The sequence below is a fragment of the Brevibacillus sp. AF8 genome (assembly GCF_021270385.1).
Taxonomy (GTDB): domain Bacteria; phylum Bacillota; class Bacilli; order Brevibacillales; family Brevibacillaceae; genus Brevibacillus.
On sequence record NZ_JAGQDN010000002.1, the window covers coordinates 57,672 to 115,342 of the forward strand.

Consider the following 57,671-nt stretch of genomic DNA (forward strand, 5'->3'; position numbering starts at 1 on the left):
CAGGGGACGTGTGTTTTGGTTATGTGCTGGAGCCGTATCCATGGGGCTTGGTATTTGGGCTATGCATTTTGTTGCCATGCTTGCCTTGCATCTGCCGATTGCTGTCCAGTATGATAACTTGATTGTATTTTTCTCGATTGTTTTGGCTGTGTTATCATCGGCGCTTACATTATGGATCGTGAGCGAGCAGTCCATGTCCAAAACGAGGGTAGCAATAGGATCAGTTGCCATTGGAGCTGGTATCGCAGGAATGCATTATACAGGGATGGCAGCGATGATGATGAACGCCATTATTCGATACGATTGGCTATGGTTTATCGTATCCATTTTCGTGGCTATCCTGGTTTCGATGGTTGCATTGATTCTTACGTTTCAATTGCGCTCGGTGGACCCAGTAAAAGGTCTCCGGCGTAAAATTTTTGCAGGGCTGTTGATGGGGGCAGCCATTACGGGTATGCATTACACTGGTATGTACGCCACCACATTCATCGCGCATGAGTACATGACAATCGCAGCGATATCGTATGATGATTCTGGGCTGATCGCTACGATGATTGGCATAGTCATCGTGTTGATCCTGATCGTGACCTTGGCTTCTGTATACGTGGACAAGCAATTCGCAGGGAAGACCTTGCGCGTGCTAGAAAGTGATCAACGCTATAAATCGCTATTTGAGCACAATTACGACGGGGTGATTTTTTACTCGATCGATGGTAGCCAAAGCGTTATGAATCCTGCGGCAATGCGATTGACAAAGGAGCAGAGCCTGCCTCTTAAAAAACTAATGACGATGTGTGCTTCTGCGGATGCAGAGCTCATATCGACACATTTTTCAAATGCAGTACATGGTGAGGCGCGCAGCTACGAGATTACCTTGACCACGAGAGAGGGGCTTCAGCTTCATCTGAACATGACCCATACCCCCGTATTTGTCGATCAGCAGATTACGGGTGTCTTTATGATTATGAGAGACATTACCAATAAGAAGGAATACGAGGCAAAAATCAATTATCTCGCTTTTCATGATTCGTTGACTGGTTTGCCGAATCGCCGTTTTGTCGAGCAGAAACTGGATCAGGTGATCATGGAGGCACAAAAAACGCACCAGCAAGTATATGTGTTGTTTTTGGATCTCGACCATTTCAAGCTGGTAAACGATTCCTTGGGGCATGATTTTGGTGACCTGTTACTACAGGAAGCTTCCTTGCGTTTGCAGGAATGTGTGGGTAAAAAAGGAACGGTGAGCAGGCTTGGCGGAGACGAATTCATGGTGATTCTTACAGATGTTACGGAAAGAGAAGTATCTTCCGTGGCGAATGAAATCAACCAGAGGATTGAACAGGCATTTTTTATCCATGGGCACGAGATGTACATAACAACGAGTATCGGGATTTCTCGCTATCCAGAGGATGGGCAAGACAGAAGTGTCTTGATGCGTAACGCAGATGCGGCGATGTATGCAGCCAAAGAAAAAGGGAAGAACAGCTTCCACCTGTACGTACAGAATCTGGAGCAAGCAGTGAATGACAAAATGAATATTCAAAATGAATTGAATCGCGCTTTGGCCAGACAAGAATTTTTATTGCATTACCAGCCACAGGTATGTGCGAAATCAGGCGCAATCGTTGGCGTAGAAGCGTTAATTCGTTGGGATCATCCTGAACGAGGCTTACTTTTGCCAGACCAGTTCATCTCGGTAGCAGAAGAAACAGGGTTAATCGTACCTATTGGAGAATGGGTGCTGCGGACGGCATGCAAGCAGAACAAGCAATGGCAAGAACAGGGACTCATACCACTTCGGGTAGCCGTCAATCTATCTGCGCGTCAATTTCTCAAACAAGACTTTACCCAGATGGTCACTGAGATTCTGGACCAGACAGGACTGGCACCGGATTACTTGGAGCTGGAAATCACAGAAAGCAGCATGATCGACGTCCAGCGGGCCACACAAGTACTTAAGGAACTAAAGCAATTAGGGGTGTGCGTTGCGATTGACGATTTTGGAACGGGCTACAGCTCTCTCTACTATCTAAAAGAATTTCCGTTGAATCGTTTGAAAATAGATCGCTCATTTGTGCGTGACATGATCGAACAGCCTTCGAATCAGGCCATCGTGTCCACGATTATTTCCATGGCGCATCATTTACAACTGCGTGTGATTGCAGAAGGGGTCGAGACAAAAGAGGAGCTTGCGTTTTTGCAGGACCATCTGTGTGAGGAAGTGCAAGGCTATTTATTCAGCAGGCCGCTACCAAGCGAAGACGTAGCATTTTATTTGCAAGCACAAAAAGGCGCTAGTTAAACAAGAGGAGTAGCTCTCATGAGTTGCTCTTTTGTTTTGCATCTGCTAGCCAAATGAGATGGTATAGCTGTCAAAATGGCACGTAAAATGTACTATTCCTGCTAACTTGTCAAGGAATTGCATGAGGGACGAAAGGAGGGAGAGAATGCTGGCTCTAGGTGTCATCTTATTGCTGTTTACCATTGGAGTTGCGATTGCCATTGGGTATCGGGCAAACGAAAGCGTCCGGCAATTTGATGAAAGCGCGCATGAGAGCTTTATCGGTTCCCAAGCAGAGAGGGAGGGATAACGAAATGCAGCAGGAAAAAGAACAGCAATTGCTCGAGGACAAGAGAGACCTGAACAAGTTTGGTTATGCGCAGGAATTACTGAGGGATATGGGTGGCTTTTCGAACTTTGCGATCTCATTTTCGATTATCTCTATTTTGACTGGTGCAGTATCCTTGTACGGGCATGGTTTACTGTATGGCGGTTCTGGCATGATGGGCTTCGGATGGACCTTGGTTGCGTTATTCGTCATCTTGATTGCAGCATCGATGTCTGAACTCGCATCTGCGATCCCTACAGCCGGAGCGTTGTATCACTGGGCAGCTATTTTAGGTAGCAAACGGTGGGGCTGGTACACAGCGTGGATCAATCTCATCGGCCAAATCGGGATTGTCGCGGGCATTGACTATTCGTTCTCTTTGTTCGCGGACCCGCTGCTCGCGAGTGCATTTGGTTATACCTCAACAGAAACGACCACATTAATTCTATTCGGGATTACACTCCTTTTACACGGTACGTTTAACCACATTGGAATTCGACTCGTTGCCCGGTTAAATGACTTCTCCGCTTGGTACCATATTGGCGTCGTCGTCATACTCGTCGGAAGCCTCGTCTTTTTCTCCCGTCATGATTTGCAACCGCTTGATTACCTCTTTCAAGTCGGTCAAACCTTTTCAGAAAAACCGTACGTGATTGCTTTTTTAATTGGGTTGTTACAGGCGCAGTGGACGTTTACTGGCTATGATGCATCGGCGCATACGATTGAAGAAACAATTAACCCCCGCGTTCGTGCTGCTTGGGGGATTTATACGTCTGTGGCCTTTTCCTTTATTTTTGGATTTATCATGCTTGCTTTTGTCACCTTATCTATCAAAAACGCAGCGGCTGCGAGTGAAGCGGAAAATGCATTTATTTATGTGATTAGCGAGGCATTAGGCGGCGCATTTGGTTCGGTGGTGCTGTGGCTGGTTACCTTTGCGATGTGGTTTTGTGGCTTGGCGTCGATTACTTCCTTTTCGCGAATGTTGTATGCGTTTTCACGTGACAAAGGAATGCCGTGGAGCCATCAGTGGGCAGAAATTTCGACCAAATACAGAACGCCGGCAAAAGCAATTTGGCTGGTTATCATTCTTTCCTTTGCGCTTGCCTTGTTCGATTACATCGTGAAAAGCATCAATCCGAACACGTCGTATACCACCTTGGCATTTCTTACAGCGGTAAGTGTCGTTGGGTTATATGTCGCTTACGGGATTCCGTTGTACCTCAAGCTCCGGGCGGAATCAAGAGGACTTTTTCAGCGGAAGCATTACGGTCCCTGGCATCTGGGGAACTGGAGTAAACCCATTAATGTGTTGAGCTTGATTTGGATCGTCTTCATCTCGATTATGATGGTGATTCCACCCAATCAGACAGCGGGGTATGCCTTGATAGTTATGTTTTTAGTGCTTCTCATCATGGATTTGGCTTATTACCGGAAGCATTTCAGGGGCCCGCAAGCTGCGCTGGGCAATTCGGAGGAAGACATTAAACGTCAGGAAGCAAAATTTCGGGACTCCTAATAGAAAAGAATTTCCGGTGCACGGAATGCGAAGAGCCTCCCTTATGTCAGTAATGGCATAGGGGCTTTTTTTCGCGAAGAACGGTTTTGCATAACGAATAAGGGCAATTTTCGAATTGCTTTCAAAAAAGCTCCCAATTTAGCAGTATAAATGTTTTTATTGTTCCAAATAGTATATTTTACATGGACATTGTCGATGGAAAATTCTAAAATAACAAATAAATAGACAGCAACAGATGTAGATTCGACAACTTTGTCCTTGTGGAATGGACATTTGTTATTTTCATCGTTCCGTGATAGAATTCACAAAACGATATTTTTTTTAGTTAAACTTAACTGACTCGGAAAATGTTGAGGAAGAAAGCAAAAAAAGGAGTGATTGTGTGAGTTTGGAAACGAAGAAATGGGCGGATGAGGTAGCTGAGCAGGTAATTTCATGGCGACGATATCTCCATCAGCATCCAGAATTGTCGTTTGAAGAGGAGAAGACGTCCCAATTTATTTACGAAACGTTGCAATCTTTCGGGAATTTAGAGCTTTCGCGGCCAACCAAAACGAGTGTGGTCGCTCGACTGATCGGATCACAGCCAGGAAAAGTTCTTGGCATTCGCGCTGACATTGATGCTCTCCCTATCCATGAAGAAAATGATGTGCCATATGCATCAGGCAAAGCTGGTGTGATGCACGCGTGCGGACATGACGGCCATACAGCAATGCTGTTGGGAGCCGCAAAAATTTTGTCCCAGTACAAGGATCAAATAAAAGGTGAGGTTCGTTTCTTCTTCCAGCATGCCGAGGAGTTGCCGCCGGGTGGGGCTGCTGAAATCGTAAGAGCTGGTGCAGCGGACGGTCTGGATTCGATTATCGGCATTCATTTGGCATCATACATGCCTGTCGGGAAATTTGGTGTTCTTTACGGGGCACTTACTTCATCGACAGATCGCTTTGATATCAAGATTCAAGGAAAAGGCGGGCACTCCTCGCAACCGGAAGCATCTGTTGACCCGATCGTCATTGGGGCACAGGTTATTACTGGCCTACAACAAATTGTATCCCGCAATGTGAGTGCGTTGGACAAGGTCGTTATTTCGGTGACGATGCTGAATGCTGGGACTGCTTATAACATCATTCCAGATTCGATGACACTGACGGGCTCCACACGCTGCTTCGATGCGGAGATTCGCAAAAATATACCGATGTGGATTGAACGAATTGTCAAAGGAATTACGGAAGCGCATGGCGCAAGTTATGAATTCACGTTCTCACATGGCTACACGTCCGTTGTCAACGACAAGCAGGTGACGAAGCTGATGGAGGATACCATCCGCGAGCGTTGGGGAGAAGAAGAGATTATTTACATTGATCCTTTGATGCCGGGTGAAGATTTCTCTGAGTATTTGAAAAAAGCTCCGGGCTGTTTTATTCAATTGGGTGCTGGCAATCCGGACAAGGGCTTTACGTATCCGCATCACCATCCACGCTTTGATTTTGATGAGGATGCAATGGTACGCGGTGTGGAGTTGTTTGTTCGGGCAGCTCAAAAAGTCGTCATGGAGTAGAGCGAGATAGAATGAGGGGGATGTCGTATGGCAGAGGCACGCGTCAATGAGTACAAGCTGCATTTTCTCGTACTGATTCTCGTCGCATTGACAGAATTTATCGGGACAAAAAAAATCAGTATTGGCATCGGGGTTATCGCTCTGTTTCCGATGCTTTACGCGCTCGTTTTAGGCGGGGCAATTAGTTGGCCCAAGTTCAAATTTTTGAGTGAAAAAGAAATGAACGTCGCAGCCAATATTTTGGGCGTTTCGTTTTTAATCTTTATTGCGAAGCTGGGAGCCAATATCGGTCCTGAGCTGCCTAAGCTACTCGGCTCTGGTGTATCCTTGATTGTTCAAGAAATGGGACACATTGTAGGGACAATCGCGCTTGGCCTGCCAATCGCATTGTGGCTGGGTCTGAAGCGCGAAGCAATTGGGGCGACTTATTCTCTCGACCGCGAACCAAACTTGGCGATTATTGTAGATAAGTTTGGAGCAAACTCTGCCGAAGCTCGCGGCGCGCTGGGCGTATATATTTGCGGAACTTTGTTTGGTGCCATTTATATGTCGATTCTTGCAAGTATTTTAGGAAGCAGCGGGTTGTTTCACCCGATTTCTCTGGCGATGGGAGCAGCAGTTGGTTCCGGTAGTATGATGGCTGCAGCAACAGGTTCATTGGCTGTTATTTTCCCGGAAGCGCAAAAAGACATTGCCTTTTATTCCGGAGCGGCAAACTTGATGATGAGTATCGTCGGAACGTACGTATGTATCTTCTTCTCCTTGCCGGTTACACAAAAGCTGTACGCATGGCTTGAGCCAATCATTGGACGCAAAGGCGCTTCTTCTGAAGCAGAAGGGGGGAGAAAAAGCGCATGAATCAAATCTTGACGATTTTTATCATTGGCTTCATTGCTCTTATCGGTAACTGGATCGGTTATAAAGTACCATTCATGGAATCTTTGCCAGGTATTTTGCTCTTGGCGGTCATTACGTTGATCGGAATGGGCTTTACTCGCATTCTGCCGTTCAAATCCCCCGTCATTGTTTGGATTTCTTTGTTTGCGATGCTTGCGACATCCCCGTTTTTTCCAGGGAATGAATATACGGCTGCTGCGATTGCCAAGATCAATCTGCTCGCACTGGCCACTCCGATTCTCGCCTATGCGGGTCTGTCTCTTGGAAAAGACGTTCATCTATTCAAACAGCTTAGCTGGCGTATCGTAGTGGTGTCTCTCGTCGTCTTTACCGGCACGTTCCTATTCGCTACGTTGTTTGCGGAGATTGTATTCAAGATTCAAGGCAAATTTTAACGAAACTGTTTTTGTGTTAGGGCCTCCGTGTGCTTCCATATGCCATGGAGGTTCTTTGCACATACAACTGTTAAATTTAGGAGTGGAGAGAGTATGATCATTGATGTAAGAAAGGTTACCTGGCAAAGAGATGAAACAACCATTTTGCGAGACATTGTCTGGCAAGTGCAAGACAAGGAGCATTGGTGTTTAGTCGGTTTAAACGGCTCTGGTAAAACCAGTCTGCTGAATATCATTTGTGGCTATGTATGGCCGACAAAGGGGGAGGTCAGTGTATTAGGCAATCTTTACGGAACAGTCGATTTGCGCGAGGTACGTAAATCAATCGGCTGGGTAAGCACGGCGCTGATGGCACAGCTTCACGAGCATGAAACCGCACTCCGTGTCGTCTTGAGTGGTCGAGAGGCAACCATCGGCTTGTATTCCGTTCCAGAGGAGGCAGACGTAGAGAAAGCGTCGGATTTACTTGATACATTTGGATGCCGTGCATTGAAAAACAGACGTTTTGCCGCTTTATCGCAAGGGGAGAGACAAAAAGTACTGATTGCGCGTGCGTTGATGGCTTCCCCTCAATTACTCATTCTGGACGAGCCTTGCACTGGACTGGACTTGCTTTCAAGAGAGCAGCTGTTGGCCATGATTGAACAAATCGCCAAACAGCCAAATGGGCCCACGCTCATTTATGTCACCCATCACATCGAAGAGATTTTGCCTTGCTTCACGCATACCTTACTGTTAAAAGCGGGAGAAGTAGACCAAGCTGGAAAAACAGATGAGGTCCTGACGGCTGAACGTCTGACAAGCTTTTTCGGCGTACCGGTTCACATTCAACGCTCGCAAGGAAGATCTTGGGTCAGCTTAGGGGAAGAGGCGAAAGTTTGATCGTGTAGGATAAGTTTGGGCACGAGTCAGCACGGTTGTGCATGATTGTGTATAATAGCAATAAGAAATTGTATCTGGGAGGAGAGGAGAGATGGAGGCATGAACAATGTGATTGCACCAATCACAGACTCCACCTGGGCGATCATCACCTATGAGGAAGCGTGGAATAGCTACGTGAACAGCTATGTGATCAAACAAGGGAATGCCTTTGTATTGATTGATTCTCACCAGCGCAAGCAACGCTCATTTTTTCAACAGGCGTTGGAAGAGATCGGGGTCAAGCCAGATCGAACGGAATATGTCTACTTCACTCATCGACATGCTGATCATATTGGAAATGCCGATATGTTCCCTTCTCGAAACAATTGGATTCACCTCGACGATTATTACGAACTGGACGATTTTTCACAGACGCTATTCGGCCATACGTTTACAGGTAGTGGGGGAGATCTGCCTTCTCTGCGTTTCCGACAGCTTTCCTTTCATACAGAAGGCTCCGTTGCCTTCTTTGATCCCCAGTCGAAAATATGCTTTGTTGGCGATCATTTATGTTTTGAAAACACAGAACTCGGCCAAATCGTTGGAGGAGAAGTGGACTGTCGGACAGCTTATCAAGAACACTTGAAGCAATGGGTAGCACGTGAACCAGAGCGAGCAGCGGAGTTTACGGAGGGCTTGGAGATTTTGCAGGATTGGCCCATTGAGTATTTAGCCACTGGTCATGGCCCTATTCTTCAAGGCGAAATCAAGGAGTTTTTGCAAGAGTTGATTGCGATTGCTCGTCCGTAACGAAAAAAGACTTGTGTGCCGCTCATTGCCGGCTTGCACAAGTCTTTTTGCATTACTTGCTGGAAGTTGTTGTTTCTTCTTCTTCCACTGATTTTTCTTTTTCTAAATCTTTATCCATGATTTGGACGTTATGCTTTTTATACAATTCATCGATCCATTTATCCATATTATTTCGTTTGTTTCTGGATTTTACTTTTTCGATCACTTTCGGGCGAGCTTGTTCAAATGTTCCCTCGAACTTATCTTTGTTTTTCTCATAGTATTCCTTGATTTGTTCTTCGGTGATCGGGTTATCCTTCTCGAACAGCTTGTCCCGTAGCATAACAGCGCGCACGCCTTCACGGAGCTCTTGCTCAGTCATTTGCTTTTCCTTCAAATACTCTTGGAATCTTTCTGGTGATCCCATTTTTTCTTTGACTGGGTTCACACGCGCATCGAGTTCTTGATCGGTTACAGTAACTCCTCGTGCAGCGCCTTCCTGTTTGTACAGCTCCAAGGTGATGATATCAGCCATGATACGCTTGCCAGCATCTTTTTTCATTTTGTCGTACAGTTGCTCTTGCGTGATCGTCACATTACCAATTTTGGCAACAGGGTTATCCGCAGAGAATGCAGAATCTTTTCCAGGTGTACAGCCCGCTACAGCGAGACCGAGTACAAGTGCTGAGGCAGCAAGTATAGATACATTGAATTTTTTCATGAAAAATACCTCGCTTTCTTGATAGTAATACGACTGTGCATAGAGCAGCGTTACGGGAAGCGGAAAATAAAAACCGCACACATAAAGCAATGTGCGGTCGTCAATCGATTAGCTGGCTTGTGTAGAGGCTTTTTTCCACTCTTCCAAGCGTTTTTCCAGTACGGTTTGATTCAGATCCAAAAGACTGGCTGATTTGTCCATCAATTGCTTCAGATGGGAAAGGGCTCGCTCATAATTTCCTTTGGCAGCTTCAATCTCTGCCAAGCAGAAGAGCTTCCAGTCTTTTGCCGATCGTTTGCTTGCGATCAGCTGGTAAGCTTCTATCGCACTCTCTACTTCACCCAGGCGGGCGTGCGAGCAGGCAATAAGAGCTAAGGAATCAATCATTCCCTGATCACGCTGGTAAATACGAAACGCCACTTCCAATGATTCGTTGTATCGTTCGGAGGAATAGTAGACGATCGCCAAGTTGTAAAACAAGTAGTGAATCATCGCTTGATTGAATAACGTTGGTCGTTCTTTGCAGACGTTGATTCCTTGAACGATATATTTTTCGGCCATTTCATAGTTGCCAAGCATGATTTCATGGGTTGATTTATCCAGCATAGCGACAGCACGGGAACGGTTCTTCCGATAGGAAGCCTCCAGCCAGCGCAATCGAATATTCAAACGACGTTTGAAAAGATTGGCCATGTACTGAAAGCGGAAGGGCCAGTGCAGGCGAATAAACATAACCAACAGCACAGCCGCAATCCCTGCCAGCGTCGATGTCAAATTAAAACTCAAATACTCCACGTAGTGACACCCTCTCTATTTACGCTGCATCTATTACCCCATCTTAGCACAGAACCTGTCCGCATGACAGAGCATTACCGCTATTTCGCCAATGGCAAGATATTCTCTTTTTTGGGGGTAGAGAGCTGCAGCGTTTTGACGTAATCGTCAGAAACGGTATAGAGCGTGTCGCCAATCGTAAGTATCCGTTTAATGTTACTGGAGCTGTCGTACCAGCCTTCGCCTGCTTTCGCAACATCTTCCTTCGACAGATGGGTGATCTGATCTTTCAGTTGAAATCCTTTTTGCAGATCAAGCCGATATACGTAGGCACCTTGGAAAGTAAAGTGGCCGTACTCGCGCATATCGTTTTTGGCTTTTTGTTCAGCTGTACGTTCGTGGACGGATACAGGGAAGGCTAGCAGATTTTTTTCTTTGGAGAACAGCAGAGCCTTGTGATTGTGCAATAGCTCGGAGTCCGTCCCCCTGTCCCCGATAACCGTCTTGAACTTTTCCTTCGGTTTGGTTACATCACTGACGTCAAAGAGGGCAATTTTCATCCCTTGGTAGTACGCCCAGTCTTTATCAGATTCTGCCTCTTTGCCAAAACCGATGATATGGTTTTCATCATACGGGTGTAAATAGTCGCTGTAACCTGGAATTTTCAGAGCACCCAGTACGCTTGGCGCAGAAGGCTTCTTCAGATCGAGAACGAACAGCGGATCGACTTTTTTGAAGGTGACCATGTAGACGCGATCTCCCATGAAACGGACAGAGTAAATGCGTTCTCCAGGAGCGATGCCTTCCAGCTTGCCGAATATCTCGAGTTTGTTGTTCAGTACATACAAATTGTTTTTGGACGTAAGCTCATCGTCTCGCCACATGTTCCCGCTCGTGGTGGCGATTCGGAAATAACCGTCGTTTTCATCCATAGAAAACTGATTCAGAATGCGTCCAGGCACCGACCCTTTTCCCGTATACTGAATGTCTCCCTTGTTCATGGCAAAACGATAAATGGTTGTATCAGACTCAATGGGAGGTGCAACGAAAGGAGTTGGTACTCCTTTTTGCTTAACGGCTACTGGCTGGGCGGCATTGTTCTGAGTGACGGCTACATACAGATTTTTGGTGGATGCATAGATGTTCTCGCCAGCGCCGAGATACGTATGCAGTGACATCTTTTCTTTCGAATCATCCAGATTCACGCCAGTGACGATCAAATACTCGGGACGAAAATGATCCGGGAAGTAACGAATCTCGCTGTAGGGAATGGTTTGGTATTGATTATCATGGGCGCTGTCTTTATACGTTGGGCCTGGCACTTCCGCTTTCTCTTGCAGAATACGATACGTATCCATGTAATGATTGGCTGTCACGTACAGGCTCGCGCCGATTTTGCGGGACGACATGTACTGGCCTTCCAGCTCCAGTTGACGAATGAGCCGAGGTTGTTTTTTGTCCGAAATATCGTAGATCATGGTTTTCACGGACTGCATGCTTTGGAAACGGGGGATGCCTCTTTTGGAAGCAGAACCAGGAGGATAAGAGATGTTCTCATCCGCTTGCCCGATGACGATGAGTCTCCGATCGTCTACGTACATTTCTTGCGGTACGAATTTTCCATTGTCATAGCTGATACGGCTTGCGACCTTCATCTCGGTGGCTGGATATGCTTTGATGATGCGTACCTCATCCTGCGTGGATTGATAAAGATAAGTTCCGTCTGATTTGACGATATCTGCTTCATCTACGCCCTGCACTTGTGTATTCGTTGTGGAAAAATCACCGCGAGCAGCGCCGCCGGAAGTGTCCGCTACTTTGTTGGCTGTGTTAGGTGCGGCTGCTGGCATAGCGGCAGTCGTTTCCAAGGTGCCGTAATGATAGCTGTCCAAGTCTGATGATTGGATGAGCTTTTTTAGCTCCGCATAGGAACCGACTACTGGCAACTCTTCTGTAGTTGCTGCGGCTTGAACGGCAGGCTCCGCAATTGTACCTGTTGTGAACAGGAAGGGTATAGCGGTCACCACCATCACGGAGGCGAGAAGCCCGGCAAATGTTCTTTTCATTTTAATCCCCCTCGTATCTGCTTCTTGCCAAAATTTGCTGTCGGTAATAAGACGACGCACGTTTACGGAATGTTTCACACACTCTTTGGGCAGCAATCTACGGACAGGTGGGGGAGCGTGTGCTATAATAATAGGCGGTTTATGCTACCATTTACACCACTACGTCAAAAGGGGCGTCATAGATGGAAAACTTGAAGCAAAGCATTCTGGAACTCATCACGGATACTTCTACGAATCTACCACCAGACGTGCGTCGTGCCGTCAATGCAGCTAAAGTGAAAGAGGATCTTGGCACTCGTGCAGCGCTGTCTTTGTCTACGATTGCGCAAAACGTCGTCATGGCAGAAGAAAATGTTTCTCCGATCTGTCAAGATACGGGGATGCCTACATTCGAAGTGAAAACTCCGGTTGGAGTCAACCAACTGATCATTAAACAAGCGATCAAAGAAATGATTGCAGAAGCAACCAAAACAGGTAAGCTGCGTTCCAACTCCGTAGATTCCTTGACGGGTGCAAACACAGGGGACAACCTCGGACCAGGTACGCCTGTCATTCACTTCGAGCAATGGGAAGAGAATGAAATCGAGATCAAGCTGATTCTCAAAGGCGGCGGCTGTGAGAACAAGAACATCCAGTACTCCCTGCCCTGTGAGCTCGAAGGCCTGGGCAAAGTGGGCCGCAACCTGGATGGTATCCGCAAGTGCATTTTGCATGCCGTCTACCAAGCGCAAGGACAAGGCTGTAGTGCCGGCTTCATCGGCGTAGGAATCGGTGGGGATCGCACCTCCGGTTATGCACTGGCGAAGCATCAATTGTTCCGCAAAGTGGACGATGTGAATCCAATTGCTGAACTTGCTGCTTTGGAAGACTACATCATGGAAACAGCGAACCAACTCGGAATCGGAACCATGGGCTTTGGTGGTAACTCGACTTTGCTCGGCTGCAAAATCGGCGTGGAAAACCGCCTGCCAGCAAGCTTTTTCGTATCCGTTGCGTACAACTGCTGGGCATTCCGCCGTCAAGGTGTTCGCCTGAATCCGGAGACTGGCGAAATTCTCCGTTATCTGTATAAAGATGAAGAAGTGGCGATGGACTTGTCCCCGGTAGCAGCTACGGACGATGCGGGCGAAAAACGCCGCGAGGTTGTTCTGGAAGCGCCAATCTCTGAAGAACAAATCCGCAGCCTGCGAGTGGGCGATGTGGTCATTATCAATGGTGAAATGCACACAGGACGCGACGCCCTGCATAGCTACCTGATGGATCATGACTGCCCAGTGGACCTGAACGGTGGCATCATCTACCATTGCGGTCCGGTCATGCTGAAGGACGAAGCAGGCGAGTGGCATGTAAAAGCGGCTGGCCCGACTACCTCCATTCGCGAGGAGCCTTACCAAGGCGAAATCATCAAGAAATTCGGAATCCGTGCCGTTATCGGAAAAGGCGGAATGGGTGCGAAAACCCTGAAAGCATTGAACGAGCATGGCGCTGTGTACTTAAATGCGATTGGTGGAGCGGCCCAGTATTACGCAGAATGCTTGGAAAAAGTAGAAGGTGTCGACTTCATGGAATTCGGTATTCCAGAAGCGATGTGGCACCTGCGCGTAAAAGGCTTCGCAGCAATCGTCACCATGGATGCTCATGGCAACAGCTTGCACGCGGATGTGGAAAAGTCTTCTGCAGAGAAATTGGCTCAGTTTGCAGCACCTGTATTTAAATAAGAAATGTAAAACACGAAAGCCTCTGGCGCACTTCACGTGCTCCCAGAGGCTTTTTTTTCAAACTAGGCGGAAGAGGAGAAGGAAATAGTCGGATAAATGATGAACTTTCGAGGAACTAACCACGATTGCGGACAGATGAATTTTCATTTTTGACAGGGGGGACAGGAATGAAATGGTTGATTGCTGATCGCGTCATTATCGGAGATGGAGAGCATGTAATCGAACAAGGCGCTGTCGGGATTGATGGGCGAGGAAAGATTGTAGCAGTAGGGACAGAAGCGGAGCTTACAGATTCCATTTCGGGAGGAGAAGTAAAGCGGTACAGCGGATGTTCCATTTTACCGGGTTTGATCGATTTACATGTTCACATCGGGTATTGGTGGAGCAAACCAGATTCCGCTGAGTATCGCAACAACGATGGACTCGTGGCGTTACTTGCGACAGCGAACTTGAAAGAAGCACTTTCTTTGGGGGTCACGACGATCCGCGATGTAGCAGCACCGGATGGATTGTGCAGTACACTGAAACTGGCAGCCAAGAACAAGTTCATTGTGTCCCCTCGTCTTTTTCAGGTTAACCAAGGGATTATTATGACCGGGGGGCACGGCTGGCAATTAGAGGGTGCCCTCAGAGAAGCAAACGGTCCGTGGGAAGTGCGCACAGCCGTTCGTGAACAAGTGAGAGCAGGTGCAGACTGGATCAAGCTCATGACGAGTCATCGTACACCAACGCCGGAGTTCACACAAGAGGAGTTGGATGCGGCGGTTGATGAATCTCATCGCTTGGGACGAAAATGCTGTGTGCATGCCTCGCTCCAACCGGCGATCCAGATGGCGATTGATGCGGGATTTGATACGATCGAGCATGCAACGTTTATGACCGTCGAACAGGCAGAACAGATGAAAGAAAAAGGACTCGTATGGGTACCGACCATGGTCACCTTCTTCCAGATTGCTGATTATTACAAGCATATTTGGAATGAGCAGCAACAGGCAAATCAAGGCATATTGAGCGAAGGGCTTATTGAGCAGGGAGCTTTTTTCATCGAATCGGAAAAGGCGTACCGGGAGAACTTCGCACGATTGATAAATACAGGTGTAAAGATCGCTACGGGTACGGATATTGTATTGGAAGGCTATCCGATTACACCTGTGGCAGAAGAGATTAAACTGATGGTGGAGCTGGGGATGGAGCCAATTCGGGCGATCCAGGCTGCTACTCAAAACGCTGCCGAGGTGCTGGATCAAGGAAGTAAGATTGGTACGTTAGCGCCAGGTTATTTTGCAGATTTGCTTGTGGTAAAAGGTGATCCATTACAAGAGATAGAGGTATTGAAGCAAGTAGAAGAAGTGTTACTTGAGGGTGCGACAGTCTATTCAAAGTGTTAATGGGGCTAAGCCTTGCACTTCCAGGTTTGTAACGGCGTTTGTACTGGGTGTTTGACTATTTTAAGCCAAAATGGGTATTGGTTTATTGCGCGTGTACCAGGGCGGGCATAGGTTAATAACGAATGATCACAGAAAAAAGGAGTGAGATTCGTGAACTATGTAGTCCGTTCGGGAGATACGCTGAACAGCATTGCGGCTCGTTTTGGTGTATCCGTTCAGGAATTGATCCGCGTGAATAATATCGCCTATCCTTACTACATTTACGTGGGGCAAAATTTGTACATCCCAATTACTCCGACACCAACTCCTGGTGGGGATGTCGAGCGTCGTTTGAATCGACTGGAGAACCGAGTAGATGCGCTGCGCGAAGACTATCGTAGGCTGGATAATCGAGTAGATCGATTGGAGAACCGTGTCACTCGTCTGGAGCGGGCCATTACGCCAACACAACCTCCGCGCCCACGTCCGACCGGCACGCCTCGTCCACGCTAAGCAGCTGGATAGAGGGACGAATAATTTTCCGCATTTCGCAATTTCCCCTTCGCCTGATCCTGCATAAAGTAATACGAGAGGATTAAGAGGAGGTGCGGCCATGCTAGGGTTAAATGGAAAAAACGTCCGACACCATTTCATGGGCGTCTATGGAAAAGTAGTGCAGATTCGAGAGCTGGTGGATGTGATCGACCAAGTTTTTGACTCTGTAAACAAAGTGGGCAATATAGGTAAGGCGATGCTTGGACCTCGTAAGGCAAGTGCCAAAAAGCTCGACAAGCTGAGATGAATGGCAAAACAAAAAAACCGCGTCCATCATGGAGGCGGTTTTTATTTTTAATTTCATCCGTTGTTCCTAGGGGCAGACTCTATCATCAGAATAACTCAACTGAAAGAAAAAGTCTACTCTTTTTTTGGGAAATCCCTTATATTTTTGGAGCTGTTATCAACTGACTTCAAAAAGGGGAGTGCGATGGAGATGGAAAAGGAAAAGCGTCGCGTAGACTTAGTCACGGGTGGAGTGCTGATGGGGTTAGTCTTGTCATCGTTGGATCAGACGATTGTCTCAACAGCCATGCCGACAATTACGAAAGAGCTGGGAGGTCTGTCTCTTTATAGCTGGGTGTTCGCCATTTATATGCTCACATCGACCACGAGCATGCCCATCTATGGGAAAATGGCAGACTTGTTTGGGCCGAGAAAAATGTATTTGATCGGGTTGTTTCTGTTTCTCTCAGGATCTCTTCTGTGCGGCATGGCGAATTCCATGACGGGTCTTATTGCAGCGAGAGGAATCCAAGGCTTGGGCGCCGGGGCATTAATGCCGGTTGCGTTCATTATTGTGGGTGAGCTGTATCCACCCGAAAAGAGGGGCAAATTTCAAGGGCTTTTCGGAGCTGTCTTTGCCATAACGAGTATACTCGGTCCCACCATTGGAGGAATTATCGTGGAGCATCTGTCATGGGGATGGATCTTCTTTATCAACCTTCCCATCGGTATCGCTTCCATTTTGATCATTGCCCTAGCCTTTCGAGATCAGCGGCAATATGATAAGAAGCCTGTCATCGACTGGTATGGGGCGACTAGCTTAAGTACAGCCATCATTCTCATCTTGTTGTCCCTTGTCATGGAGAGCAGGGAATACAAGATCGGGTTAGGGGGTGCGGGCATCTTATTTCTCGGTCTGTTCATCTGGATTGAAACCAAAGCAAAGGAGCCCCTGCTTCCGTTGTCCCTATTCCGCATTCCGGCCATTGGATATGGCAACCTCGCAGGATTCTTTGTGAGTGCCGCTTTGTTTGGGGCAATCGCATACATCCCTTTGTTCGTCCAAGAGGTACGCGGTGCGAGTCCGTCAGAGGCTGGTTTCCTTTTAGTGCCACTCATGCTGTCCGCAGCGATTTCTTCGACGCTTGGGGGAAGATGGATGGCAAAAGCTTCATTTCGGGCGATTCTGATTCCCAGCTTGCTCATCATGGCGACAGGCTTTTTCCTTCTGAGCACGATGGATGTAGGGACAACCAACACACAGCTCGTCAGCTACCTGATTGTCACAGGTCTAGGCATGGGGACGATCTATCCGGCACTCGGTACAGCAGCACATAGCGCTGTAAAACCGCAAGATCGAGGTGTTGCCATGTCGACATCGCAATTATTTCGTTCCATCGGGGGGACGATTGGAGTTAGCGTGTTGGGGAGCATCGTAGAATGGCGGATGCGGGAAGGTCTGGTGTTTAGCGAAGCTTTGCACGACGTCTTTATCACTGGCTTGTTTCTGATTGGAATCAGTTTGATAGCCAGTATCCGACTTGGTAATACTCGCTTGCTCGACAAAGAACCCCGCCATTCGCATTCATCAAATAGCGGGGTTCCCAAACAATAGGATTACGGTTTTTTATTCATACCTTCCATTGCCATCCGAACCATCTCTCTGACCATACTGCCGCCCAAGCGTCCTCCGATTCGACCAGCATCGTGAGAGGTTAACTGTCCATTGTAGCCGGGATGCAATGGAACATGAATTTCTTCTGCGACCTCGAATTTGGCCTGCGCGGGATCAGCAACATCTGCAACCTGCGCTTTTAGGGCGTCCAGCCCTTTTCTCGCCTCGGGTACGAGAGGGCGTTTGCGTCTGCTCATGATAGATCACCTCACGCCCTAGTGTGCCCCATTAAACGAGTGCTTTGCGCAGAGTAAAATCAGTCTCCTGATAGTAAGTATTAGCAACGAGCAGGTTCGGTCCTGCACATCCAGCAGCAGGGCAGAAGCAATTGATCTTCTGATTCAGCGTGTGTTCTTGCCATTTTTCAAACATCGACTGGAGCTGATGGGTTTGAATATTGCCCAATGGCTCTACATCCCCGAAATCGGTCACGATGACATCGCCGGTGAAAATGTTGATGTTTAGACGATTGCGACCATCTGGATCATTGCGAGTCGTCACATTTTTCGCAGAGCGCAGTCTGCTGATCAATTCTCTGTCTGCTGCTTCAGGACTACAAGCGAAAAACGGAAGTGTCCCGAAAAGCATCCACAAATCTTCATTGCGCACATCGAGCATCCGGTGAATGGCTTGACGGAGCTCATCGAGTGAAAGGACATCCAGATCACGGGCAAAATCACTCGCGTACATCGGGTGTACCTCATGTCGTTTGCTGCCCATCTCCTGAATTTGACGATGGAGGGTATCGAGCTTTGTCCATGTGCGATGATTCAGCATCGTTTCAGCTGAGACAAAAACACCTGCTTCCGAGAGTTTGCGGGCATTTTCCATCATCTCATGAAATTGTGCTTCCGCTCTTTTGATTGAAACCGGCTGCCGTGCTTTTGCGTAAACAATATCATGGAATTCTTCGGGAGTAGACCAATTCCACGAAATATGCATGACATCGATGTAAGGCAGGATCAATTCATAGCGAGAATAAGGCATAGACATGTTGGAGTTGATTTGCGTCCGCAGCCCGCGATCTGCTGCATATTGTAGAATAGGCGCGATCACAGTTTTCACGGTGCGCTCGCTGTACATCGGTTCTCCGCCTGTTATACTGATAGTAAGCAGATCTTTTGCTTCATCGAGACGACGGAGTATGAGATCAACTGGGAGAGCGGGATCGTCTTTGTATCGCAATGTATCACCAACCGCGCAATGCTCACAGCGGAGATTGCACAGATTCGTTACAGTAAACTCGACGCTGGTAAGTTTATAGGCGGGGGGTGTCGCATTGAACAACGGCTCCCATGGATCGTGTAAAGGTGTTAATGGTGTATTTGGAACCATGCGGATCAATTGTGAAACCTCCTTCATTCTGCGTACAACTCAACCTATTATAACGACATTAGGGCGGAAGGAGAATAGCTAACGACATGATTATGGGGATGTCTTTTGGACGCGGTGTGCTTTTTCATGATCGAAATGTGCTGGCTTGCGCGGAAGTAAAAGACGGCGTGATTCACATGTGGGCGGAAAAAATCACATTGAAAACGATAGGGAAGCTCTGGTATCGAATCTTCTTCTCCTTTCCTTGGTACTATCAATTGTTTCACTTCCTTCTTGCTGGTTATGTACTGGCGGCGATCATAAAGCCTGACTGGGCCATCATCGATCCAATGTGGGTAGCTGTATACATCGCAGGCTTTCACTTCGTTTTTCCGAAAATGATGAAAAAATTTCACGGTGCAGAACATAAAGTGTTTAGCTATGGAGGGAAGAAATCGTTAGCAGCACTGAAAGAGATTCAACGGGCAAATATCGTGAATGACGGTTGCTCGACGAATCTGGTCGTGTGGTTTTTTACGGGGTTCATTTTGTCTGTATTCTTCTTACCCTTGGAATGGAGCGTCGCATGCGGGGGAGCAGGACTGCTTGTTGGTATGCTCGGGGATCGCTACGTGCGTAAATATTTCGGTTTTCTTTACAAGCTGTCGGCTTTCTTTCAAAAATACAGCACGACCAAAGAACCGGATCGGATTCATTTAGAGACAGCGATTCGCTCGTATATGCTATTTGAGCACATTCGCGAGGTGGATCGATTGCAGAATGCTTCGTAAGGAAAAAGCGGTGTTTCCACTATGGATACGCCGCTTTTTTTGTTCCATCACAGGGTCCTAATTCTTCCTTTTTTTCTATTCCCGTTCGAGCGGGCTTTCTTCCAGTTGGCGATACGTCTTTCCTTTATCCACATACGATTGGCGAATGCGTACGAATTCTTTCAGGTCTGCCTCGTTGAGTTCACGTTTTACTTTTGCTGGGTTGCCAACAACAAGCGAGCGAGGTGGCACCTTCATGCCTGGAGGAACGAGTGCACCCGCAGCAACCATCGCTTCTTCTCCGATTTCCGCACCATCCAGCACAATCGCGCCCATTCCAATCAATGCGCCCCGACGTACCACGCAGCTATGTAAAACAGCGTTATGTCCTACAGTCACCTCGTCTTCAAGGATCAACGGGTTGTTCGGGCTTTGATGCAGGGTGCTGTTGTCTTGGACACTGACGCGTTTTCCAATGACGGTCGGAGCGATGTCCCCGCGGATGACGGTGTTGTACCAAATAGAAGAATCCTCGCCAATTTCGACATCGCCAGAAACGACGGAGCCTTTTGCAAGAAAAACCGTAGGGTGAATCTTCGGTTGGATGTTTTCAAATGATAAGAGCAGCATAGTTACCTCCTAATCAATGAGTAAGCGAGCAATCTGTTTGCATTGGGCGCGGATGGAAAATGGAGAAGCGGCCAGTTGCAGGATCGCAGTCGATGACCGTCCCGGAGAGCTTGTCAATCTCATGTGTTTGATAAAAGAAACGAATCCCACTTATTTCTTGGTCGAGATCATGTTTGTCCGCTTCCGTAATGGCGATGCTATATGTATAGCTGCCACAACCCGTCGTAGTCGGGACGAGTCTGATTCCGAGCTGTTCAGCATCCGATTCCTCCGCGATCATTTGTGCAAGACGTACTGCCGCAGTTGGAGTAATGGTTATCATCGTCCTACCTCCTTGTACCATTTCTATTGTACTACAAATGACCCTTCCAAATCCTGCTTGTTGACCATGTAGGAGGCATGTGATAGAGTAAATGTTACTGATTCTGATGTGCAGGAAATGTGGGTAGTCGCTGCCGCAATCGTTTCGATGATTGGCGGTAGAGGAAAGTCCAGGCTCGCCCAGGCTGAGATGCCTGGAGTGTTCGTACCTGGTGCAAGCCAGGGCAGTGAGGTGCTGAGCCTTGCTGACGGCGTGGAAAGGGCTCTCTCTGAGGCCCGAGTACGCTGAAAGTGCCACAGAAACGTAGCTTTTCTGGCGACAGAAAAGATGGAACGCGGTAAACCCTGCGAGCGAGAAACCCAAATTAGGTAGGGGAACCGTCCTGAAGGAATCAAACGGAAAGGACGGATGGTATCTTCGGATGCCATAGATAGATGGCTACCGCTCTTGGTGCGAGGGATTGCCCCGCTTGAAGCACGGGAGAGACAGAACCTGGCTTATAGCATTTCCTGCTGGAATGAAACGTAAAACCACCTGATCTCAGGTGGTTTTTTTACGTTCTGCGAAATATCGTGAACCCGCTACCTATCAATGTTTGAGGAACAGTGGAATGATTTACCGTAAACAAGCTCTGAAACTTTTTCGGAAATCGTGTCGTCTAAAAAGAGCGTTCAGCCGAAGAAAACAGTTCTACTGTGGACTATTCCATCATTTCTTCAAATGGGAGTGTCTGCTGGAGAGAATGAACTGATATCACTGTTATATTGATGGAGGGGTTTATTTTGCAAAAAGAAAAGAATCGAGCAAGCAAGGATCTCAAAAAATTATTGGCGACAGCGGTTCTGGCAGGCTCGCTTGCATTGCCGGGTACCGGATGGGCTGCTACGGCACTGCCATTCTCCGACATCGGGGGAAATGTGAACAAAGACGCGATTCTGAAATTGAATTATGCGGGTGTTCTGAAAGGTTATACCGATGGCACATTCAAACCGTATAAAGAAGTGACGAGAGCAGAGTTCGCCAAAGTTGCGGTCCTGGCACTCGGATACACAGATGCGCAAGCAAAGCTTCTGCAAGGAAAGACTGTATTTAAAGATCTGCCAGCAGATCATTGGGCAACAGGATACATTAATCTTGCGGTATCCCAAGGCATCATCAAGGGATATCCAGATGGAACCTTCAAACCGAACAACAATGTAAAAATTGCGGAAGCGTTGACTGTTTACGTTCAAGGCTTGAAGATTGACGTTCGTCCATCAGCCTCTAGCGAGTGGTACATCCCGTACTTGCTGGAAGCGGACAGAGCAGGTATTTACGATGCAAAGGAAACGCCGACAGCAGCAGCTCCGCGTGATATCGTCGCGAAGTACACGGATCGTTTTATGGAGACGCCTGTATACGCAAACGGCGCATACTACGACAAAGATGGCAATGCAAAAGGAACCAATCAGAAGTTGCAAGTAGTGAAGGGCGCAGTCGCTTCTTATGACAAGTCTGGCAAAAAGCTGAAACTAGTCGGACAAAACAAAGAAATCGAATTGGCTGATTCCGCGCAAGTATACGGCAATCTGGTCGTAGGCGCGCAAGTGGAATACATCACGAAAAACGGGCGAGTGGCTTTCCTCACTGTTGTTACTTCTGACTCCGAAATCGTGGAAGGAATCGTGAAGACTGGCCTTAATTTTACAACGGCTGTAGGCGATGAGAAGAAATTCAAGGCAATCGTCAATGGTAGAGAAGTCGTATTGGAAGTAGAAGATGGCGTGAATGTAAGCCGTTCTCACATCGGTCAAAAGTTTGTGGCAGTCGTTGGAGACAATGGCAAGATCAAGTCCATCACGATCAGCGATAACACGACAAAAGGAATTGTGGAAAAAGTATCTTCCGTGAGCGGTTCCAACTCGAAGAAAGAGCTGAGAGTAGACGGCACGACCTACACGCTGGATTCCAAAGCAACGATCAAAGGTAAGGCGCATCCAGAGGCAAAAGCAACAAGTGCTTCGTTCTCTGACATCGAAAAAGATGACTTGGTCGAGCTGACACTCAATGTGGACGGCAAGGTATCTGAGCTTGTTTACACGAAGCTGAGCTACACAGATACGATCACCGTTGATACAGACAAAAATCTGATTCGCGCTGGCGGCGTCAATTACGAGGTGCATGAAGATACAGAGTTGTTCGTAGACGAAGACGAAGTAGATGAGCTGGATGAGTTGACGAGTGGCCAAATTGCAGTGCTTTCGTTTGACAAAAATGGAAATCTGGTAAAAGTAGAGCAGGGCGTAGGGGCAGCTACGAACAAGCTGGTCTCAGACACAACTGCGTATGCACCTGGTAAACTGGCAACAGTGAAAATCGACGGGAAAATCTATGACATCTTGACCAATGCGAAGCTGACTGTCGATGGCAGCTCCGTATCTCCAACAACGATTAAAACCGATCAGTTCAATGACCACCGTATTCTTACGTGGAAATACAACGTCGGCACGAATGACATTGTGGAGCTGGCTTTGGAAAAGCAAACCGTAAAAGGATACGTGACGAAAAAATCCGGCTCCAAAATTACCGTGAACGGGAAAGTGTATGAGCTCTTGTCCGGTGTAACGATTGACAGCGATGCAGCATCCAACGACAAAGAGTACACGCTGACACTCAACAACGCTGGCAAAGTAAAAGCCATTACAGGTGCGCCTAGAAAAGTAAGCGGCGTGGTTGACTCTGTTGAAGTCCGTAACGATGACGGCAAGGTGACCTCCTCGAAGGTAGAGGTTAATGGTAAGACGTACGATGTAACGGATGAGGATGCGATTGAAGACGTCGATCAATTCGAGTACGTAACATTGACCCTTGATCGTGATGGCGATGTCATTGCTGCTTCCGTCAGTGGAAAGCTGGCGAAGGAAAACGTGCGTTTCGTCGGAATTGAATCCCGTGTGAACAAAGACAAATACGTATTCTTCGATGACGTATCGACGAGCTTGAAGATGACAGAAGATGCAAAGATCAAATACTACAACGGTAATGACTTGAAAGAAAGCGATCTTTCCTCCAAGGACAAAGTGGATTTGTGGACAAATGATCAAGGTCATGTCTATGCCATTGTCGTAGCAAAACGATAAGAAAATAGAAAAAGGCGATCTCTTGCTCGATTCGAGAAGGGGTCGCCTTTTCATTTGCTGGCATCGTCTTTCAAACGTATTTCATTGAAAATGGTTTTCAATTAAAAGAAAGTGTGATATATTCATATTGTTTCGTGCAAAACAAAAAGAGGAGTGGTTTCCATGCTTGTCGATTATGAAGTGATTATTGTTGGTGGCGGACCAGTTGGCATGATGGTGGCTGGAGAGTTGGCGTTGGCTAAAGTGAAGGTGTGCGTACTTGAGCGCTTAAAGGAAACGACCCCGTACTCACGAGCGCTCACTGGAAATCCTGGATATGCGCGGGTTGAAAGCAAAATTACTTGATAGAGGAAAGCCGATTTCGACGGGGCATTTTGCTGCGCTTGATACACGCTTGGATTTTTCGGTCTTGGACTCTTCTTCCAACTACACCCTGATTATTCCTCAACATGACACGGAGAAGGTGCTTGAGGAGTGGGCGAAAAGTCTAGGGGTGGAAATACGCAGAGAAGTGGAGGTAATGGCCGTACACCAAGATCAGCACATGGTTGAGGTTGAGACTTCCGGGCCGAATGGAAAAGCTGTGCTGACGGCACTTTATGTGGTCGGCGCAGATGGCGCTGCCAGCATTGTCCGCAAGCAGGCAGGCATTCCGTTTGTCGGTAAGAATGCGACTTTTACGGCTATGCAAGGGGATGTTGTTTTAAAAAATCCGCCGGAATCAGGAGCTCCTTCCTACTTTAATGAACGAGGATTAGTCATGATTGTACCCTTGCCAAAAGGGATGCATCGGGTGGTGCTGATCGATTCGGAGCGAATGGCTGTGCCAAAGGAAGAACCAGTTACACTGCAGGAACTGCGAGCAAGTGTGTTGCGTATTCTTGGAGACGATTTCGGGATTTCCGATCCGTTTTGGATGACTCGTTTTGGCAATGCGACCTTGCAAGCTCAGCGTTATCGAGAAGGACGGATTTTCCTGGCGGGAGATGCAGCGCATATTCATTTTCCAGCCGGAGGACAGGGGATGAACGTTGGCTTGCAAGAGGCAATCAACCTGGGGTGGAAGCTGGCAGGCCATTTAAAAGGCTGGGCACCGGATTGGCTGTTGGACAGCTATCATAAGGAGCGTTTCCCCATCAATACCGCATTGCTAACGAATACACTGGTGCAATCACTGCTGTTCGGTAGTTCGGAATTCTCCCCATCCGTTATCGCTTTGAGGAATATGGTGTCCGACCTGCTGCAAATACCCGAGGCAAATTATCGGCTGGCTACCCAAATTTCTGCGTTCAATGTCCAGTATGAAGCGGTTGGGGAGATGCCGCCGCATGTATTGAATGGTCGACGTTTTACAGAGTTGAATCTGCGTCTGGAGAACGGTGAGTGCCAGAATGCATACGAGCTTTTTCATTCTGGTTCATTCCTCTTGCTGCATTTCGGCTCGGATGAACGATTGGACGATGCTCTCGATTGGTCGAAATACAAGCATGTCCATGCAGTTCACGCTTCGCTTGCTAATGGAGCTGCTGACTGGCATGACGTGCATACAGCGTTGATTCGACCGGATGGATATGTCGCATGGGCGGTTTCCCAAGAGGAGTCTAATCCGATAGAAGCTATTCGGAAAGGAATCACCCACTGGTGCGGACATGATTGATTGAAGTGAAATTGTTTTGTGCAAAACAAAATGAAATTGTTTTTCTCGAAACAATCAGTATATAATGGAGAGGAGATGAGATGGTAATGTAGGAGACATGATATGCAAAGCACAGAACTTTCCAAGCAGCGGATCATACAGCTTTACATACAGCTAGTCACGCAGCAAGAGCTGCGAGAAAGCAAATTGACTGCCCGAATGGCAGAAGAGATGCAGAAGCTGGAAGCCGAGATGGGGATGAAGCTAAACCTTACCCTATCGGAAATTCATTTCATTGCCTGTATCGGGGATCATGGTCCCATCAATGTCACGACGATTTCGGAAAAAGTCAATTTAACGAAAGGGTCCATAACACGGATCAGCAAAAAGCTATGGAAGCTTGATTTAATTAAAAGGCAACAGCTGGTTGATAATAAGAAGGAAGTGTACTATCGGCTAACCGCAAAGGGACAAAAGCTGTATAAGATTCATCACCAGTTGCATCAGGACATTGAACAGCGATTTAAGAGCTTTCTGGATAAATACACACCTGAGCAATTAGCATTTTCCCGGGAACTGCTGGAGGATTTGCTGGATTGGGATTTCTAAGTACGGAAACAAAGGGGCGCCATCACACTGATGGTGTCCTATGTCTGTGAACAGTACTCTCGATAAGTAAAAAGCCGGATTACCCCACGGTAATCCGGCTTTTTTGCTTATTTAATCTTAGGGTTGAATTTTGCATTTCTCATAGGAAACCGCTCTTAGTTAGGTATACGTCTGTCTTTCCACTCGTCAACTTCTCTTGGATCGATGTCGAGAACTTCGCAAATATGTATCGCAATCAAGGGCGTTCCACCCCTTGGCCAGGTTAAAGGAACGCCCGCAGGAGGAGCAGATACAGCTCCTATAAGTAAATGTACCACGCTAGCGTTAGATCAGGAAGGAGGAACTTATCACGATGTAGATCATTTGAAAAACATTGTGGAACAATTACGCGAGCAACTGGTGCAATTGTTTTTGGAGAAGAATGATTTGTTGGATGATGCAGTCGTGGAATTAAGTCAGCAATTGGATCAGTACATCCTGGTAATTCAATCAAAAATGATGCAAAAATAAGAAAAAAGTAGATAAGGTTTTATTTGAATTAAGGTTATAGCAACTCAATTTGGAAATATATGTTATAATTCCCTTGAATTTAAAATTTCTAAAAATATACAGGAGGGTAAAATGAATATTAAGAAAATTTCTTTCGCAACTCTCTTACTTAGCAGTTTAGTTGTATCTGGAGCTGGCTCTGCTTTCGCAGTATCTCAAGGTGAGACTATTAAAATAGGTAACCTAAAAATCGTTGAACGTGTATATGAGAACCCAGTAGAGTATGATTTTACAGATGACCTTACAAAGAGTGATTCATCTAAGATTGGTCCCTTTGGCAATGATATGACTGGCAAAGTATATGAAATGTCTAAGAAGGACCTATACAAAGCAAAATCTTATGAAGCTGATATTGAGAACGATAGTAGCGAAAACGATACCTTTTCAAGGAAGGTTACAAGAAAAACATTTCTAACCGGAAAAATAGGCGTGGAAGCCGAGACGAAAGTCAACTGGAGGATCATAGAGGGAAAAGTGGGGATTAATGCAGAAGTCTCCTTTGGAGATGAAGACATTGTAGAAACAACCCACAGTTGGGTCATACCAAAGCGTACGATTACAACCGTTGAATACGGATCAAAAGCCGTAAAAACAACTGGAAGCTTAAACGAATATTTTCAAGGCAGAGTAGTAGATTCTAACTACGTTAACGTCAAATACTCGTACAAAGAGTATTCTAGTAAAAAATCAAAAGATCTATGATCCGACCTCTCCATATACTTCTCCTTCTGTTCATAGTTCTTCTTAGTGGCTGTAGCGAGGCAGTAACAGTCCCTAAAGAGAAGTCATATGTAACTGTCTACGATTATTTCGAAGAAATTACAGGGGAGAATCTAAAAACATCCGTGCTTCAAATAACAAAAAACGGTAATTCGGCAGAACTCACGTTACGAATCTTAATTTCGGACGATTTAAGAGAAAAAATGATGCATACTGAAAAACCCATTTACTTTACGTTTGCAGATATGCCAGGCAACGAGACCATTAAAAATTTGCTTGCTGAGACTCCTTCACACGTTCAAATTGAGTTCAACAGTAAAGAGAATCGGTATACGATTTCGCAACAGCTAAAGCTAAAAGAAAATTTATCGGAAGATGATGAAAAGGCGCTATTGTCTCCTGCTAATTACCGATTTCAGGTCAGCAACGAAGAAAAGCTCTCCGTAGCTAGTTTTATGGGTTTAGAATATTCGCTACTTCCTGAAGATAATCAGAAGTAGCAAATCGCTTGTTACGAATTGTACCTCTTGTGGCAAACGTGGCCACAGCCTACATGGTATTTTTTGGGGGGTACCGCCAACAAAATGTGACTTGGATGTAATAAAAAACTCGTATTCCTGTACGCTAAGGAACACGAGTTTTTCATATTGCCGGTACCCTTTATTTTTCGAGTCTAATACATTATTTTCAGTGAACACCTAGGCTTACTAGCAACTTCTTGTTGTATCCCTCAGCGTGTTATAACGTAAAGAGTGCGCCTACAAAGAGGTTTAAATGATTCTCATTTTAAAGATTCTGACCACTTTAAGCCTAACTGAATTGCTGATGTGGAATAGTTTACCTAATCATGTGATCATAAAGACATGTCAATTAAGTTGAAACGGAGTTTACAGTTTAGCATGGTTATTTATTTGCTTGGGCGCTTGGACTATAGTGCTACAAAGTATGACAGAATCTAAAGTGGCATCAAAGTCATCGGAAAAAATAGTCATCATCAAGAGAAAACGATTGTCGTTAATAACCATATTACTACTAATGGAGGGGTGACAAATGATTTGTTTCGGAAATAACAAATTCAAAACTCCTTTTACTGTCATTAGGATCTATTAACTTAGCGCCACTCTACGCCTTAACCGGCGTAGGGTGGTTCTTTTTGAGCAAAATGAACACTACCCAGTGCCGAAAAAATTGGGCGGAACGTACTGAATGAACTTAACCCTAATTATCCCCGTATGATGTTCCTTTAATATGCCTGTACGCACAAAAATGTTTGAATTTTAACCCATTAGCGTTACATATTACAGGTTCGAACAAAGGGAGCTTTGACAATGGCAAAGATTCGGCTGAATATCATTTCAAAAAAACGGCCCATCATCGCTACAAAAAGAATGGGAAATGTATTGATATTGCCAATGACGGTACAATTGTTTTATTCGATCTGGTGAAAAGAATGGACGCGAATTCAAAGACGATGCACGTTTGGCGAAATCTAAAATTTTGAAAGAAACCGTGCTTTTCGAATTATATTTGGCAGGCAAAGATCTCGATTGATCGAGTGGATATTGTGACGGAAGAATATGATTTGATTGTGCAGCATTCCAAGCTGTATGGCAAAGAACAAAAATCAGTGATTTGGCAGCCATATTTGACGCTGATGGCATAGCAGCCAACTGCCATTAAATAAGTTTTGGAGGTACGATTGAATGGTTGAATTATGAAAAAAGTGTTGAATATCTAGGCGATTATGCAGAGAAATTACTCCAAGTCTTTACTGATGCAGAGAAAAATGGAAGAGGATTTAAAGTGATAGTAAAATGAAAACTGGTTTGAGTGATTTTAAGTATATAGAAAGCACCAGAGTAGCCCTTCCAATGTAATTTTAAAAAAAGCTATTCATTCTTTCCAAAAAGATGTAATCGATCTTAACTAATATAACCCAACTCACTTTCAATATATTGATCCAAACACAGGGAGAACTAGATCAGACCAACATTTCTACTTTAACGATTAGGAGAATAGCATGGAACTTAACTTTATAAAATTAATTGGAATGTTAAAACATAATGTGTCAACTGAGGAAGTTGCTCAAATTCTTAGTTTTCTAATAGAAAACGATTCCTTGCTGTTATTCTCCTTCTATGAGAGAAATCTTCATTTATTCGAGTCGGAGATTCAAGATTTCATCAATGAAAGACGTCTATTTACTAATTCCGAATGGGTATTGCCGTGGGAAGAGACAAGTCCTCACTGGGACAAACCAAATAATACTCCACCAAATATTATTTGGTTCTCAGTAAAGACAACGGACGAGATTATAAAAGCGATAGATATCGACAGTTTGTTTCGATGTGTTGTTGTGAAGGATGGCGACGACTTTTCGAAATACTCGAATATGATATTCCAACAAGAATATTATGCAACTTTTGACGAAGAAAATTTTAAGCATTATATTGGGTTTACGAACAAGGTTGAATTTCTTAACGCCACATGGTCAAAATTAAAGAACCGATTTCATGTAAACTTAGTTGAATAGAGTTGGAGGACCTTATTTGATAAATTCTAACAAGGCCTCGGGTCTGTAAGGGTTTTGTGTAAACTCAATCAACCGATATTAAAAAGGTTTCATCCCCTAATTGGGACATCTTTCATGGAACCAACAAGGTGAAGGGCGTAAGGCGAAGCGAACCCTTGACACGTTGGTGTAGAGAAAGACAATCCCTTAGGGGTTGAAGCCTTTCTTTATTTTTTAACGGATGTGTGGATGTAGGAGATCCTAGAATCATTGATGCCATTGAACCAAGCATAGCAATAAAGCCGGTTACACCCTTAGCGTGGTGAAAACAAAATGTTTTTGCTTTCTGAATCGCTTAGGTTAATAACGGATGAACATCCTTTCTGGATTGTTGGAAAATATTGTTGGAAAAGAGTGGCTCAAAGCTAAAGACCTTCTAGCGGGAGACGTATTGATTACTTTGGATGATAAGAAACTAGTGTAACTACCTTTTCTACAGGATCATTTCGAGAGACATGGATCAGACTTTGGTCTCAACCCCCAGTGGAATATGCAAAATGGCAAATGACTTCTTTAAAAACAGAAGTAATTCTCAGGTTAAGGTTGATTGCGAGGGAAAGATTAGAGAGTATGACCAAAATACCGACATTTTTGGTTCCTATAATTCTCGTGGTTATACTAGAATCTTCTTTAAACCTACATCACCTACTTATTGGAGTAGGCAACCAGGGAGATGATGATCAATATGAACAGGTGCTTTGTTTGCAATTACAATGAACTTTTGGAGGCCCCATACGATGAAAGGGGAATACCTTCAGACGAAATATGCCCGTGTTGTGGGATTCACTATGGTTATGATGACGATGATGTACCTGATAAAGAGGCGGTTTACAAAAAATGGAGAGATAATTGGGTTAGCAATGGATGCGTTTGGTTTTCAAAAGGGAGACGCCCTCCTGTAGGTTGGAATTCAATCGAACAATTAAACAGAAGTAAATAAATCATATCTAGGGCAGCACCATTTGTTGAAATATCTACTTAGAGGCACAGCCTTCTTGATTAGCCAACTCACATCAATTAAACTAATCCGCTAGATATGCTCAAGTTCAACGAGTTAAATTTTCTTCCAACTATTTGTCTATTAACAGGAAGAAAAACTCATTTAAAGTACGGCTCTTGAACCTCATTGCACACCAAGTGTGCGCCTCTTTATCTGAGGAGAGAGGACGGTGTCAGCTTAATCGTAACACTATTTGAAAGCTTGGTTGTATCGCGGAATGGTAGAATCTTTGTGTCGTCAGATAATAGGATTAACTGGGTACCTTCTTTACTTCAACAACGCCTCTCTAAACTAATCCGAAAAGGTAACTTTTCGGATTAGTTGGTTATTACTTCTAAAGATCCATGGTATTGGGGCCAGGCCGTCGTACAGCATACAAGGATAGCGGGATGATTCATTGTGTTACACAACAACCTTGATTCCAGATAATGGTTTCATCTGAACGGGTAGGATAGAGAAATACCGGCAGGACCTATCCCAGCAGTTCTTTGGCTCCGTTCATCACTAAGGGCATTGTCTGTTTAACGAATGATTCCGCACTAATTAGACGCCCCTCATTGTTCCAAACGTAAGCCGCCCCATACATCCCCCAACTTAACATGATAGAAGCTGTATTTATTAAGAATTGCGCGTTTGGACTCGATAGCATCTTGTCTTCGTCTATAAAGGAAAGAAGAATCGTTTGAATTTTTTCCTTTATTTGAATTTCGAATACAGGTCCAAGCGATTCATACCTTCTTTTACACATAGTGCTTAGACCCTTGTGAAAATCGCATACACCCAGAAAAATACTCTGAATTGTTTCTTCATTTAATACTTCATGACCGCTTATTCTACGATTTATGATAGTCATAAATGATTCCATTAGTTTGGCCTCAAGAATTTCGAACTTATCTACAAAGTGCGCATAAAAAGTCGTTCTGTTAACAGTAGCCCGCTCTGCAATATCCCTAACGGTTATCGATTCAAAATCTTTCTCTTGAATTAGTGAATCGAAAGCGTCTTGAAGGAGTCGCCGTGTACGTACCACACGAGGATCAGCTTCATTCTTTTTCATTGTCATGGTTAGGATCTCCCCCATAAAAACGACATTATAGAGATGGTGTTGTCTATACAACGGTTTAGGGTTATTGATGATTGCGCATCAATCAGTTGTTATTATAACCTACAAATACAACAAGTGTTGTTCAAACAACCAGTGTTGTATTTGAACGAAAAACTGCATGCAGCTTTTCCAAACCAAAAGGAGGAGAGAACCATGTCAATTTCACAACCATCGCAAACGATGGAGTACCAACCTTTTTTCGATGTTATTCAAGAACGCCGGTCGGTTCGTAGTTATAATCCCGAGGTCAAAATTTCGCGGGAGGAACTGGCCGAAATACTGCGGCAAGCCACGCTGGCTCCTTCAGCCGCTAACCTGCAGCCGTGGCGGTTTCTCGTTATCGACGCGCCGGAGCTGAAGCAGAAGCTGCTTCCGATCGCATTCAATCAACAGCAAGTGGTCGAAGCTTCGGCTGTCGTCGCCGTTCTTGGAGACCTCAAGAACATCCGGATGGCCGAGAAGATTTACGGTCAAGCTGTCGATGCGGGCTTCATGCCTGCGGATACGGCAAAATCGATGGTTAAACACTATACCGGCATGTATTCGAGCATGCCACTCGAGGACATCCGCCAAATCGCTTATACCGACGGCGGGCTAGTATCGATGCAACTCATGCTTGTCGCCCGCGCTAAAGGATACGACACGGTACCGATTGGCGGCTACGACAAACAAAAGTTCATGGAAGCTTTCCGCATATCAGAACGCTACATTCCGATTATGCTGATCGCCATCGGCAAGGCGGCGAAGCCCGGTCATCCGACTGTGAGGCTGGCAGTCGATGAGGTAGCTTTCTTTAACGAAATGCCTAAGGAATAACAAACTGTAAAAGGGGGACCGCCAGCATTTTAACGAAAATATGCGCTAAGCCGCCAACCATTACCGGATTGGCGTTTTTTATTACTTTAAGGATAATCCGGCACTTTGCAAAGAACCCAACCAAATAAAACAAGAGCAAGAAGAGATATGAGTCCGAATACGGCACGCCAACCGATAAGGTCACCAAGCAAGTGCCGACCGGCACCCCGAACGTAAGTGCAATCGGCGTTCCTACCATCACGACAGCCAAGGTGCTCAAATTGGTTTGTAAAGAATGCTAGTTTTACAAAATAGCAGCTATTCAATTTGGAACCACATGGACTACGCAGTGTTTGTAACAAAAGCACCTTTAAAACGTAATCCGTTCATGTCTGATGACACAAACATGTATACCAACGGGGCGGTTTCATAATCACTATTTACTTGTAATTGCTGATTATAATTCAAGGGTGAATACGTTCCAGATGAACGGTATACATGTTTGTGTCATTTTGGTACCTATATTTGTGTCACTCGACAGTTCACAGTAGGGGTTTACTCAGTCATTATCATGGGATCCAGATAATTATACATAATATCAATTATGTATAAATAACGAAAGTACTCACAAGCCACTTGACAATCCATAGATGGAGGTTTATCAAACAATATCGGAACATGCAAAATACGTCTAAAAAAATCCTCAACGTGCGATACTGCGATGTAAAGTAATAGTATGTTTGAGTTGCAAAATCGATTGGCAGTATGCTTGTGTCGGCAGACATGTACTATTATGGAGAGGGGCTACTTAGTTGTTTTAGACAATATGAAGATCGTGGTATAAAAAGTCTACACATTCCTTACATACAAAAGTGTTTTGTAAATTAACCTTCCTTTGTATGGAATGAAGCAATGCTTGTTCTTTTCTTGTCACCAGTAGCACTTGATTTAGGGGAACATGTTAGGAACGGGATAGCTGCTTTGATTGCCGTAACTATTTGGAGCCTTTCTCTGCAATTGGCCACGATTTAAAATTCATTAACTCCTCATTCACGCAGGGGTAGTGCCTTCTTTTTTCAATCGATTATAATAGCGTATAAAAGCCATTTATGGTTAGGAGAAAGAGGGAACCTCCATGACTTATACGACACAGGAAAACGGTGTTTTTCCAGCAGTCTGTTCACTTGATTGCCCGGACCAATGTGGATTGCTCCTTCATAAAAAAGAGGGGAAAATCGTCAAAATCGAAGGGGACCCGAACCATCCGGTGACGAAGGGGAATATTTGCAACAAAGTCCGCAACATGACAGAGCGCATTTACGATCCCAAGCGACTCACGCATCCGTTGAAGCGTGTTGGCAAAAAAGGGAGCGGGGAGTTTGTTCGAATCAGTTGGGAGGAAGCGGTCACTACCATAGCCGAACGCTGGCGTGCCTTGATCGACTCAGACGGTCCCGAGAGCGTTTTGCCTTACAGCTTTTACGGGAACATGGGGCGAATTAGTGTCGAAGGAATGGATCGCCGTTTTTTCCATCGGATGGGGGCCAGTCAACTTGACCGTACGATATGCAACAGTGCAGGGGCTGTAGGGTACAGCTACACGATGGGCGGAGCTTTTGGAACAGATCCGGAAGACACCGTTCATTCCAAGCTGTTCATCATGTGGGGAATCAATACGGTCAGCACCAACATGCATCAAGTGGTATTTGCAGAACAGGCTCGAAAAAATGGGGCGAAGATCGTCGTGATCGATGTCCATAAAAATCAGACGGGTCGATGGGCTGATTGGTTTATCCCGATTTTACCCGGAACAGATACAGCTTTGGCTTTGGGTATCATGCATGTGCTTTTTGCAGAAAACTTGGTGGATTCAGCCTTTATGGAAAAGTATACGGTAGGACATGAAGAGCTCAGGGAGCATGTTCGTACCTACGATCCTGCTACCGTATCAGCCATAACGGGAGTCCCTGTCGACGATATTTACAAATTGGCCAGAATGTATGGTACCACTTCCCCGTCCTTTATTCGCATTGGAAACGGCATTCAGCATCACGACAATGGTGGAATGTGTGTAAGGACAATTGCTTGTCTTCCGGCCCTGACAGGGCAGTGGCTCGTCAAAGGTGGTGGGGCCAATAAAGGAAATAAAGGTTTCTTGGAGCACAACAAGCTTGCCGTGCAGCGACCAGATTTGCTGGCCAATAAACAGACGAGAGTCATTAACATGAATGAGCTTGGAAAAGCGTTGCTCGATACAGAGCCGCCGGTGAAATCGCTCTTCGTCTACACGAGCAACCCAGCCATTGTTGCACCGGATGGAAACAAAGTACGGCAAGGCTTGGCGAGAGAGGATTTGTTCACAGTCGTACATGACTTATTTTTGACGGAGACGGCTCTTTATGCCGATATTGTTTTGCCAGCGACGTCTTCTTATGAAAATACGGATTTTTACACGTCGTATTGGCATCATTACATTCAACTTCAGCAGCCGGTGATCGCCCCGTTTGGAGAGAGCAAATCCAACACGGATGTTTTCCGCTTGCTGGCTGCCGCCATGGGGTATGACGAACCTGTTTTTCAAGACAGTGATGCAGAGATGGTCAGACAGGCGTTGGAGGGGCACGGCAATCCTCATTTGGAAGGAATCACGTATGAAACTTTGGTCGAAAAACAATATGCCAAAGCAAATTTGGAACCTTTCTTTTTGGAACATCTCCCCACCCCAAGTGGCAAAATTGAGCTTTACTCGCAGGCAATGGAAAAACGAGGGCTGCCCCCATTACCGACGTACACGCCATTGTTGAATGATGGGGATTTCCCGTATTTATTTGTGCCGGGGCCGAATCACAACTATTTGAACTCCACGTTCTCGAATAATGAGAAGCATAAGAAAATGGAGAAAATACCACGTTTGCATATGAATGAGGCAGATGCGTCTGCATCAGGCATAAGTGACGGAGATACGGTCCGCATATGGAATGAGCGGGGAGAATGCGAGCTGGTTGTATCGATAGGAGAAAATGTTTTACCGGGAGTGGTGGTTAGTCAAGGCTTGTGGGCTGATGCTCCTCACTCAAAGCATTATGTAAATGCGCTGACCCCGGATCGCATCGCGGACATGGGGGGAGGAGCTACCTTTTTTTCCGGGCGTGTCGATGTGGAGAAGGTCATACGATAAAAATCAGCGAGTGTCTCGATTGTAGCCGGACACTCGCTGGTTACTTTTATTACCCGAAAGGATAGCAAGGGTTATAGTGAGGGAGTTGCCCAATGATCATAGTTGCTGTAAAACCAATTCATCTTAATTATTTTTGAGCTTTACACAAAAACAGCATGTCTTTAATGATATCTACGACAACATTTGGCTGATCAATATGAATGGCATGTCCAGCATTTTCAACGATGATATGCTTGCTGCGGGTTGATAATTTCGTAAGCTCTTTATGTAAGTGGACCCAAGCAGCCATAGATTCGGGATTATGATGAGGTTGTAATGTACCCGATACGACAATGAGTGACTTGTTGCCAAGTGATTTAGAATTCCGAGCTTGTTCAAAGCTTTCTTCTATCTCTTGAATAGAACCTTCAAGAACAAACTGACTATAGTACGCTGCTTGAACTTCATCAGAGAACAAAGGAACCATGACTTTATTTTGATCTTCATGACATGGATCTAATAAAATCACTCCGGCAACCTCTTCTGGGAATGTACTTGCATATAGTCGAACATTCAATCCCCCAAAAGAGTGCCCGACCAAAACGTAAGGGGGAGACACGTTTGCTTTCTGAAGCAAGCTTCTAAGATTCTCAATGATTTGCTGACTATGACGAGGTCTTTTATCACTTTCACTTTCCCCTATACCTGCTCGGTCATAAATGAACATCCTAGTATGCTTAGAAATGTCACCACCAATCGAACTCCAGTAGTTCAATGTACACCCATAACCAGAATCAAAAACCACCGTCGGAAAATCACTTATTTCACCAAAATATTTGAAACATAGTCTAACTCCACCGATGTCGAGCTTTTGACTCGGTTCATTTATTCCAATGTCACTCATTTTATCTCCTCCAAATATTTTTTTATTTGGTTCATTTCCACAAATCATGCAATCATCCTTTTTTTGCAAGAGAACTTTAGCTATACCCTTTGCATACAAAAAAGTGTCCCTACTGCACATGGCAGAGGGACACTTTTTAATGTCACTTACAAAACAAAGCTGACGATGACACCGGACAAAAGACTAACCAGCGTGGCACCGAACAACAGCTTCAACCCAAAGCGAGCAACCACATTGGATTGTTTCTCATTCAGCCCTTTCACCGCACCAGCGATAATGCCGATAGAGGAGAAGTTCGCGAACGAAACGAGGAAGACGGAGAGAATTCCTACTGTACGTGGGCTCAGTTCAGATACGACTTTTCCCAGCTCGATCATCGCTACAAACTCGTTCGTTACGAGCTTCGTCGCCATGATACTACCAGCCGTCATCGCTTCCCCAAAAGGAATGCCCATCAGGACGGCAAAAGGAGCGAAGACGAATCCGAGCATTTCTTGGAACGTCCAGCCGAAAATCATGCCGAACAAGCTATTCACAGCGGCGATCAAAGCAACAAAACCGAGCAGCATGGCTCCCACAACTACCGCTACCTTGAATCCGTCCATGATGTACTCGACGAGCATTTCGAAAAAGGACTGCTTTTCATTACTTTGAATCTCCAGTAAATCTTCTTCTTCGTTCACTGTATAAGGGTTGATAATCGAAGCGATAATAAAGCCGCCAAACAGATTCAAGAACAGGGCCGTGACAACGTATTTTGGCTCAATCATCGTCATGTACGCACCGACAATCGACATCGAAACTGTTGACATGGCTGACGCGCACAGCGTATACAGACGGTGCTCCGGCAAGGAACCGAGCTGTTTTTTCACTGTGATGAATACTTCATTTTGGCCGACAATAGCAGAAGCAACAGCGTTGTAAGACTCCAGCTTACCCATGCCGTTAATTTTGCTCAGAACAAAGCCTATTGCTTTCATGATCATCGGCAAAATCTTGAAGTGACGTAAAATACCGATGAGGACGGAAATGAAGACGATTGGGAGCAAAACACCAAGGAAAAAGGACATTTGTCCGTCGTTTGCCAGATTGCCAAATACGAAATTGATTCCTTCCGCAGCAAAAGCAAGAAGCTTTTCAAACGATTTGGAAATGGCTGAAACGAATATAAACCCAAACTTGGTATGCAGAAGAAGAAAGGCGAGCAAAAATTGCAGAGCAATCATGACGATGATCGGTCTGTATTTGACCTGTTTTCGACTATTGCTCCCTAACAATGCTAACCCGATCACGATGAGTATGCCAGCGATGGGAATGATAAAATTCATTACAACCTCCAAGAAATTAAATAGTACTAAACTTAAAAGGCAAAAAAACGCACTTCCCGACAAGAGAAGTGAAAGCGGTTTATATTCTATCATCCCGATAATATGATTGCAATTTATATGTATGTTCAGAATTGTTGTCTGTTTGCGTTTGGAGCGCTGAAATCGGGCGTACTAGCATAAGCCCACCACCATACGGTTTATGGAGGAGGTGAAATCCCTTGGATGAGTTGCAGAGGCTCAAACAGTTTATCACTTCAGCAGAGCATGTCTGGACTCAGATCGCGAATTCGCCGAGAGGAAAGCCTGTTTATACCGTAAACGGTGTGGATTACACGCCATTGCCCGAAAAATACAACACCAAACGAAAAATCTCCCGTATTTTCCGCCGGTATTGGGGGAAGCAATTGACGGAAGTGATGATTCGGAATCTCCATTTGCGGATGCTGAAAGGTAAGCTCTGTGTTCCTTACCGTGACATCCCGCCTTTTCCAGCAACCGTGCTGTCGTTGCAGATAAAAGTGAATCTGCCGGATCATCGGACCGTGGCTGCGATCCTGAGCGGGGGAGGGAAAAAAACAAGAGTGGACTACCGTTTGATCCGAGTCGGCGCAACCAAAACGTTCACGATCATGAAACGCTCAGGCGAGCAGTTTGATCTGAGATATCAATCTCTGGCTACCATACCCCTCAACCCGAAGGCACAACCCGTACGTAGAACCAAGCAACGGGGAAGAACCAAAAAGTAACGAAAAGCTCCTCAATTCCCCCGAAACATAAGGGGCGAGGAGCTTTTGTTATACCGTTACGTACGAATGGAAACACGGTACTCCCGCAGCCAATAATCCAGCTGACCGAGATAGGCGAACAACTGAGGTGTACTCATGAGTTGACCGAAAAACGGAATGCTCGAAGCCTGTGCATCTGACTCAGCAATTTTTCGAATCGTTGGAACATCTACCAGTTGAAGCAGTGGAGAGGAAGAGTCGTTTATGATATCCAGCAGCCAAGAGCGAACAGCTTCCGTATAGGCTGGATTGTGTGTTTTTGGGTACGGGCTTTTCTTGCGGTACAAAACCTCATCAGGCAAGATTCCTTCCATGGCTTTTCGCAAAATTCCTTTTTCCCGATGCCCGTACGTCTTCATATCCCATGGGATGTTCCAAACGTATTCCACGATACGGTGGTCACAGAACGGGACACGCGCTTCCAGACTGGCCGCCATACTCATTCGGTCTTTGCGATCCAATAATGTGTTCATGAACCACGTTATATTCAAATAAAACATTTCCCGTCGGCGAGCTTCAATCGGATCTTCCCCTGGAAGATGTGGGACTTCATTGAGAGATTCCTCATATCGCATGGCAACGTATTCCTCTGGTTTGACCCAATCACGAAGATCAGGGGATAGCCAGGTGGCACGTTCTTTTGTCGCTCTCGACCAAGGAAAGGTTCCGGCATTTAACAGCTCCTCACGATGAAACCACGGATACCCGCCAAATACTTCATCTGCACATTCTCCAGAGAGGACGACGGTTGTCTCTTTTTTTATTTCGCGGCAAAACAGGTAAAGGGACGCATCTACATCAGCCATCCCCGGCAAGTCGCGGGCGAGTGTCGCTGTTTTCAAGGATTCGATCAAATCTTCAGTGTCGAACTCAATCGTGTGGTGCTCGGTTCCGAGAAACTTTGTAACGAGTTGCACAAAAGGTTCATCCTCATTCGGTTGAAAAGCACTCGCCTTGAAATGTTTTCGGTTGTCGACGTAATCGATGGAGTAGCTGTGCAGGGTGCCGCGGCCTGTTTTTTGAAAATGATTTGCCGCAACGGCTGTAATAATGCTCGAGTCCAACCCACCTGACAAGAGGGTCGAAACGGGCACATCCGCAACCAATTGGCGTTCAATCGAATCCGTGACTAACTCCCTGACACGTTCCGCTGTTGTCTCCAGGTCATCTGTATGTGGGTGGCTTTCGAGCTGCCAGTAGCGTTTTTGCTTGACGCCATCCCGCGTCACTAACAGATAAGCGCCGGGCCGAACCTCGTGTACGTTGTGAAAAACACCATGGCCAGGCGTACGGGCGGGACTGATTCCGAAAACCTCCGCCAAGCCTTCACGAGAGAGCTCTGGTTTGACTTCGGGGTGAGCGAGCAAGGCTTTCAGCTCAGAGGCAAGCAGAAATGAACTGCCTCTTTGCGCATAAAACAGCGGCTTAACCCCCATACGGTCACGACCGACAAACAATCTTTGTTCGCGTTCGTCCCAGATCGCAAAAGCAAAGATTCCGTTTAGCTTTGACAGACATTCTGGGCCCCACTCCAAATACGTGTGCAAAAGCACCTCCGTGTCCGAGTGAGATTGAAAAGTATGTCCGCAAGCAAGCAGCTCTGCTCGCAAATCCTCAGTATTATACAATTCACCATTGTAAATCATGGTGCAGGCATGTTCGTTTTTGAGAGCCGACATGGGCTGCTGTCCGCCAGCAGGGTCTACGACCACAAGGCGACGATGACCGAGGGCTGCGCGAGGAGTCAGCCAAAAGCCTTCTGCATCAGGGCCTCGATCCTTGAGGCATTGGGTCATTTTTTGCAACACATTACGTTCACCAGATAAGTCCTTTTCCCAATCAATCCATCCTACAATTCCACACATGGCATGATCACCCTTCTCCTGAAGCATTGCACACACAGCGTATGCAATTAGCCCAACGAGGTTGTCTGTCCAGCAGGGAATTGTGGGTAATATGCGGAATTTATAGAAGATTTAAACTAAGGGAGGCTACGGTGGACAATCTCACGTTATTGCTCATTGAAAGAATGGGCATTCTTTTGACGCTGGCATTTATTTTGACAAGGACACCGTTGTTTCGCCAGCTTTTAGACCGCGAATTGCACGTAGGGACGTCAATTGCATTTTCCGTGATGTTCGGGTTGTTTGGGATTGCAGGTACATATGCAGGAGTGGTCGTGCAAGGGGAGAGCTATCTTCCTGCGTTTTGGATATTTCGTTTGTCCCATGATGAAATAATTGCCAATTCTACTTTGGTAGGGGTCGTTATTGGAGGTTTGCTAGGGGGACCTCTCGTTGGCTTGGGGGCAGGTGTCATGGCTGGACTTCATGTCTTTCAATTGGGAGGATTCGCCGCAGTACCGATGGGCTTGTCGATCCCGATCACGGGGTTGCTGGCAGGATATGTAGCGCGTTTTTTCTCACAGGAGCGGGTTATTTCTCCGTCCAAAGCCATGTTCATCGGCATGTTCGCGCCCATTATTCAGATGTCGCTTTTATTGATCATGGCAGCTCCACCCGAGCTGGCGCGAACCATGGTCAACGTAATTGGAATCCCGATGGTGCTGACGAACAGCGTTTCGATTGCGATTTTTACGACGATGATACGGGTTGCCTTGCAAGAGGCAGAACGTTCGGCTGCCATTGAGGCGGAGCGTTCCTTTACGATAGCGGAAAGAATTTTGCCACACCTGAAAAGGGGGCTTACACCGCAAACGGCTCAGTCCGCAGCCCTCGTTTTACAAAAAGAAACGAAAGCAGCAGCCGTTGCGGTAACCGATCGAGAACGGCTTCTTGCGCACGTTGGAGTGGGGGCAGATCATCATCATCCGGGAGAAGCGCTCCATAGCGAGCTCGATAAGCGGGCTCTGTATAGCGGTGGAATCGACAAGGGATTGTCGCGAGAGAGTGTCGGGTGCAAGCGGAAAAATTGTAGCCTGCATGCCGCGATTCTCGTGCCGATTAAAGAGGGGGACAGCGTCGTTGGTCTGATCAAACTCTATTATCGGAGGCCGCAACAAATAGGAAGGGTCCAGGAAGCATTGGCAAAAGGGCTTGGCAACCTGATCTCCAATCAATTGACCCTATCTCTCACGGAGCAAATGAAAGGTTTGATGAAGGATGCAGAGTTGCGGATGCTACAGGCACAGATTCATCCTCACTTTTTGTTTAACACATTAAATTCAATTGTGACCTTGATACGAATTGATCCGCAGCTGGCCCGGCATATGACCATTCAGCTTGGCGTGTTCATGCGTTTTAACCTGAAGCTAACAGCGAGTCCGCTTGTCACCGTGAGACAGGAGTTGGATCACCTGCATGCTTATTTGGAAATTATCAAAATCAGATTTTCCGAGCAATTCGCCGTTCGCACTATCATTGATGCGGGGGTAGAGGAAGCTCTTATTCCCCCTGGCACGTTGCAGCCGTTATTTGAGAACTGCATTCAGCATGGTGTTCGCGACATCACGAACGGCGGTGAGATCATTCTCCATGTGAAACGGGAGGATGTGCATGTTGTTTTTCAAATCGAAGATAATGGACAAGGCTTTCCAGACAACTTGCTGCCAGTTCTAGGAAAGGTGCCCATGGAGAGTAAGGAGGGCAACGGAATTGGCATCCATAATGTCAACCAACGTCTGATCAGCTTGTGCGGACAAGATGCCCAACTTCATTTTGCCAATAAACCAGAAGGCGGCAGTACGATTACCTTTACGATTCCGATTACAAAAGAGGTGAGTGCCTGATGCCAATACGCGTCATGATTGCAGAAGACGAGCGACTAGCACGCGAAGAACTGAGTTATTTACTGCTACAGGAAGGAGACGTAGAACTGCTGCCCTATGCTACTAACGGGCGAGAGCTTTTGGAATTGGTCGATGTGCACGAGCCGGATGTCGTCTTCCTCGATATGAAAATGCCTGAGCTGGAAGGAGCGCAGGCAGCGAGAATGCTCGCTTCACGCAAGCAGCATCCCCTCATCGTTTTTTGTACCGCGTATGAGGAATTTGCCATCGATGCATTTAAGCTGTACGCCGTCGACTATTTGTTGAAGCCTACGGAGCCCAAGCGGTTGGTAGAAACGATGCAAAGAATACGAGAGCGTCTGGTCAAGCCAAAAGTAGAGCCTGTCCAGACCAAACGAACCAAGCTGTTGGTAGAAGACAACAGCAGATTAGTGGTTATTGATCCAGCGACGATTGTCTATGCAGTGCGGGAGGAGCGATATGTGCAAATCGTCACCCAAACGGCTACCTACTCGACGAGAATGACCCTGACACAACTGGCGGATAAGCTTTTCGCATACGACTTTTTCCGTACCCACAAAAGCTATTTGGTCAATCTTCAATACATAAGCGAGCTCGAACCCTGGTTCAACGGTGCCTACAACCTGATTTTGAAGGGAGAAGGTAGACCACGTATTCCCGTGTCCCGGACCTCCGCCAAGGATTTGCTCAAACGGCTCGAGGAGTAAGCCTGGTGATCCATTGGTTTGCAGATCGTGGTTAAAAATCTGCCACTGACACACGCTCCCCGACATCTTGCGCAGAAAAATACACGGTTAGAAAAGGATTCTCTACAATGTAGGAAGCGCTTACATTTTGTAGATGAGGGGGAGGTTCCCATGGGCAAATCCGCTTCGGCAAAAAAAGCCGAGGATCAGAAGAAGGATGCTGTTGATTATGCAAAAGTGATTCAGTCAGCCACTTTCAAAGAGCTTTTAAGAAGAAAAAAAGCATTTATTTTGCCATCTTCTATTTTTTTCTTCGTGTTTTACTTTACCCTTCCGATTTTAACCTCCTACTTCACCGTACTGAATCAACCAGCGTTTGGAGCCATTTCGTGGGCGTGGGTATTTGCCTTTGCTCAGTTCGTCATGACATGGGGTCTCTGTATCCTGTACACGAGGCGGGCAGAGCAGTTTGATCAGCTCGTTGAGAAAATCAAACAAGAGGCAGGTGGAAGGGGCTAATGAACGTTACTGCATTTTTACTCTTTCTCGTCATTGTTCTATTGACGCTTGTCATCACTTTTTACGCTTCGAAAAAGACGAATACGACTAGTGAGTTTTATACCGCTGGAGGAGGCTTGACGGGTTGGCAAAACGGCCTCGCGATTGCGGGAGATTACATGTCCGCTGCTTCCTTCCTGGGAATTGCCGGAATGATTGCGTTGAGCGGGTTTGATGGATTCTTCTACAGTATCGGTTTTCTTGTCGCGTATCTCGTTGTGCTCTACTTGGTAGCAGAGCCTTTGCGTAATTTAGGAAAATACACGATGGCTGATATGATAGCCGCGCGTTTTGACAATAAAAAGGTTCGTGGTGTCGCCGCTCTCAATTCGATTGCCATCTCGATTTTTTACATGATCGCGCAATTGGTCGGAGCAGGCGCCTTGATCAAGCTGCTCTTGGGGCTGGATTACACGACCTCCGTATTGATCGTAGGGGCATTGATGACGATCTATGTCGTCTTCGGCGGGATGACGGCGACCTCGTGGGTGCAGATCGTCAAGGCGGTTTTGTTGATGGTCGGGACATTCATCATCTCTATGATGGTTTTCGCCAAATTCGATTTTAATCTATTGAAAATGTTCGAGCAAATGAAGACGGCGACACCATTGGGAGAACAATTCCTCAATCCTGGCAACAAGTTTAAAGTAGGGCTCGATACGATTTCACTGAATCTCGCGCTTGTGCTCGGAACAGCTGGATTGCCGCATATTTTGATTCGTTTCTTCACCGTAAAAGATGCCACAACAGCTCGCAAGTCGGTCGTGTACGCGACGTGGATCATTGGTGTCTTCTATGTCATGACGATCTTCCTCGGCTTTGGGGCGGCAGCGTTTGTCGGAGCGGGCAATATGGACCCGGCAGGTAACATGGGAGCTCCTCTGCTTGCGCAAGCACTCGGCGGAAATTTCTTGTTTGCCTTCGTGTCCGCGGTTGCCTTCGCTACCATTCTCGCGGTAGTGGCTGGGCTGGTGCTGACTGCGGCTTCTGCGTTTGCGCACGACTTTTACGGACACGTATTACGTCAAGGAAAAGCAACGGAAAATGAGCAGATGAAGATGGCCAAATGGGCGTCTGTCGGAGTCTCGATTGTCTCTATCTTGCTCGCCTTGTTTGCGCAAAATCTGAACGTGGCTTTCCTTGTTGCCTTGGCTTTCGCAGTAGCGGCGAGTGCAAATCTACCAGTGATTTTGTTCACGATCTTCTGGAAAAGGTTCAATACGGCGGGAGCAATCAGCGGGATGCTCGTCGGATTGTTCAGCGCTCTCATTCTGGTTGCGTTGAGTCCGAACGTTTGGAATCCTGTGGCTGGAAAAGCTATTTTGGTCGGCGAAGCGCTGTTCCCGTTACCGAACCCGGGTATTGTCTCGATCCCGTTAGGGTTTTTGGCAGCATGGATCGGAACCTTGTTGTCCAGCTCCCGTGATGATAAGAAGTACGATGAAATTTTGGTGAAAGCGAATACAGGAATGAAAGATTCAGCGTAGAAACAGTAAACATAGGAAGCTCATGCCACGAAGAGAAGGCTGGGGTTAGCCCCTGGTCTTTTTTTCATTTTTGCAAGAAGGGAGAGGTATTGTCCGTGACGACGATCATCTTTTTCCTTGCCGTCATTATCGGGACGATGGCCATCACTTATTCGGCTGCCCAACAGACAGGAACGACGAGAGATTTCTATGCAGCTGGAAATCGCTTGAATGGGTTACAAAATGGCATTGCCATTGCAGGAGATTACATGAGTGCTGCTTCGTTTTTGGGGATTGCGGGAACGATTGCGATGTACGGCTTTGACGGGTTCGTGTATGCGATTGGCTTTTTTGTCTCTTATCTGATTATTTTGTTTTTAGTAGCGGAGCCGTTGCATAATTTGGGGCGATATACGTTGGCAGACGCGATTGCCGTCAGGTTTGACAGTCTTTGGCTGCGTGGCGTTGTTGCCTGTACGACACTATTAATTACGATTTTTTACATGCTGGCGCAATTAGTTGGGGCAGGTGCCCTCATTCATTATTTATTGGGAGTCCGTTACGATACGGCGGTCCTGATTGTCGGGAGCCTGATGACATTTTACGTCGTGTTCGGCGGGATGGTTGCGACCTCATGGGTTCAGATTATTAAAGCGATTTTGCTCCTGACGGGGACGTTGATCTTAAGTCTGATCGTGTTTGCACGTTTTGATTGGAGCTTCTCCGAAATGTTTTCCCATGTGAGTACGATTACACCTCTTCAGGAACAGTTCTTGCAGCCGGGTAATCAGCTTCATGATCCGCTGGAAACGATCTCCCTGCATTTGGCCTTGATTCTCGGTACCGCGGGACTGCCCCATATTATCTCCCGGCTGTTCACAGTCAAGGACGCAAAGACGACGCGTAATTCGATTTACACCGCTACTTGGGTCATCGGCGCTTTTTATTTGATGACGATCTTCCTCGGCTTCGGGGCGAGCACGTTTGTAGGCTATGAGGCATTGAAAAATGTGGGCTTCGGGGGGAATTTGACCGTCACGCTCTTGGCGGATGCTCTCGGCGGAGAGTTTTTGATGGCGTATATTGCTGCCGTTGCCTTCGCGACGATATTGGCAGTCGTGACAGGACTCGTGCTCTCCGCCTCTTCTGCATTCGCGCATGATGTCTACAGTCATCTGATCAGGCGAGGGGTGGCATCAGAAAAAGAACAAGTTACCATGGCAAAGCTTTCGTCAGTTGCGGTGGGCGTGATCTCTATTTGGCTGGCGATCGGTGCAGAAAAAATGAACGTGGCGATTCTCGTTGCGCTGACGTTTGCGGTCGCAGCATCATCCAATTTGCCACTGCTGTTGTTTACCTTGTATTGGAAGCGGTTTACTGTAAGAGGAGCGATTTGTGGTGTCCTGACAGGGTTAACGGCATCAGTAGTCCTTGTCTTCTTGGGACCGACTGTTATGCATCCCGTAACCGGACTTATTCGTGCGGAGCCACTATTTCCACTGACGAATCCTGGATTGGTCTCTATACCCCTCGGCTTTCTAGGGGCAGTGCTCGGAACACTACTGGATCGACCTGATCCGGATGCCGAGAGGAAGTACCAACGCGTACTGTTTCAGGCGTTGACGGGAATCCGAGTTCCACCTGCGAAGAAAACGGAACAAGAATCTGCATAAAGCCCCGCCGCGTGCCCCACTCTAGGAATAAAGGAGGAGGGGTAAGTGGGGACGACGAAAGAGTCAGACGCTTTATCACATGACCAGCCAGATGTTTATGAGCGCGCAAGGCTGGCACTGAATGATCTGATTGGCGAGCTATGTGAAGCACTGGAAGAGGAAGATACCGAAGCCTTTAAGCGAAAAGGCTATGAAATGATCGGAAGCTACTTTCGTGAGCCGGTCAACACCGGGGAGTTAACGTTGATCTATGCAGCGGTGCTTGCCGATATCCTCTATAAGCTGGAGTTGTCACAGCATGAGGAAAACGTAACGATGATCCGTGATGAGTACAGCATGATGAAAAAAGACGATTGAGTGGCGACCCCGTTTGAGGGTCGTTTTTTGATTGGCACGATCTCACCCTGCATGTTTCGTTGGGCACTCATTCATACTACGGGTAAACGACATCAAAATGGGTGATTGGTATGGAAAAGGTCGGGCTCGTTTTGCAGGGAGGGGGTAGCCGTGGAATTTATACTGCTGGCGTTTTGGATTACTTCATGGAGCAGGAGCTATACATTCCGTATGTGATTGCTGTATCAGCAGGTGCATGCAATGGGGCGGCATACCTGGCGAGACAGCACGGATTGGGCAAGATTTATCATACGAAATACATTCGTGATCCCCGATACTTTCACTACAAAAATTTGATCAAGAAGCGCTCGCTGTTTGGCATGGATTTTATTTTCAATGAAATGCCTAACAAACTGGAGCCGTTCGCCTTTGATCGGTTTCGTGAAGCCAAGGAACAGTTTGTCGTTGTCACGACGGATTGCGCGACAGGGGATGCCGTTTACTTTACGAAAGACGACTGTGAGGATATTTTTCATGTGATTCGGGCTTCGTGCAGTCTTCCGTTTCTATCACCGAAAGTTGCGTTCAACGGACGTAAACTATGGGATGGAGGCATCGTGCATCCGGTACCTTTTGTGAAGTCCAAGCTTGATGGCAATCAAAAACATATTATAGTGCTTACTTCTTCTTGTCCGCCAAGTGAGTGGATGCGCAAGCTTTCGCGTGTCGAGCGTTTTTTTCCCAAAAGTAAGCGCTTGTGTCAAGCATTCATTCGTCATTTTCGTATCTATTGTGAGGCTATTGAGCAGGTCAAAGAGATGCAAAAGGAAGGCAAAGCGTTTGTCATCGCACCTCCCGTCGGTACCTTTCTACGAGGTTTTGAACGTCAAGAGGAGAAGCTGGAGCATTATTACTCACAAGGCTACCAGGATGCACGTACCCAATTTTCTGGGCTTTGTACATGGCTTGGTCTTGGAAGACACAGATGAAAAACGAGGAGGAATCTGTTCCGGGGATGTTTTTTCGGCAAAATCCCGCGAAACAGGTTTTTTCAAAGCAAAGATAGGGAAGAAGCATCAGGGGAGGACGGAATCAGGAGGAAAGACCCCATGAAATATGTGAATGTAGACCTAGTAGAGCCAGGAGACGTTTTGGCTCGAAGCATTTATACAAGCGAGGGTTTGACGCTCTTGCATGCAGGTGTCCAACTGACTGTCGGAATGATTAATAAATTACGCCGGTTTGGCGTCACGATGTTAAGCATCAAAGACCCGCTGCTCGACGAAGTGAAAGAGCAGGAGGTCGTCACGGAGACCACTCGGAAGGACGCAATCCGCAATCTGTCACAAGCGATTTCGTGTGTGCAGTCCGGAAAAAACTTCGATGTCCGCGGCATTCAAAAATCAGTGGGAAGTATCATCGATGAAACCTTGAGAAATCGTCGTGTGCTCTTGAATCTGGGAGAAATTCGCACGACCGACAACGCTATGTACATTCATTCCTTGAATGTGTGCATGATGGCGACAGTAATGGGCGTTGGATTAGGTTATAATACGGCTCAACTAAAAGAGCTCGCCATCGGCGCCCTCTTGCATGACATTGGAAAGCTGTCAGTCGACAAGGAAGCACCAGCATACAAAAAGAACAGCAAAACGAATCATCATACCTGGCTGGGCTTTGATCTGTTGCGTAAAAAACATGAGATGAGTATTGTGTCCGCACATGTCCCTTTGCAGCATCATGAATGGGTGGATGGTAGTGGGCAGCCACGAGGACTGACTGGCGATGAGATTCATGATTTCGCCAAGATTGTGGCGATTTGTAACTACTATGACAATCTCATCTCGCCTTTTTCGGGGGAAGAAGAGACGTTGCCAGCGTATGAGGCTTGCGAAAAAGTCATGGGGCTTGCGGAGAAACGCTTCGATCATAAAATGGTCATTCACTTTTTGCGCTCGATTGCCATGTACCCGACAGGAACCTCGCTTAAGCTGTCAACAGGCGAAATTGGTGTGATCATTGATCAAAATAAAGGCTTGCCTTCGCGCCCAGTCGTTCGGGTTATTCGAAGAGACCAACAGGCGACTCGGCGGATGGTGGATGATCATGAGATTACGGACATTGATTTAAGTGAAAAGCCTACTATTTTTATCACGGCTGTCATGGACTAGGGCATTGAAAGATTAGGACTCCCTATCAGGGAATATCCCTACCAAGATCAGGGAATACCCCTACATACACGTAGGGCCCACAGGGCTACAATGAAATCAAGGCAGATGGATACATAGAGCTACACCGCATTTGCCAGATGAAAAAGAGGAAGGACGTGTCATTATGTCCCGCATTCTAGTTCCTGTTGATTTCTCAGCGCAGTCCATTCAGGCTGTCCGCTTCGCGCTGGCCTACGCCAAAAATAAGCATGATATCACATTGCTTCATGCCATCTCTCCGTTCCCTTCACGCAATGTTGTCAGAAGGTTGGGACGAGATGTCGTAGAAGATTATCAATTGGATGAAGCAAGAGAAGATCTGAAGAAATTTCTGGCGATCGTAGAAGAAGCAGGTATCACGTATGAATTGGAGATTGAATTCGGAGAGCCGCATGAAGTCATTGCCAAGCACGCTGCGAATGACTATGCCGCCATCGTAATGGGAACACACGGCTACGGCCGCATTACAGGCTTCCTGTTGCAAAGCGTCAGCTATCCGACACTCCATGATGTCAAAGTTCCGGTTTTCCTCATTGCAGAGGAGACAGATGAGAGCCGCTTCCCTTGGAACAAAGTACTCATTGCAGTAGATGGTTCCGATCATTCGATGGAAGCTGCGAAAAAAGCCATTGAGATGAGTCAGCACCTCCCTGATGTATCGTATACGCTTTTGTCCGTTGTCATCCCACCAGTCACATATGCAGGTGTATATGGCGTAGGCTGGGATAACATGAATACACTCGAAGGTTGGGGACGTGAATCGTTAAAACCTTGCGAGGAGATGCTTGAAGCTGCATCGCTTCCTTTTGAAAGCAAGGTCGTGGTCGGAGATCCAGCGACTGTGATCCGCCAGACCGCTGAAGAAATCGATGCTGGACTGGTTGTGCTTGGTCATCATGGCCAAGGTGCAGTCGCAGGTACGCTGCTCGGCAGTGTGACATTTAAAACGATTCATCGTACGAAAACACCACTCCTCATTGTGAAAACATAGCATTTTACTAGAAAAAGCTGTCCGTTTGGTGGACAGCTTTTTTGCTTGGTCGTATGTCTCTTACGATAGCGTTTGCGCCTGCTTGTGTTCGAGAAGTTGGTTAGCTCCATCTTGTGTTACTTCCGCCGAATCCCACTTGATTTGCTTACATCCCCATGCAGCGAGCAGAAGGATGACAGATGCAATCAGAAATACCGTAATCAACGAAGTCATCTGCATGAGCGGACCTGCTGCAAAGGAACCGACCATCATGAGTCCGACCATGAGCGGTGAGATCGTTCCATTCACCCTTCCGATATATGCTTCATCCACGAGCTTGATCATGAACATACCGATTACAATCTGTAAAAATGCCATCCCTATTCCGGTAAAAAAGCGCATCGCTGCAGTTAGGTACATCCATACAGAGAGAACTTCTACGGCGACGGAGAGAGCGAAGAATATTAATCCACCTGTAATGACCCAGCGACTATTCAAGCGTTCCAGATAAATGGAAGCCAAGATGCCGCCCAACAGCATACCCAAACCGTCTAGCGCGGTAAACCATTGAATGGCTTCCTTGGAAAGTAAAAGACGATCCGTGATGACAAATACCTCCAGTGAATTGATAAAACCCGAGGATAACCCCAGACATGAAAAGGTAATGGCGATCCGGCGCAAGGCTGGTCGCTTTTTTACATAGGCAAAACCTGCTTTAATCTCAGAAAGGAGAGTTCCGCCTTCCTCTGTTGCACTGGCAGTTGAGGTGGGAAGTATCAGCAAGATCAGTGCCGAGACGAAGAACAGCCCGGCCATCGTTAACAGGGAAGGGTAGATGCCCCACTGCTCAAAGAAAAAGGTACCAATAATCGGGCCAACCAGCAGAAAAATCGAACCCGTACTTTGGGAAATAGACACAGCTGCTGCAACTTGCTCATCAGGAATATGACGTTTCATCATCTTGGCAGAAGAAGGCTGGGAGAACTGCGACACGATAGCCGAGATAAAGGTCGCAAAGAATACAGCGATCCACATCCCTTGCCAGAGCAAATACACGATGACCAATACAGAGAGGGCGCTTAACAGGTTTCCGGCTATCATCGTTCGCTTCGGGTTCCAGCGATCAGCCAATGCCCCGCCAATAATCGAAAAAACCAAGATCGGCGCAAGTTCGATAGCAGTCAAAAGCGATACGGCGGTCGGATTGTTGCCGCTCGTCTCCATGACATAGTAGAGCAAGGCCATGTTGCGAATCCATATACCGATATTTTCTAATGTATCCGTGATAAAAACGGTAAGAAAAACTTTGTTTCCCCAAAGACCTTTCATGGGTCATATCACTCCCGAAAAATTATACCGAACGTCCGGTCTAATTAAAGTTGAAAAAAATGCTACCTGGCAATAATGCCGTGCAGCAAAACGTCAATGCTCCTTTTCAGCAGAGCATGAAGACGCTCGTCTTCCATTTGATAACCTACATTGATGATTCCATTCATGAGCCCTTCCAGTATCATCGCCATTTCTTCGGGATCGCATGGAGCGAACTCCCCTCGGTCGATTCCTTCTTGGAAGAGTGAGGTATAGAGGGTATACGTGGAGCCGAGCATTTCCAGCACTTGTTCCAAAATGACTGGATCAGCGAGCTGGCTGCCGGAGAACTCTTCGCCTGCTTTTTTCAGAGGGTGGGACAAAAAATCCTCCAAGAAAAAGGCAGCTAAGCCGTACAGCTTTTCGATGGATGTCTCGAATTCTTTTTCTTTTTCCTGCCATAGATCTACCCATTCGCTGTACTGCTTTTCAAGCAAATGCAGGAACAACTGCTCCTTGTTTTTAAAGTGGTAATAGAGGCTGCCCTTACTCGCTCCAGTTGCTTGGCAAATGTCCTCAATGGAAGTGGCTGAATAGCCTTTCTGAGAAAATAACTCGGTGGCTTTCTCTACGATATGTTGCTTGGTTTTCTCCCCATCGAGACGGCGCTTTGACATTATAGAAATGCTCCTTATTATAGACTGAACGTTCGGTTTAGTTTTAGTTTATTCGATCTGACAGGGAAGTGCAAGTGCTCGATTGAGAAAAAGGGACAGAGGGAAAAATGAAAAGAAGCGAGTGAGGGGAGGGGCTATCTTGCAAATCGGTTGTCATGTCAGTATTCGTCATGGGTACGAGGAGGCGGCGAGAACTGCATTCAGAGAAGGAGCGTTAGCATTTCAATTTTTCCCGAAAAACCCGCGTAGCTTAGGTGTCAAGCAATTCGATGCCCGGGACGCAGAGCGATGTCGCGCTTTTTGTCAGCAAAACGGCATGCTATCGATTGCTCATACACCATATCCAGTGAATCTTTGCGTCGAGGAGCAGGAGCTTTTCGCCGTTACAGTGGGCTCCGTACGAAATGATCTTGAAATTGCCGAAGCCTGTGGGGCGTTGGGTGTGGTCGTTCACTTTGGCCAGTATAAAGGCGCGGATGTCCTTACCGGATACAAAATCATGATCCAGATGGTCAATCAAATACTGGATGGCTGGAATGGAAAAGCCCAGCTGTTAATTGAAAACAATGCTGGACAAGGCAACCGCATGGGCACGACACTCGAAGAGCTTACGCAGGTTCGACAACTGTTTGCTGAGCCAAGAAAGGTAGGCTTTTGCTTGGATACGTGTCATGCATTTGCCAGCGGATTGTGGAAAGGGAATGATTGGGGGGAAGTAGCCAATCGGATGCGAGAGCTCGATTATTTTACGAGCTTGCGAGCCGTTCATCTGAACGATTCCGTTTATCCGAGTGGTTCCTTTCGAGACCGGCATGCCTCTATCGGTAAAGGGATGATCGGGGATGCAGCCATTGCCGCTTTTTTACAAACACCCGAATTGCGGGAACTTCCCATCGTTCTGGAAACCGCGAGAGGCTCAGAAGGGGGACATCGCGAAGAAATCAAACATGTCCGTCTGCTTATAGACAATTGGCAGGGCTGACCATGTTGTGGTAGAGTGTGAAATGATGTGTTCAACACGGGAGGGGTATCTATGAAAAAGCGTATTAAGGTGACGATTGCGGATTTTACTCATCTGACTGAAAACTTGAATAACCCGGAGGAGCTCGCTCTGTACGAAGCGGCGAACGGAAATACATACGATGCTGAAATCGAGCATGATGGATATGCGATTGTAGATGTGACTGACGAAGATTATATCGAGCTGGCCCCAGGTGAGTATCAGCTGATGATCGAGGAGTGGACAAACGCCGGACAAATCGGCAAGTGGACGCTGCAAACCATGTCAGACCCAGCGGATGACAAAGCTTTGCTGTACCGCACAGTGGACAAGGCTGGAACGGAAATACAAGCACCGCAATCATTACCGAAGCAGGTGGTCGAGCTGGTTGCAAATACGTGGTTTGGCAAAAAAGCAAAGAAGATTGAAGAGTAATCCAAGAACGAAAAGGAGCGCTGCAAGGTAGCGCTCCTTTTTTATGTCAATAAGAGTGTATACGGACGCTCATCTGTAGCATTGAGCCTTATGAAGATTATCCCTCAGTTTATACTGACGAGGATCTTGCTTTTAAAAGGTACCGATGAACAAAAAAAGCTGGTGAGAAGAAAAAGCGCAGGACTCGCAGACCTTGACAACGCCTACCCAGTCGGAACTTCAAAAAGGGGACCCGGTTGTCGAACACTTCTTCCCTGAGAAACGTCCGCCCGTAGGGTGGCTTTGGATCGACGGTCCCCTTTTTGAAGTGGAGACGGACAGTCAATCCCCCTTGTGGGCGTGTCAGAGTCGAAGAGAACTGCGCTTTTTCTTCTCCTCCACAATGTTGACTCAGCTTCCCAATCATTCCTCCTCAGAATCCAGCTGAATCCCATACTTTCTAATCCGCCGCATAAGTAGCGACTGGGTTATGCCGAGGGCCGATGCTGTTTTGCGAGTTGTTTTGTGTGTACGCAATGCTTGCAGAATAAATTCCATCTCAATTTTCTCCATCCGCTCTGTAAGAGAAAGAGAACCGAGTGAAAGAATTCCCTCCTCCAGCTCACGAATACTCCGCAGTTCTTCTGGCAAATCACTCACTTGAATTTCATCCAGCTTTGACGTGATAACGATCCGCTCTACCAAATTTTCCAACTCCCGCACATTCCCAGGCCATTCGTATTGATGCAAAACATCCAGTGCTTCCGGGGAAAAACGCCGTTTCTGGTTATGTTTGCTATTGAATCGCTGTAAATTGTGATGGAGTAACGGGAAAATATCGTCCTTTCTCTCCCGTAATGGCGGAACATTGATGGGTAAAATATTTAGGCGATAGTACAGGTCATGTCTGAATTTGCCCAACCGCACGAGTTCCTGAAGGTTGGCATTGGTTGCGGTTATGATGCGGATGTCAGCAGTGTATGTTTTCGTTCCGCCGATCGGCATAAACGTTTTGTTTTGCAAAAGCAGCAATAATTTCGATTGCAAGTGATAGGGAAGCTCACTGATTTCATCCAGGAAAAGCGTCCCTTTGTCCGCCATTTTTACTAATCCGATTTTCCCCGAGTGACTCGCCCCCGTAAAGGCCCCTTTATGGTAGCCGAACAGCTCTGACTCGATCAAGGTTTCGGGAATGGCGCTACAGTTGACGTGGACGAACGGCCCGCTGCTTCGTTCGCTCAATTGATGGATTTGCTCCGCAAGATAGCTTTTTCCTACACCTGTTTCTCCTGTAATAAACACGGTCGTGTCCACAGGGGCTGCTTTTTTCATTAATTCCAGCAGGGCGAGATAGGAACGGCTGTTGCCAATCAAGGTTTGGGAAGAGCTCTGGCTAGCTTCCCACTTCATGAGCTGAATTTCTTCGCTGTACCGCTTTAGTAAAGCGACCGTTTCTTCCAGCTGTGAACTGGCACGGGCTGCCTCAGTGATATCGCGTGAGTGGGAAACGATCAGCTCCGGTCTTCCATCCTCATCCGGGATAATATGTCCGGTCACCAGAAATTTCCCCTTATTATTGACGAGCTGAATGGTTGTGGTCGGTTTTCCCGTTTCCAAAACCAAGCGGGTGACAGAGGGGCTGAAAATCCCCATTTCTTCGAGGTCGGATACGTTTTGCCCGATGAGTTCGGCTTTTGGCAGACCACACAGGTTTTCACTGGCATTGTTTAACCATAAAGTAGTTCCCTGCGCATCAGCAATGAATATGCCATCTGCCAGTGTGTTCAGGATGTCAATAAAACGATCAACAGAAGACAGTGCTAGTATCTCCGCAGCTTTTTCCATGTTGAGTAGCTCCCCGGTTTTTCAACTGATTGTACAAGATCAAATTGATTGTTGTATAGTGAATCGAAATTAAAACTAGCTGAGTCGAAATCGATTCAATAGAAAAGTTAGACTTTTCCTACCTTTTCGCTTCAAAAGTGAGTCTATTTCGACTCAGTAATAGAAGTAGCTTGTAGCTTGCTTGTGTTTTTATGCCGCTTTGAGGCTTGGCACAAGAGTTGCTACTACATAGTTCGACGTAAGCGATTTACCCAAGAATACGAGACAAGGAAATGCATGCGATGTTATCAAAACTGGTGACGCACGAACAAGCAGTGGAGCATGTTCTGGATGGCACCCGGCTGATGTATGGCGGATTCGGCACGATCGGTTCCCCGGCACTCTTGATTGATTCGATCTTGCACAAAGGCGTGCAAAGCTTGACACTCATCGGAATTGATGCGGGGTATCCGGAAATCGGAATCGGAAAGCTGATCAGTCATGGACGGGTGAGGCGGCTGATAACCACACATATTGGCTCCAATCCCGAAGCAGGTCAACAAATGTTGGATGGAATGCTGGAAGTGACATTTTGTCCACAAGGAATTTTCGCAGAAAAGATTCGGGCAGGGGGTGTTGGCATTCCGGGAATCGTTGTAGATGCGCATGTGAGTGGAGAGCGAATGGAAGGAGCAGAGCCGTTTGCTTTTGCCGGAAGAACCTGTCAGATCGAAGCTGCCCTGACAGCGGAAGTAGGGATCGTCTATGCAAAACAGGCGGATACTTACGGAAATCTCATTTATGACAAGGCAGCAAGAAATCTGAATCCGCTAGTAGCGATGGCCGCAGATATCACAATCGCTGAGGTGGAAGAGATCGTTCCGGCAGGAGAGCTGGACCCGGATAAAATCGTGACGCCTGGCATTTTTGTGGATTATATCGTGGTTCGTGGCGGAGGGAACAGCTAATGGGGTTGGAAATGGATCAGCGCAATATGGTTGCGTGGCGTGCGGCCAAAGAGGTCGCTCCCGGAATGGCAGTGAACTTGGGGATCGGAATACCTGAGCTGGTCGCTGATTTTATCCCGAATGAATGGCAAGTCATGTTTCACTCGGTGAATGGAATCTTGGGTGTCGGACCTACGCCGTTAAAGGGAGAAGAGGACCAGCATATTTCCAACGCAGGTGGAGCACCTGTTACCGTTGTACCGGGGGCATCGTATTTCGACAGCACCATTGCGTATGGCATGATCCGAAGAAGAAAGCTGGACGCAGCGTTTATCGGGGCTTTGCAGGTGAATCGCCGAGGAGATCTGGCAAACTGGATTGTTCCTGGCTCGCGCGTTCATGGAATTGGTGGAGGAGCAGAACTGGCCTATTACGCCAAGAAAGTGATCGTGCTCATGAGCCATGTCAATCAGGCAGGTGAGCCCAAAATCCGCAGGGAGTGCACATTGCCACTGACGGCGAAGGGCTGCGTCGATCTCATTATCACCGAGAGGGCTGTAATCGAGGTCACGCCAAGAGGCTTGCTTTTGACAGAGGTAATGTACCCGTTCACCTTGGAAAATGTCATTACGAATACCGGGGCACCTTTAATGATTTCAGAAAATTTACAAATGGTAGAGTAATGAAAAATGTAAGCGCGAACAAATAGAACAGGGGGATGAAACACATGAAAAAAACAATCAAAATGATCGCAGGAGTCGTATTTTCGTTGTCACTACTTGTAAGCGG

Annotated in this window: 51 protein-coding genes, 1 other RNA gene and 2 pseudogenes (2 of these 54 cut by a window edge); 40 read left to right on the top strand and 14 right to left on the bottom strand. The window is 46.6% G+C overall.

Annotation, left to right across the window (positions count from 1 at the left end):
- From KB186_RS03345 to KB186_RS03380, 8 genes are all read left to right on the top strand, one after another.
- A protein-coding gene (locus KB186_RS03345) for a bifunctional diguanylate cyclase/phosphodiesterase (RefSeq protein WP_232773104.1) crosses the window boundary here: on the top strand, window positions 1-2,302 show its 3' portion. It extends 116 nt beyond the left edge of the window; 2,302 of the gene's 2,418 nt are visible here — the last part of the coding sequence; its start codon lies beyond the left edge, outside the window; the stop codon is at window positions 2,300-2,302.
- Window positions 2,303-2,447: 145 nt separating this feature from the next.
- Entirely contained in the window at window positions 2,448-2,591 is a 144-nt protein-coding gene (locus KB186_RS03350; protein WP_007724273.1) for a hypothetical protein, read from the top strand.
- Between the two features lie 4 nt (window positions 2,592-2,595).
- The gene (locus tag KB186_RS03355) at window positions 2,596-4,128 is read left to right on the top strand and encodes an amino acid permease (protein WP_173609759.1); all 1,533 of its coding nucleotides are present in this window, start codon (window positions 2,596-2,598) and stop codon (window positions 4,126-4,128) included.
- A gap of 382 nt (window positions 4,129-4,510) precedes the next feature.
- Window positions 4,511-5,686: an amidohydrolase gene (locus KB186_RS03360; RefSeq protein WP_173609758.1), complete on the top strand. Its 1,176-nt coding sequence runs from the start codon at window positions 4,511-4,513 to the stop codon at window positions 5,684-5,686.
- 27 nt (window positions 5,687-5,713) lie between these two features.
- Window positions 5,714-6,544 (top strand): DUF3100 domain-containing protein, encoded by an 831-nt coding sequence (locus KB186_RS03365; RefSeq protein WP_221867220.1) that lies wholly within the window; start codon window positions 5,714-5,716, stop codon window positions 6,542-6,544.
- Window positions 6,541-6,978 (top strand): hypothetical protein, encoded by a 438-nt coding sequence (locus KB186_RS03370; RefSeq protein WP_048032367.1) that lies wholly within the window; start codon window positions 6,541-6,543, stop codon window positions 6,976-6,978. The genes KB186_RS03365 and KB186_RS03370 overlap by 4 nt, the downstream gene beginning before the upstream one ends.
- 93 nt (window positions 6,979-7,071) lie before the next feature.
- Window positions 7,072-7,860, top strand: coding sequence for an ABC transporter ATP-binding protein (locus tag KB186_RS03375; protein ID WP_173609756.1), 789 nt, complete (start codon window positions 7,072-7,074; stop codon window positions 7,858-7,860).
- 99 nt (window positions 7,861-7,959) lie between these two features.
- Window positions 7,960-8,649, top strand: a complete 690-nt coding sequence (locus tag KB186_RS03380; protein WP_173609755.1) for an MBL fold metallo-hydrolase — start codon at window positions 7,960-7,962, stop codon at window positions 8,647-8,649.
- 52 nt (window positions 8,650-8,701) lie between these two features.
- Here KB186_RS03380 and KB186_RS03385 read toward each other — a convergent pair whose 3' ends face one another.
- The 3 genes from KB186_RS03385 to KB186_RS03395 form a co-directional block, all read right to left on the bottom strand.
- A complete protein-coding gene (locus tag KB186_RS03385; RefSeq protein ID WP_232773105.1) occupies window positions 8,702-9,349 on the bottom strand; it encodes a SurA N-terminal domain-containing protein in 648 nt (215 codons plus the stop codon).
- A gap of 108 nt (window positions 9,350-9,457) precedes the next feature.
- Complete coding sequence (locus tag KB186_RS03390) at window positions 9,458-10,144, bottom strand: tetratricopeptide repeat protein (protein ID WP_173609753.1); 687 nt, start codon at window positions 10,142-10,144, stop codon at window positions 9,458-9,460.
- 80 nt (window positions 10,145-10,224) lie between these two features.
- The gene (locus KB186_RS03395) at window positions 10,225-12,189 is read right to left on the bottom strand and encodes a beta-propeller domain-containing protein (RefSeq protein WP_232773106.1); all 1,965 of its coding nucleotides are present in this window, start codon (window positions 12,187-12,189) and stop codon (window positions 10,225-10,227) included.
- Between the two features lie 182 nt (window positions 12,190-12,371).
- Between KB186_RS03395 and KB186_RS03400 the strand changes: the two genes are divergently transcribed.
- From KB186_RS03400 to KB186_RS03420, 5 genes are all read left to right on the top strand, one after another.
- Window positions 12,372-13,907 (top strand): fumarate hydratase, encoded by a 1,536-nt coding sequence (locus KB186_RS03400; protein WP_173609751.1) that lies wholly within the window; start codon window positions 12,372-12,374, stop codon window positions 13,905-13,907.
- 167 nt (window positions 13,908-14,074) lie between these two features.
- Entirely contained in the window at window positions 14,075-15,295 is a 1,221-nt protein-coding gene (locus KB186_RS03405) for a metal-dependent hydrolase family protein (protein ID WP_232773107.1), read from the top strand.
- A 150-nt stretch (window positions 15,296-15,445) separates the two neighbouring features.
- Complete coding sequence (locus KB186_RS03410; RefSeq protein WP_221867216.1) at window positions 15,446-15,787, top strand: LysM peptidoglycan-binding domain-containing protein; 342 nt, start codon at window positions 15,446-15,448, stop codon at window positions 15,785-15,787.
- Window positions 15,788-15,887: 100 nt separating this feature from the next.
- Window positions 15,888-16,076, top strand: a complete 189-nt coding sequence (locus KB186_RS03415; protein ID WP_017247839.1) for a hypothetical protein — start codon at window positions 15,888-15,890, stop codon at window positions 16,074-16,076.
- A gap of 183 nt (window positions 16,077-16,259) precedes the next feature.
- Entirely contained in the window at window positions 16,260-17,669 is a 1,410-nt protein-coding gene (locus KB186_RS03420; protein ID WP_232773108.1) for an MDR family MFS transporter, read from the top strand.
- 2 nt (window positions 17,670-17,671) lie between these two features.
- Here KB186_RS03420 and KB186_RS03425 read toward each other — a convergent pair whose 3' ends face one another.
- Window positions 17,672-17,926, bottom strand: coding sequence for an alpha/beta-type small acid-soluble spore protein (locus KB186_RS03425; RefSeq protein WP_173609747.1), 255 nt, complete (start codon window positions 17,924-17,926; stop codon window positions 17,672-17,674).
- Between the two features lie 31 nt (window positions 17,927-17,957).
- Complete coding sequence (gene yfkAB / locus KB186_RS03430; RefSeq protein ID WP_232773109.1) at window positions 17,958-19,073, bottom strand: radical SAM/CxCxxxxC motif protein YfkAB; 1,116 nt, start codon at window positions 19,071-19,073, stop codon at window positions 17,958-17,960.
- 77 nt (window positions 19,074-19,150) lie between these two features.
- Here yfkAB and KB186_RS03435 point away from each other — a divergent pair, with 77 nt between their 5' ends.
- The gene (locus KB186_RS03435) at window positions 19,151-19,834 is read left to right on the top strand and encodes a DUF1385 domain-containing protein (protein ID WP_221867213.1); all 684 of its coding nucleotides are present in this window, start codon (window positions 19,151-19,153) and stop codon (window positions 19,832-19,834) included.
- 75 nt (window positions 19,835-19,909) lie between these two features.
- On the opposite strand, the gene KB186_RS03440 is transcribed toward KB186_RS03435, so the two are convergent.
- Together KB186_RS03440 and KB186_RS03445 are read right to left on the bottom strand one after the other, a co-directional pair.
- Window positions 19,910-20,443: a gamma carbonic anhydrase gene (locus KB186_RS03440; protein WP_221867212.1), complete on the bottom strand. Its 534-nt coding sequence runs from the start codon at window positions 20,441-20,443 to the stop codon at window positions 19,910-19,912.
- A gap of 13 nt (window positions 20,444-20,456) precedes the next feature.
- A complete protein-coding gene (locus tag KB186_RS03445) occupies window positions 20,457-20,765 on the bottom strand; it encodes an iron-sulfur cluster biosynthesis family protein (RefSeq protein ID WP_106782299.1) in 309 nt (102 codons plus the stop codon).
- A gap of 115 nt (window positions 20,766-20,880) precedes the next feature.
- On the opposite strand from KB186_RS03445, the gene rnpB reads away from it, so the two are divergent.
- The 8 genes and pseudogenes from rnpB (at window position 20,881) to KB186_RS03485 (ending at window position 29,931) form a co-directional block, all read left to right on the top strand.
- An RNA gene (rnpB, locus tag KB186_RS03450) (RNase P RNA component class B) lies at window positions 20,881-21,270 on the top strand.
- Window positions 21,271-21,547: 277 nt separating this feature from the next.
- Window positions 21,548-23,884: an S-layer homology domain-containing protein gene (locus tag KB186_RS03455; protein WP_232773110.1), complete on the top strand. Its 2,337-nt coding sequence runs from the start codon at window positions 21,548-21,550 to the stop codon at window positions 23,882-23,884.
- Window positions 23,885-24,046: 162 nt separating this feature from the next.
- Window positions 24,047-25,541 (top strand): annotated as a pseudogene (locus tag KB186_RS03460) (monooxygenase).
- A gap of 102 nt (window positions 25,542-25,643) precedes the next feature.
- A complete protein-coding gene (locus KB186_RS03465; protein WP_221867209.1) occupies window positions 25,644-26,129 on the top strand; it encodes a MarR family transcriptional regulator in 486 nt (161 codons plus the stop codon).
- A 363-nt stretch (window positions 26,130-26,492) separates the two neighbouring features.
- Window positions 26,493-26,639: an aspartyl-phosphate phosphatase Spo0E family protein gene (locus KB186_RS03470; protein WP_229088030.1), complete on the top strand. Its 147-nt coding sequence runs from the start codon at window positions 26,493-26,495 to the stop codon at window positions 26,637-26,639.
- Window positions 26,640-26,750: 111 nt separating this feature from the next.
- A complete protein-coding gene (locus KB186_RS03475; protein WP_173609739.1) occupies window positions 26,751-27,380 on the top strand; it encodes a hypothetical protein in 630 nt (209 codons plus the stop codon).
- 143 nt (window positions 27,381-27,523) lie between these two features.
- Window positions 27,524-27,898 carry a hypothetical protein gene (locus KB186_RS03480; RefSeq protein WP_229088032.1) on the top strand — a complete coding sequence of 125 codons (375 nt, stop codon included), beginning with the start codon at window positions 27,524-27,526 and terminating at the stop codon, window positions 27,896-27,898.
- Between the two features lie 1,520 nt (window positions 27,899-29,418).
- Entirely contained in the window at window positions 29,419-29,931 is a 513-nt protein-coding gene (locus tag KB186_RS03485) for a hypothetical protein (protein ID WP_221867207.1), read from the top strand.
- Between the two features lie 1,511 nt (window positions 29,932-31,442).
- On the opposite strand, the gene KB186_RS03490 is transcribed toward KB186_RS03485, so the two are convergent.
- On the bottom strand, window positions 31,443-32,033 hold the full coding sequence (locus KB186_RS03490; RefSeq protein ID WP_173609736.1) for a TetR/AcrR family transcriptional regulator: 591 nt from the start codon (window positions 32,031-32,033) through the stop codon (window positions 31,443-31,445).
- Window positions 32,034-32,228: 195 nt separating this feature from the next.
- Between KB186_RS03490 and KB186_RS03495 the strand changes: the two genes are divergently transcribed.
- The 3 genes and pseudogenes from KB186_RS03495 to KB186_RS03510 all read left to right on the top strand — a co-directional run bounded on the left by KB186_RS03495 (window position 32,229) and on the right by KB186_RS03510 (window position 36,048).
- Window positions 32,229-32,891 (top strand): nitroreductase family protein, encoded by a 663-nt coding sequence (locus KB186_RS03495; protein WP_173609735.1) that lies wholly within the window; start codon window positions 32,229-32,231, stop codon window positions 32,889-32,891.
- Between the two features lie 873 nt (window positions 32,892-33,764).
- Window positions 33,765-33,899, top strand: a pseudogene (locus tag KB186_RS03505) (DUF418 domain-containing protein); the annotation flags it as partial.
- Window positions 33,900-34,005: 106 nt separating this feature from the next.
- On the top strand, window positions 34,006-36,048 hold the full coding sequence (locus KB186_RS03510) for a molybdopterin-containing oxidoreductase family protein (protein WP_232773111.1): 2,043 nt from the start codon (window positions 34,006-34,008) through the stop codon (window positions 36,046-36,048).
- Window positions 36,049-36,175: 127 nt separating this feature from the next.
- On the opposite strand, the gene KB186_RS03515 is transcribed toward KB186_RS03510, so the two are convergent.
- Window positions 36,176-36,931 (bottom strand): alpha/beta fold hydrolase, encoded by a 756-nt coding sequence (locus tag KB186_RS03515; protein ID WP_221867205.1) that lies wholly within the window; start codon window positions 36,929-36,931, stop codon window positions 36,176-36,178.
- Between the two features lie 146 nt (window positions 36,932-37,077).
- Window positions 37,078-38,259 carry a NupC/NupG family nucleoside CNT transporter gene (locus KB186_RS03520; RefSeq protein ID WP_232773112.1) on the bottom strand — a complete coding sequence of 394 codons (1,182 nt, stop codon included), beginning with the start codon at window positions 38,257-38,259 and terminating at the stop codon, window positions 37,078-37,080.
- Window positions 38,260-38,477: 218 nt separating this feature from the next.
- Here KB186_RS03520 and KB186_RS03525 point away from each other — a divergent pair, with 218 nt between their 5' ends.
- Window positions 38,478-39,005: a hypothetical protein gene (locus tag KB186_RS03525; RefSeq protein ID WP_173609731.1), complete on the top strand. Its 528-nt coding sequence runs from the start codon at window positions 38,478-38,480 to the stop codon at window positions 39,003-39,005.
- A gap of 56 nt (window positions 39,006-39,061) precedes the next feature.
- Here KB186_RS03525 and asnB read toward each other — a convergent pair whose 3' ends face one another.
- Window positions 39,062-40,909 carry an asparagine synthase (glutamine-hydrolyzing) gene (gene asnB / locus KB186_RS03530; RefSeq protein ID WP_173609730.1) on the bottom strand — a complete coding sequence of 616 codons (1,848 nt, stop codon included), beginning with the start codon at window positions 40,907-40,909 and terminating at the stop codon, window positions 39,062-39,064.
- 131 nt (window positions 40,910-41,040) lie between these two features.
- On the opposite strand from asnB, the gene KB186_RS03535 reads away from it, so the two are divergent.
- From KB186_RS03535 to KB186_RS03575, 9 genes are all read left to right on the top strand, one after another.
- Entirely contained in the window at window positions 41,041-42,792 is a 1,752-nt protein-coding gene (locus KB186_RS03535; protein WP_173609729.1) for a LytS/YhcK type 5TM receptor domain-containing protein, read from the top strand.
- A complete protein-coding gene (locus KB186_RS03540; RefSeq protein WP_173609728.1) occupies window positions 42,792-43,520 on the top strand; it encodes a LytR/AlgR family response regulator transcription factor in 729 nt (242 codons plus the stop codon). The genes KB186_RS03535 and KB186_RS03540 overlap by 1 nt, the downstream gene beginning before the upstream one ends.
- 150 nt (window positions 43,521-43,670) lie before the next feature.
- The gene (locus KB186_RS03545) at window positions 43,671-44,018 is read left to right on the top strand and encodes a DUF485 domain-containing protein (RefSeq protein WP_017247858.1); all 348 of its coding nucleotides are present in this window, start codon (window positions 43,671-43,673) and stop codon (window positions 44,016-44,018) included.
- A complete protein-coding gene (locus KB186_RS03550; protein ID WP_232773113.1) occupies window positions 44,018-45,544 on the top strand; it encodes a solute symporter family protein in 1,527 nt (508 codons plus the stop codon). The genes KB186_RS03545 and KB186_RS03550 overlap by 1 nt, the downstream gene beginning before the upstream one ends.
- Window positions 45,545-45,633: 89 nt before the next feature.
- Window positions 45,634-47,196 carry a solute symporter family protein gene (locus KB186_RS03555; RefSeq protein WP_370646645.1) on the top strand — a complete coding sequence of 521 codons (1,563 nt, stop codon included), beginning with the start codon at window positions 45,634-45,636 and terminating at the stop codon, window positions 47,194-47,196.
- Window positions 47,197-47,241: 45 nt separating this feature from the next.
- Entirely contained in the window at window positions 47,242-47,553 is a 312-nt protein-coding gene (locus KB186_RS03560; RefSeq protein WP_232773115.1) for a hypothetical protein, read from the top strand.
- A gap of 110 nt (window positions 47,554-47,663) precedes the next feature.
- Window positions 47,664-48,521 (top strand): patatin-like phospholipase family protein, encoded by an 858-nt coding sequence (locus tag KB186_RS03565; protein ID WP_173609724.1) that lies wholly within the window; start codon window positions 47,664-47,666, stop codon window positions 48,519-48,521.
- 120 nt (window positions 48,522-48,641) lie between these two features.
- Window positions 48,642-49,703 (top strand): HD-GYP domain-containing protein, encoded by a 1,062-nt coding sequence (locus KB186_RS03570; RefSeq protein WP_173609723.1) that lies wholly within the window; start codon window positions 48,642-48,644, stop codon window positions 49,701-49,703.
- 163 nt (window positions 49,704-49,866) lie between these two features.
- On the top strand, window positions 49,867-50,733 hold the full coding sequence (locus tag KB186_RS03575; RefSeq protein WP_221867202.1) for a universal stress protein: 867 nt from the start codon (window positions 49,867-49,869) through the stop codon (window positions 50,731-50,733).
- 60 nt (window positions 50,734-50,793) lie between these two features.
- Here KB186_RS03575 and KB186_RS03580 read toward each other — a convergent pair whose 3' ends face one another.
- Window positions 50,794-52,041, bottom strand: coding sequence for an MFS transporter (locus tag KB186_RS03580; RefSeq protein WP_173609721.1), 1,248 nt, complete (start codon window positions 52,039-52,041; stop codon window positions 50,794-50,796).
- A 62-nt stretch (window positions 52,042-52,103) separates the two neighbouring features.
- On the bottom strand, window positions 52,104-52,697 hold the full coding sequence (locus KB186_RS03585) for a TetR/AcrR family transcriptional regulator (protein WP_221867201.1): 594 nt from the start codon (window positions 52,695-52,697) through the stop codon (window positions 52,104-52,106).
- A 139-nt stretch (window positions 52,698-52,836) separates the two neighbouring features.
- Here KB186_RS03585 and KB186_RS03590 point away from each other — a divergent pair, with 139 nt between their 5' ends.
- Both KB186_RS03590 and KB186_RS03595 read left to right on the top strand, forming a co-directional pair.
- A complete protein-coding gene (locus KB186_RS03590; protein ID WP_232773116.1) occupies window positions 52,837-53,679 on the top strand; it encodes a deoxyribonuclease IV in 843 nt (280 codons plus the stop codon).
- A 51-nt stretch (window positions 53,680-53,730) separates the two neighbouring features.
- A complete protein-coding gene (locus KB186_RS03595; RefSeq protein ID WP_232773117.1) occupies window positions 53,731-54,132 on the top strand; it encodes a hypothetical protein in 402 nt (133 codons plus the stop codon).
- A gap of 402 nt (window positions 54,133-54,534) precedes the next feature.
- On the opposite strand, the gene KB186_RS03600 is transcribed toward KB186_RS03595, so the two are convergent.
- Window positions 54,535-55,956, bottom strand: coding sequence for a sigma-54 interaction domain-containing protein (locus KB186_RS03600; protein WP_221867200.1), 1,422 nt, complete (start codon window positions 55,954-55,956; stop codon window positions 54,535-54,537).
- Window positions 55,957-56,237: 281 nt separating this feature from the next.
- Between KB186_RS03600 and KB186_RS03605 the strand changes: the two genes are divergently transcribed.
- The 3 genes in view from KB186_RS03605 to KB186_RS03615 are tightly spaced (at most 44 nt apart) and all read left to right on the top strand, a layout consistent with a single transcriptional unit that may run on beyond the window.
- Window positions 56,238-56,903 (top strand): CoA transferase subunit A, encoded by a 666-nt coding sequence (locus KB186_RS03605; RefSeq protein ID WP_173609716.1) that lies wholly within the window; start codon window positions 56,238-56,240, stop codon window positions 56,901-56,903.
- Window positions 56,903-57,565: a 3-oxoacid CoA-transferase subunit B gene (locus tag KB186_RS03610; protein ID WP_232773118.1), complete on the top strand. Its 663-nt coding sequence runs from the start codon at window positions 56,903-56,905 to the stop codon at window positions 57,563-57,565. Before KB186_RS03605 ends, KB186_RS03610 begins: the two co-directional genes overlap by 1 nt.
- 44 nt (window positions 57,566-57,609) lie before the next feature.
- Window positions 57,610-57,671, top strand: partial view of an ABC transporter substrate-binding protein gene (locus tag KB186_RS03615; protein WP_173609714.1) — the 5' end (the start) only. The gene runs 757 nt beyond the window's last position; only the first 62 of its 819 coding nucleotides appear in the window; it begins with the start codon at window positions 57,610-57,612; its stop codon lies off the right edge, out of view.

Coding starts and splice junctions, on each gene's coding strand:
- KB186_RS03350 (WP_007724273.1), top strand. CDS start 2,448: ATGCTGGCTCTAGGTGTCATCTTATTGCTGTTTACCATTGGAGTTGCG.
- KB186_RS03355 (WP_173609759.1), top strand. CDS start 2,596: ATGCAGCAGGAAAAAGAACAGCAATTGCTCGAGGACAAGAGAGACCTG.
- KB186_RS03365 (WP_221867220.1), top strand. CDS start 5,714: ATGGCAGAGGCACGCGTCAATGAGTACAAGCTGCATTTTCTCGTACTG.
- KB186_RS03370 (WP_048032367.1), top strand. CDS start 6,541: ATGAATCAAATCTTGACGATTTTTATCATTGGCTTCATTGCTCTTATC.
- KB186_RS03375 (WP_173609756.1), top strand. CDS start 7,072: ATGATCATTGATGTAAGAAAGGTTACCTGGCAAAGAGATGAAACAACC.
- KB186_RS03380 (WP_173609755.1), top strand. CDS start 7,960: ATGAACAATGTGATTGCACCAATCACAGACTCCACCTGGGCGATCATC.
- KB186_RS03385 (WP_232773105.1), bottom strand. CDS start 9,349: ATGAAAAAATTCAATGTATCTATACTTGCTGCCTCAGCACTTGTACTC.
- KB186_RS03395 (WP_232773106.1), bottom strand. CDS start 12,189: ATGAAAAGAACATTTGCCGGGCTTCTCGCCTCCGTGATGGTGGTGACC.
- KB186_RS03400 (WP_173609751.1), top strand. CDS start 12,372: ATGGAAAACTTGAAGCAAAGCATTCTGGAACTCATCACGGATACTTCT.
- KB186_RS03405 (WP_232773107.1), top strand. CDS start 14,075: ATGAAATGGTTGATTGCTGATCGCGTCATTATCGGAGATGGAGAGCAT.
- KB186_RS03415 (WP_017247839.1), top strand. CDS start 15,888: ATGCTAGGGTTAAATGGAAAAAACGTCCGACACCATTTCATGGGCGTC.
- KB186_RS03420 (WP_232773108.1), top strand. CDS start 16,260: ATGGAGATGGAAAAGGAAAAGCGTCGCGTAGACTTAGTCACGGGTGGA.
- KB186_RS03425 (WP_173609747.1), bottom strand. CDS start 17,926: ATGAGCAGACGCAAACGCCCTCTCGTACCCGAGGCGAGAAAAGGGCTG.
- KB186_RS03435 (WP_221867213.1), top strand. CDS start 19,151: ATGATTATGGGGATGTCTTTTGGACGCGGTGTGCTTTTTCATGATCGA.
- KB186_RS03440 (WP_221867212.1), bottom strand. CDS start 20,443: ATGCTGCTCTTATCATTTGAAAACATCCAACCGAAGATTCACCCTACG.
- KB186_RS03445 (WP_106782299.1), bottom strand. CDS start 20,765: ATGATAACCATTACTCCAACTGCGGCAGTACGTCTTGCACAAATGATC.
- KB186_RS03465 (WP_221867209.1), top strand. CDS start 25,644: ATGCAAAGCACAGAACTTTCCAAGCAGCGGATCATACAGCTTTACATA.
- KB186_RS03475 (WP_173609739.1), top strand. CDS start 26,751: ATGAATATTAAGAAAATTTCTTTCGCAACTCTCTTACTTAGCAGTTTA.
- KB186_RS03485 (WP_221867207.1), top strand. CDS start 29,419: ATGGAACTTAACTTTATAAAATTAATTGGAATGTTAAAACATAATGTG.
- KB186_RS03490 (WP_173609736.1), bottom strand. CDS start 32,033: ATGACAATGAAAAAGAATGAAGCTGATCCTCGTGTGGTACGTACACGG.
- KB186_RS03495 (WP_173609735.1), top strand. CDS start 32,229: ATGTCAATTTCACAACCATCGCAAACGATGGAGTACCAACCTTTTTTC.
- KB186_RS03510 (WP_232773111.1), top strand. CDS start 34,006: ATGACTTATACGACACAGGAAAACGGTGTTTTTCCAGCAGTCTGTTCA.
- KB186_RS03515 (WP_221867205.1), bottom strand. CDS start 36,931: ATGAGTGACATTGGAATAAATGAACCGAGTCAAAAGCTCGACATCGGT.
- KB186_RS03520 (WP_232773112.1), bottom strand. CDS start 38,259: ATGAATTTTATCATTCCCATCGCTGGCATACTCATCGTGATCGGGTTA.
- asnB (WP_173609730.1), bottom strand. CDS start 40,909: ATGTGTGGAATTGTAGGATGGATTGATTGGGAAAAGGACTTATCTGGT.
- KB186_RS03540 (WP_173609728.1), top strand. CDS start 42,792: ATGCCAATACGCGTCATGATTGCAGAAGACGAGCGACTAGCACGCGAA.
- KB186_RS03545 (WP_017247858.1), top strand. CDS start 43,671: ATGGGCAAATCCGCTTCGGCAAAAAAAGCCGAGGATCAGAAGAAGGAT.
- KB186_RS03550 (WP_232773113.1), top strand. CDS start 44,018: ATGAACGTTACTGCATTTTTACTCTTTCTCGTCATTGTTCTATTGACG.
- KB186_RS03565 (WP_173609724.1), top strand. CDS start 47,664: ATGGAAAAGGTCGGGCTCGTTTTGCAGGGAGGGGGTAGCCGTGGAATT.
- KB186_RS03570 (WP_173609723.1), top strand. CDS start 48,642: ATGAAATATGTGAATGTAGACCTAGTAGAGCCAGGAGACGTTTTGGCT.
- KB186_RS03575 (WP_221867202.1), top strand. CDS start 49,867: ATGTCCCGCATTCTAGTTCCTGTTGATTTCTCAGCGCAGTCCATTCAG.
- KB186_RS03580 (WP_173609721.1), bottom strand. CDS start 52,041: ATGAAAGGTCTTTGGGGAAACAAAGTTTTTCTTACCGTTTTTATCACG.
- KB186_RS03585 (WP_221867201.1), bottom strand. CDS start 52,697: ATGTCAAAGCGCCGTCTCGATGGGGAGAAAACCAAGCAACATATCGTA.
- KB186_RS03595 (WP_232773117.1), top strand. CDS start 53,731: ATGAAAAAGCGTATTAAGGTGACGATTGCGGATTTTACTCATCTGACT.
- KB186_RS03600 (WP_221867200.1), bottom strand. CDS start 55,956: ATGGAAAAAGCTGCGGAGATACTAGCACTGTCTTCTGTTGATCGTTTT.
- KB186_RS03605 (WP_173609716.1), top strand. CDS start 56,238: ATGTTATCAAAACTGGTGACGCACGAACAAGCAGTGGAGCATGTTCTG.
- KB186_RS03610 (WP_232773118.1), top strand. CDS start 56,903: ATGGGGTTGGAAATGGATCAGCGCAATATGGTTGCGTGGCGTGCGGCC.